The organism is Halorussus halophilus, assembly GCF_008831545.1.
GTDB lineage: Archaea > Halobacteriota > Halobacteria > Halobacteriales > Haladaptataceae > Halorussus > Halorussus halophilus.
Genome location: NZ_CP044523.1, coordinates 3417335 through 3473450, shown reverse-complemented (window position 1 = coordinate 3473450; position 56116 = coordinate 3417335). Strand labels below are relative to the sequence as shown.

58 protein-coding genes and 2 pseudogenes (2 of these 60 cut by a window edge) are annotated in these 56116 nt (G+C 62.3%); 37 read left to right on the top strand and 23 right to left on the bottom strand.

Features of this window, described 5'->3' with window-relative positions:
• Position 1: a 1-nt sliver of an ArsR/SmtB family transcription factor gene (locus F7R90_RS17200; RefSeq protein ID WP_158058619.1), read on the top strand. Its footprint begins 638 nt before the window's first position; a 1-nt sliver of its 639-nt coding sequence is all that appears in the window; the start codon falls outside the window, past its left edge; only part of the stop codon is in view: it crosses the left edge, with 1 base visible at position 1.
• A gap of 162 nt (positions 2–163) precedes the next feature.
• On the opposite strand, the gene F7R90_RS17195 is transcribed toward F7R90_RS17200, so the two are convergent.
• A complete protein-coding gene (locus F7R90_RS17195) occupies positions 164–682 on the bottom strand; it encodes a metallophosphoesterase (RefSeq protein WP_158058618.1) in 519 nt (172 codons plus the stop codon).
• Between the two features lie 90 nt (positions 683–772).
• Here F7R90_RS17195 and F7R90_RS17190 point away from each other — a divergent pair, with 90 nt between their 5' ends.
• Positions 773–1714, top strand: a complete 942-nt coding sequence (locus F7R90_RS17190) for a cation diffusion facilitator family transporter (protein ID WP_158058617.1) — start codon at positions 773–775, stop codon at positions 1712–1714.
• Between the two features lie 3 nt (positions 1715–1717).
• Here F7R90_RS17190 and F7R90_RS17185 read toward each other — a convergent pair whose 3' ends face one another.
• Together F7R90_RS17185 and F7R90_RS17180 are read right to left on the bottom strand one after the other, a co-directional pair.
• Positions 1718–2047 (bottom strand): hypothetical protein, encoded by a 330-nt coding sequence (locus F7R90_RS17185; protein WP_158058616.1) that lies wholly within the window; start codon positions 2045–2047, stop codon positions 1718–1720.
• A 103-nt stretch (positions 2048–2150) separates the two neighbouring features.
• Positions 2151–2795: a class I SAM-dependent methyltransferase gene (locus F7R90_RS17180; protein WP_192498350.1), complete on the bottom strand. Its 645-nt coding sequence runs from the start codon at positions 2793–2795 to the stop codon at positions 2151–2153.
• A gap of 114 nt (positions 2796–2909) precedes the next feature.
• On the opposite strand from F7R90_RS17180, the gene F7R90_RS17175 reads away from it, so the two are divergent.
• On the top strand, positions 2910–5090 hold the full coding sequence (locus F7R90_RS17175) for an ATP-dependent DNA helicase (protein ID WP_158058614.1): 2181 nt from the start codon (positions 2910–2912) through the stop codon (positions 5088–5090).
• 203 nt (positions 5091–5293) lie between these two features.
• Here the strand turns inward: F7R90_RS17175 and F7R90_RS17170 are convergent, their stop codons facing one another.
• Positions 5294–5800: a 2'-5' RNA ligase family protein gene (locus F7R90_RS17170; RefSeq protein ID WP_158058613.1), complete on the bottom strand. Its 507-nt coding sequence runs from the start codon at positions 5798–5800 to the stop codon at positions 5294–5296.
• Between the two features lie 397 nt (positions 5801–6197).
• On the opposite strand from F7R90_RS17170, the gene F7R90_RS17165 reads away from it, so the two are divergent.
• The 9 genes from F7R90_RS17165 to argF all read left to right on the top strand — a co-directional run bounded on the left by F7R90_RS17165 (position 6198) and on the right by argF (position 15577).
• Positions 6198–7484 (top strand): argininosuccinate synthase, encoded by a 1287-nt coding sequence (locus F7R90_RS17165; RefSeq protein WP_158058612.1) that lies wholly within the window; start codon positions 6198–6200, stop codon positions 7482–7484.
• Positions 7485–7487: 3 nt separating this feature from the next.
• Positions 7488–8948, top strand: a complete 1461-nt coding sequence (gene argH / locus F7R90_RS17160) for an argininosuccinate lyase (RefSeq protein ID WP_158058611.1) — start codon at positions 7488–7490, stop codon at positions 8946–8948.
• 172 nt (positions 8949–9120) lie between these two features.
• Positions 9121–9285 carry a lysine biosynthesis protein LysW gene (gene lysW, locus F7R90_RS17155; protein WP_158058610.1) on the top strand — a complete coding sequence of 55 codons (165 nt, stop codon included), beginning with the start codon at positions 9121–9123 and terminating at the stop codon, positions 9283–9285.
• Positions 9286–9342: 57 nt separating this feature from the next.
• Positions 9343–10215 carry a lysine biosynthesis protein LysX gene (gene lysX, locus F7R90_RS17150; RefSeq protein WP_158058609.1) on the top strand — a complete coding sequence of 291 codons (873 nt, stop codon included), beginning with the start codon at positions 9343–9345 and terminating at the stop codon, positions 10213–10215.
• Positions 10215–11300: an N-acetyl-gamma-glutamyl-phosphate reductase gene (gene argC / locus F7R90_RS17145; protein WP_158058608.1), complete on the top strand. Its 1086-nt coding sequence runs from the start codon at positions 10215–10217 to the stop codon at positions 11298–11300. Before lysX ends, argC begins: the two co-directional genes overlap by 1 nt.
• Positions 11297–12274 (top strand): acetylglutamate/acetylaminoadipate kinase, encoded by a 978-nt coding sequence (locus F7R90_RS17140; protein WP_158058607.1) that lies wholly within the window; start codon positions 11297–11299, stop codon positions 12272–12274. Before argC ends, F7R90_RS17140 begins: the two co-directional genes overlap by 4 nt.
• Positions 12271–13407, top strand: coding sequence for an aspartate aminotransferase family protein (locus tag F7R90_RS17135; protein ID WP_158058606.1), 1137 nt, complete (start codon positions 12271–12273; stop codon positions 13405–13407). Before F7R90_RS17140 ends, F7R90_RS17135 begins: the two co-directional genes overlap by 4 nt.
• Entirely contained in the window at positions 13404–14591 is a 1188-nt protein-coding gene (locus F7R90_RS17130) for a [LysW]-lysine hydrolase (RefSeq protein ID WP_158058605.1), read from the top strand. The genes F7R90_RS17135 and F7R90_RS17130 overlap by 4 nt, the downstream gene beginning before the upstream one ends.
• Positions 14588–15577 (top strand): ornithine carbamoyltransferase, encoded by a 990-nt coding sequence (gene argF / locus F7R90_RS17125; RefSeq protein WP_158058604.1) that lies wholly within the window; start codon positions 14588–14590, stop codon positions 15575–15577. Before F7R90_RS17130 ends, argF begins: the two co-directional genes overlap by 4 nt.
• Positions 15578–15593: 16 nt before the next feature.
• Here the strand turns inward: argF and F7R90_RS22560 are convergent, their stop codons facing one another.
• Both F7R90_RS22560 and F7R90_RS22555 read right to left on the bottom strand, forming a co-directional pair.
• Entirely contained in the window at positions 15594–15866 is a 273-nt protein-coding gene (locus tag F7R90_RS22560; RefSeq protein ID WP_225741208.1) for a DUF6789 family protein, read from the bottom strand.
• A gap of 4 nt (positions 15867–15870) precedes the next feature.
• Positions 15871–16104, bottom strand: coding sequence for a hypothetical protein (locus tag F7R90_RS22555; protein WP_225741207.1), 234 nt, complete (start codon positions 16102–16104; stop codon positions 15871–15873).
• A 297-nt stretch (positions 16105–16401) separates the two neighbouring features.
• Between F7R90_RS22555 and F7R90_RS17115 the strand changes: the two genes are divergently transcribed.
• The 4 genes from F7R90_RS17115 to F7R90_RS17105 all read left to right on the top strand — a co-directional run bounded on the left by F7R90_RS17115 (position 16402) and on the right by F7R90_RS17105 (position 19136).
• Entirely contained in the window at positions 16402–17046 is a 645-nt protein-coding gene (locus F7R90_RS17115) for a helix-turn-helix domain-containing protein (RefSeq protein ID WP_158058603.1), read from the top strand.
• An 85-nt stretch (positions 17047–17131) separates the two neighbouring features.
• Positions 17132–17479 carry a HalOD1 output domain-containing protein gene (locus F7R90_RS22845; RefSeq protein WP_192498349.1) on the top strand — a complete coding sequence of 116 codons (348 nt, stop codon included), beginning with the start codon at positions 17132–17134 and terminating at the stop codon, positions 17477–17479.
• Positions 17480–17549: 70 nt separating this feature from the next.
• Entirely contained in the window at positions 17550–17756 is a 207-nt protein-coding gene (locus tag F7R90_RS17110) for a hypothetical protein (RefSeq protein ID WP_158058602.1), read from the top strand.
• Positions 17757–18119: 363 nt separating this feature from the next.
• Entirely contained in the window at positions 18120–19136 is a 1017-nt protein-coding gene (locus F7R90_RS17105) for a CapA family protein (RefSeq protein ID WP_158058601.1), read from the top strand.
• Position 19137: 1 nt separating this feature from the next.
• On the opposite strand, the gene F7R90_RS17100 is transcribed toward F7R90_RS17105, so the two are convergent.
• Positions 19138–19599 carry a DUF6789 family protein gene (locus F7R90_RS17100; RefSeq protein ID WP_158058600.1) on the bottom strand — a complete coding sequence of 154 codons (462 nt, stop codon included), beginning with the start codon at positions 19597–19599 and terminating at the stop codon, positions 19138–19140.
• A gap of 247 nt (positions 19600–19846) precedes the next feature.
• Here F7R90_RS17100 and thrC point away from each other — a divergent pair, with 247 nt between their 5' ends.
• Together thrC and F7R90_RS17090 are read left to right on the top strand one after the other, a co-directional pair.
• Positions 19847–21106: a threonine synthase gene (gene thrC / locus F7R90_RS17095; RefSeq protein ID WP_158058599.1), complete on the top strand. Its 1260-nt coding sequence runs from the start codon at positions 19847–19849 to the stop codon at positions 21104–21106.
• A 149-nt stretch (positions 21107–21255) separates the two neighbouring features.
• Positions 21256–21624, top strand: a complete 369-nt coding sequence (locus tag F7R90_RS17090; RefSeq protein WP_158058598.1) for a hypothetical protein — start codon at positions 21256–21258, stop codon at positions 21622–21624.
• 28 nt (positions 21625–21652) lie between these two features.
• On the opposite strand, the gene F7R90_RS17085 is transcribed toward F7R90_RS17090, so the two are convergent.
• From F7R90_RS17085 to serA, 3 genes are all read right to left on the bottom strand, one after another.
• On the bottom strand, positions 21653–22900 hold the full coding sequence (locus F7R90_RS17085; protein ID WP_158058597.1) for an MFS transporter: 1248 nt from the start codon (positions 22898–22900) through the stop codon (positions 21653–21655).
• 356 nt (positions 22901–23256) lie between these two features.
• Positions 23257–24360: a GNAT family N-acetyltransferase gene (locus F7R90_RS17080; RefSeq protein WP_158058596.1), complete on the bottom strand. Its 1104-nt coding sequence runs from the start codon at positions 24358–24360 to the stop codon at positions 23257–23259.
• 165 nt (positions 24361–24525) lie between these two features.
• Positions 24526–26115: a phosphoglycerate dehydrogenase gene (gene serA, locus F7R90_RS17075; protein ID WP_158058595.1), complete on the bottom strand. Its 1590-nt coding sequence runs from the start codon at positions 26113–26115 to the stop codon at positions 24526–24528.
• Positions 26116–26230: 115 nt separating this feature from the next.
• Here serA and F7R90_RS17070 point away from each other — a divergent pair, with 115 nt between their 5' ends.
• The 5 genes and pseudogenes from F7R90_RS17070 to F7R90_RS17050 all read left to right on the top strand — a co-directional run bounded on the left by F7R90_RS17070 (position 26231) and on the right by F7R90_RS17050 (position 30587).
• Positions 26231–27355, top strand: a complete 1125-nt coding sequence (locus F7R90_RS17070) for an inorganic phosphate transporter (protein ID WP_158058594.1) — start codon at positions 26231–26233, stop codon at positions 27353–27355.
• Positions 27356–27432: 77 nt separating this feature from the next.
• Positions 27433–27588, top strand: a pseudogene (locus F7R90_RS17065) (inorganic phosphate transporter); the annotation flags it as partial.
• Between the two features lie 124 nt (positions 27589–27712).
• On the top strand, positions 27713–28909 hold the full coding sequence (locus F7R90_RS17060; protein ID WP_158058593.1) for an inorganic phosphate transporter: 1197 nt from the start codon (positions 27713–27715) through the stop codon (positions 28907–28909).
• Between the two features lie 51 nt (positions 28910–28960).
• Positions 28961–29350, top strand: a complete 390-nt coding sequence (fer, locus tag F7R90_RS17055) for a ferredoxin Fer (protein ID WP_158058592.1) — start codon at positions 28961–28963, stop codon at positions 29348–29350.
• 226 nt (positions 29351–29576) lie between these two features.
• A complete protein-coding gene (locus F7R90_RS17050) occupies positions 29577–30587 on the top strand; it encodes an A24 family peptidase (RefSeq protein WP_225741206.1) in 1011 nt (336 codons plus the stop codon).
• A gap of 27 nt (positions 30588–30614) precedes the next feature.
• On the opposite strand, the gene F7R90_RS17045 is transcribed toward F7R90_RS17050, so the two are convergent.
• Genes F7R90_RS17045 through F7R90_RS17035 form a run of 3 tightly spaced genes read right to left on the bottom strand, consistent with a single transcriptional unit; the run spans position 30615 to position 33613 of the window.
• Positions 30615–31529, bottom strand: a complete 915-nt coding sequence (locus tag F7R90_RS17045) for an ABC transporter permease (RefSeq protein WP_158058591.1) — start codon at positions 31527–31529, stop codon at positions 30615–30617.
• A 1-nt stretch (position 31530) separates the two neighbouring features.
• A complete protein-coding gene (locus F7R90_RS17040) occupies positions 31531–32430 on the bottom strand; it encodes an ABC transporter permease (protein ID WP_225741205.1) in 900 nt (299 codons plus the stop codon).
• A 40-nt stretch (positions 32431–32470) separates the two neighbouring features.
• Positions 32471–33613 carry an ABC transporter substrate-binding protein gene (locus F7R90_RS17035; RefSeq protein ID WP_225741204.1) on the bottom strand — a complete coding sequence of 381 codons (1143 nt, stop codon included), beginning with the start codon at positions 33611–33613 and terminating at the stop codon, positions 32471–32473.
• Between the two features lie 177 nt (positions 33614–33790).
• Between F7R90_RS17035 and F7R90_RS17030 the strand changes: the two genes are divergently transcribed.
• On the top strand, positions 33791–34858 hold the full coding sequence (locus F7R90_RS17030) for an ABC transporter ATP-binding protein (RefSeq protein ID WP_158058589.1): 1068 nt from the start codon (positions 33791–33793) through the stop codon (positions 34856–34858).
• 25 nt (positions 34859–34883) lie between these two features.
• On the opposite strand, the gene F7R90_RS17025 is transcribed toward F7R90_RS17030, so the two are convergent.
• The 3 genes and pseudogenes from F7R90_RS17025 to F7R90_RS17015 form a co-directional block, all read right to left on the bottom strand.
• The gene (locus F7R90_RS17025; RefSeq protein WP_158058588.1) at positions 34884–37589 is read right to left on the bottom strand and encodes a TRAP transporter permease; all 2706 of its coding nucleotides are present in this window, start codon (positions 37587–37589) and stop codon (positions 34884–34886) included.
• Between the two features lie 147 nt (positions 37590–37736).
• A pseudogene (locus F7R90_RS17020) lies at positions 37737–38186 on the bottom strand (DUF1850 domain-containing protein); the annotation flags it as partial.
• Positions 38187–38228: 42 nt separating this feature from the next.
• Positions 38229–39278 carry a TAXI family TRAP transporter solute-binding subunit gene (locus F7R90_RS17015; RefSeq protein WP_158058587.1) on the bottom strand — a complete coding sequence of 350 codons (1050 nt, stop codon included), beginning with the start codon at positions 39276–39278 and terminating at the stop codon, positions 38229–38231.
• 291 nt (positions 39279–39569) lie between these two features.
• Between F7R90_RS17015 and F7R90_RS17010 the strand changes: the two genes are divergently transcribed.
• A complete protein-coding gene (locus F7R90_RS17010) occupies positions 39570–41669 on the top strand; it encodes a S9 family peptidase (RefSeq protein WP_158058586.1) in 2100 nt (699 codons plus the stop codon).
• 323 nt (positions 41670–41992) lie between these two features.
• Here F7R90_RS17010 and F7R90_RS17005 read toward each other — a convergent pair whose 3' ends face one another.
• Positions 41993–42217 carry a DUF7569 family protein gene (locus F7R90_RS17005; RefSeq protein WP_158058585.1) on the bottom strand — a complete coding sequence of 75 codons (225 nt, stop codon included), beginning with the start codon at positions 42215–42217 and terminating at the stop codon, positions 41993–41995.
• Between the two features lie 110 nt (positions 42218–42327).
• Here F7R90_RS17005 and F7R90_RS17000 point away from each other — a divergent pair, with 110 nt between their 5' ends.
• The gene (locus tag F7R90_RS17000) at positions 42328–43188 is read left to right on the top strand and encodes a universal stress protein (protein WP_158058584.1); all 861 of its coding nucleotides are present in this window, start codon (positions 42328–42330) and stop codon (positions 43186–43188) included.
• 26 nt (positions 43189–43214) lie between these two features.
• On the opposite strand, the gene upp is transcribed toward F7R90_RS17000, so the two are convergent.
• Genes upp through F7R90_RS16985 form a run of 3 tightly spaced genes read right to left on the bottom strand, consistent with a single transcriptional unit; the run spans position 43215 to position 44686 of the window.
• The gene (upp, locus tag F7R90_RS16995; RefSeq protein ID WP_158058583.1) at positions 43215–43892 is read right to left on the bottom strand and encodes a uracil phosphoribosyltransferase; all 678 of its coding nucleotides are present in this window, start codon (positions 43890–43892) and stop codon (positions 43215–43217) included.
• 28 nt (positions 43893–43920) lie between these two features.
• Positions 43921–44451 (bottom strand): hypothetical protein, encoded by a 531-nt coding sequence (locus tag F7R90_RS16990; RefSeq protein WP_158058582.1) that lies wholly within the window; start codon positions 44449–44451, stop codon positions 43921–43923.
• 55 nt (positions 44452–44506) lie between these two features.
• The gene (locus tag F7R90_RS16985; protein ID WP_158058581.1) at positions 44507–44686 is read right to left on the bottom strand and encodes a hypothetical protein; all 180 of its coding nucleotides are present in this window, start codon (positions 44684–44686) and stop codon (positions 44507–44509) included.
• Between the two features lie 82 nt (positions 44687–44768).
• Between F7R90_RS16985 and F7R90_RS16980 the strand changes: the two genes are divergently transcribed.
• From F7R90_RS16980 to F7R90_RS16955, 6 genes are all read left to right on the top strand, one after another.
• The gene (locus F7R90_RS16980) at positions 44769–45092 is read left to right on the top strand and encodes a hypothetical protein (protein WP_158058580.1); all 324 of its coding nucleotides are present in this window, start codon (positions 44769–44771) and stop codon (positions 45090–45092) included.
• A gap of 49 nt (positions 45093–45141) precedes the next feature.
• Positions 45142–45549: an SRPBCC family protein gene (locus F7R90_RS16975; protein WP_158058579.1), complete on the top strand. Its 408-nt coding sequence runs from the start codon at positions 45142–45144 to the stop codon at positions 45547–45549.
• 87 nt (positions 45550–45636) lie between these two features.
• Positions 45637–45879 carry a hypothetical protein gene (locus tag F7R90_RS16970; RefSeq protein WP_158058578.1) on the top strand — a complete coding sequence of 81 codons (243 nt, stop codon included), beginning with the start codon at positions 45637–45639 and terminating at the stop codon, positions 45877–45879.
• 86 nt (positions 45880–45965) lie between these two features.
• Positions 45966–46262 carry a hypothetical protein gene (locus F7R90_RS16965; RefSeq protein ID WP_158058577.1) on the top strand — a complete coding sequence of 99 codons (297 nt, stop codon included), beginning with the start codon at positions 45966–45968 and terminating at the stop codon, positions 46260–46262.
• A 1-nt stretch (position 46263) separates the two neighbouring features.
• Entirely contained in the window at positions 46264–47232 is a 969-nt protein-coding gene (locus F7R90_RS16960; protein WP_158058576.1) for an ArsA family ATPase, read from the top strand.
• A 174-nt stretch (positions 47233–47406) separates the two neighbouring features.
• Complete coding sequence (locus F7R90_RS16955; protein ID WP_158058575.1) at positions 47407–49194, top strand: carbon starvation CstA family protein; 1788 nt, start codon at positions 47407–47409, stop codon at positions 49192–49194.
• A 143-nt stretch (positions 49195–49337) separates the two neighbouring features.
• On the opposite strand, the gene F7R90_RS16950 is transcribed toward F7R90_RS16955, so the two are convergent.
• The 3 genes from F7R90_RS16950 to F7R90_RS16940 all read right to left on the bottom strand — a co-directional run bounded on the left by F7R90_RS16950 (position 49338) and on the right by F7R90_RS16940 (position 51465).
• Positions 49338–49976 (bottom strand): hypothetical protein, encoded by a 639-nt coding sequence (locus F7R90_RS16950; RefSeq protein ID WP_225741202.1) that lies wholly within the window; start codon positions 49974–49976, stop codon positions 49338–49340.
• Complete coding sequence (locus F7R90_RS16945; protein WP_158058574.1) at positions 49973–50347, bottom strand: cupin domain-containing protein; 375 nt, start codon at positions 50345–50347, stop codon at positions 49973–49975. The genes F7R90_RS16950 and F7R90_RS16945 overlap by 4 nt, the downstream gene beginning before the upstream one ends.
• A 95-nt stretch (positions 50348–50442) precedes the next feature.
• On the bottom strand, positions 50443–51465 hold the full coding sequence (locus F7R90_RS16940; RefSeq protein ID WP_158058573.1) for an NAD-dependent epimerase/dehydratase family protein: 1023 nt from the start codon (positions 51463–51465) through the stop codon (positions 50443–50445).
• An 89-nt stretch (positions 51466–51554) separates the two neighbouring features.
• Here F7R90_RS16940 and F7R90_RS16935 point away from each other — a divergent pair, with 89 nt between their 5' ends.
• From F7R90_RS16935 to F7R90_RS16915, 5 genes are all read left to right on the top strand, one after another.
• Positions 51555–52229: a helix-turn-helix domain-containing protein gene (locus tag F7R90_RS16935; RefSeq protein ID WP_158058572.1), complete on the top strand. Its 675-nt coding sequence runs from the start codon at positions 51555–51557 to the stop codon at positions 52227–52229.
• Between the two features lie 36 nt (positions 52230–52265).
• Positions 52266–52493: a hypothetical protein gene (locus tag F7R90_RS16930; protein ID WP_158058571.1), complete on the top strand. Its 228-nt coding sequence runs from the start codon at positions 52266–52268 to the stop codon at positions 52491–52493.
• Positions 52494–52639: 146 nt separating this feature from the next.
• Positions 52640–53326, top strand: coding sequence for a DUF5828 family protein (locus tag F7R90_RS16925; protein WP_158058570.1), 687 nt, complete (start codon positions 52640–52642; stop codon positions 53324–53326).
• 68 nt (positions 53327–53394) lie between these two features.
• On the top strand, positions 53395–54585 hold the full coding sequence (locus F7R90_RS16920; protein ID WP_158058569.1) for an inorganic phosphate transporter: 1191 nt from the start codon (positions 53395–53397) through the stop codon (positions 54583–54585).
• An 89-nt stretch (positions 54586–54674) separates the two neighbouring features.
• Positions 54675–56116: the 5' portion of a PAS domain S-box protein gene (locus F7R90_RS16915; RefSeq protein WP_158058568.1), read on the top strand. Its footprint extends 64 nt past the window's final position; the window shows 1442 of its 1506 coding nt (coding positions 1–1442); the start codon lies at positions 54675–54677; its stop codon lies beyond the right edge, outside the window.

The following is a 56116-nucleotide window of genomic DNA, read 5'->3' as shown; positions in this document are numbered from 1 at the left end:
ACTAAAATGAGTTTTTGAGCTTACGGGAACTACTTGATATACCGGCGTGTAGGTAGAGGTGTACCGCCCCGCTTCGGCCCTCCCCCGAACGCCTTTCGGTACGATTCGAACACGCCGTGGTTTTTCTCGAACGCTTTTGGTTGCGCTTCGAGCGCTCGCTCTCCTACTCGATTCGGAATTCTTCGACTGTCGAGCCGTCGCGGTGTCGAATCTCCCCAGTGACGCGGTAGTCCGCACCATCGTCCGCAACGCGGAGTTCGACATGCGTCGGCAAGCCGCCGCGCGGTTGGGCGTGACTGCCGGGATTGAGCAGTAGCACGTCCCCTGCGTCGCTGGCGTGGTGGCGATGCGAGTGTCCGAAGACGACTACGTCGGCGTCCTGCTGACGGCCCAGTAGCGAGAGACCGGTCGCCCCACGGTTCTGCCCGTGGGTCAGGACGAACCGGAGTCCGTGAGCTTCGAACGTCCGCTCCGGAGGGAGACGGTCTCGAACGCCATCGGTGGCGTTGTTGCCGTAGACGCCGTAGAGGTGGTTGCTCGCGTCTTCGAACGCGTCCAGCGCGGATTCGGTGTAGAAGTCTCCCGCGTGGACGACGAGGTCCGCTTCGCGGACGGCTTCCGCGGCACGACCCTCTAATCGATGGCCCGCCGCGCTGTGCGTGTCCGAGAGAATAGTTATCATTGCGTCGTCGTACGAACGGGGGCTTCCTCATACTGTCGGAGCGTTCCGCTTGTACTACTTTCATATCGGACGGCCGAGAAAGCCACAACAATGGCGGAAAGTAAGTCGGTCGTCATCGCCGCCCTGATAGCCAACGGCGCGATAGCCATCTTGAAGTTCATCGGCTTCACGCTGACTGGGAGTGCGGCGATGCTCTCGGAGACGTATCACTCGATTTCGGACACCGGGAACCAAGTGTTCCTTCTCATCGGCATTCGCTACAGCAAGAAGGACGCGAGTCGCGGCCACCCCTTCGGGTACGGAAAAGCGGAGTTCTTCTACAGCTTTCTGGTCAGCGTCCTGCTGTTCGGCATCGCTGGCTGGGAGAGTGCGAAGCACGGGTACAACGCGATTATGCACCCTCACGTCGAGCACATCGACCCGATCCAGTTGTTCGGCTACACGTTCCCTGCAGTGTGGGTCAACTACAGCGTCCTAATCGGTGCAATCCTCTTCGAGGGGTACGCGCTCAAGAAAGCCTACGCCGGGATGCAGAAGGACATCGAAGAACACGAGTGGAGCGGCCTCACCGAGGCGTTCCGAAAGACCAGCAACGTGACGACGCTCACCGCGTTCACCGAAGACACAATCGCGATGGCCGGGGCCGGTATCGCCCTCTTCGGTGTCTATCTCTCCCGAGCCACTGGGAATCCCTTCTACGACGCAGTCGGCGCGCTCCTCATCGGTATCATGCTCATGGGCTTCGCGGTCGCGCTCGCGTGGGAGAACAAACGCCTACTCCTCGGCGAGAGTCTCCCGGAGTCGGACGAACAGGAACTCCGTCGAATCGTCGAACAGTGGGAGGGCGTGACCGGTATCGTCGATTTCCGGACGGTCATCTTCGGGCCGGAAGATGTCATCGTCACCGCCGACGTGGCCTTCGAGAAGGGCGTCCCGACGGGTGAGATGGACGACCGCATCACGGCCATCGAGAACGCCCTGATGGAGGCCAACGAAGACGTAGCGAAGGTCTACATCGAACCGGAGCGCTGAGAGTTACTCGTCGGCGTTCTTGTCGTCCTCGCTCGTTCCATCTTCGCTTGCTTCGTTCCCACTCTCTCCGTCTCCACTTGCTTCGTTCCCACTCTCTCCGTCTCCACTTGCCTCATTCTCACCCGGTCCGTCTCCACTCTCTTCGCCTCCAGTCGCTTCCCTCTCGCTCTTTCGCGAAACTACGTCGCCACCGCACTCGTCGCACTCCTCGCGTGCGGTGTAGAATCGTTCGCCACAGTTTCGACACTCGTATGTCGCCGACTCGGCGGCCACTTCCTCGGACTGTTGTTTGAACTTCTCGACTTTCCGGCCGAGATTTTCGAAGAGTCCCATCGTAGTAGATACAGGAGCATCGAGACGCAAAAATCTTCGTAGGGTCGAGAGTCGTAGCGGGTCACTGTGTGCCGCGTGGCGAGGAAGGGTTCGGGTCGAAAATCTACGCAGGTCGGAACGCACGGAGTCGGTCACGCTTGCCCGACTCGGAGTCGATTTCGGTGAATCCGCGCTCGGTGAAGACCTCCTTCCAATCGCGGTAGTACAGCGGGAAGTCACCCCGGACGTGGTTCACGGCTACGTCGTCGGACTGCGCCCCGTCCGTTTGCTGGTCCGCTTCGCCGTTCTCTTCGGGCCCCTCGTTCTCGACGGTGACGAGCAGTTCGGACGCGATGCGAGTAACGTCCGAGAAGACCCAGTCGTTGTCAGGATGAATATGCTGGAGCGTTTCGACCGAAAAGACGACGTCGAACTTGTCGTCCTCGAAGTCCGGGACGACGTTCTCGATGGCGTCGGCGTAGAACGTCCCGGCGTCGGCGAGTTCGGGGTAGTTCTCCGCCATCACGTCGAAGGCGTCGGGGTTGACCTCGATGCCGTGCAGGTTCTCGTAGCCGTGGTCGTAGAGGTGCGAGAGGTGGCGGCCGGAGCTACAGCCGAGTTCGAGGATAGCGGGGTCTGAACCGACGACTTCGGCGATTCGCTCCCGAATCGCCTCGCTCATCTCGTCCGGCCCGTAGTAGGCGTAGTAGGTCGGCGAATACTCCCCCGACCTGTCTTCCCATTCGTCGAGAACGTCGTTAGAATCCACAGCAACGGAGAGACGCGCGACACCTAAAGTCTCGTCGGCCTGCGAATGAGACAGTTCTGATAACTTCCAGTGCAGAGCGAGCATTTAAACCCGAAGCCGGGCAAATTCCACGGTGTGGCAGAGACGAACGGCTACACGCGTTTTTTCCCTTACGAAGAGCCGTACGACAACCAGCGGGAGGCGATGGACCGAATCTACAACGCCTTCGCCCGCGGACAGGACGTACTCTTCGAGGGGGCCTGCGGGACGGGCAAGACGCTCTCGTCGCTCGTGCCCGCGCTGGAGTACGCCCGCGAGGAGGACAAGACGGTCGTCATCACGACCAACGTCCACCAGCAGATGCGCCAGTTCGTCGCCGAAGCCCGCCAGATAACCAAAGAAGAGCCGATTCGGGCGGTCGTCTTCCGCGGGAAGGGGTCGATGTGTCACATCGACGTGGGCTTCGAGGAGTGTCAGGTTCTGCGCGACAACACCTACGAAGTCGTAGACGAGGAGCGAGACCTGAAGGAGTTAGAGGAACGGCAAGAGGAGTTGCTCGAAGCCAGCCAAGAGGGCGACGAGCGCGCCGCGGAAGCCCGAAGCGCGGTGATGGACGAACTGAAACAAGTCCAAGAGACCGTCGAGAGCCTGAAAGACCAGAACACCTGCGAGTACTACTACAACAACCTCGTCGGGGACAACGAGGAGTTCTACTCGTGGCTCTACGACGACGTTCGGACGCCCGACGACATCTACGAGTACGCCGAACAGCAGACGCTCTGCGGATACGAACTGCTGAAAGACGGGATGGAGGGCGTCGATTTGGTCGTCTGCAACTACCACCACCTGCTCGACCCGATGATACGCGAGCAGTTCTTCCGATGGCTGGACCGGGACCCGGAGGACGTCATCGCCATCTTCGACGAGGCGCACAACATCGAGGACACTGCCCGCGAACACGCGACTCGTACCCTGACGGAGAACACCCTCGATTCGGCGCTGGACGAGCTACAGGATTCGGACGATGCAAGAAGCGAACCGGCGTACAACGTCATCTCCGCGTTTCGTCGCGCACTCTCGGAAACCTACGAGGACAACTTCGGGTTCGGTGACAGAGAGAAGGTCGGCGACAACTGGCAGGACGTTGCCATCGCCAACGAGAACAAGCGCGACGACTTGACGCTCAACTTCCTCCAGCAGTACACCGGCAAGGGCATCGACACGGAACTCGAACTGGCGGTGCATCTCGGCCGTGAGATGGACGAGGAGTACGAGGACGCCTACAAGGAGGGCGACGCGACGACGCGACAGGAGTGCCAGACCTTGCAGGCCGCGACGTTCGTCCAGTCGTTCATGGCCGAGGGGGCCGAGTTGGGCCAGTACCCAGTGGTCTCGGTGCGCCGCGACGAAGCCACCGAGGAAGTGTACGGCCGCGCTGAACTGTACACCTGCATTCCCCGCGAGGTCACGAAGGATCTCTTCGAAGAGGTCTACTCGACGGTGTTGATGAGCGCGACGCTCCGACCGTTCGACGTGCTTTCGGACGTGTTGGGTCTCGAAGACCCCGTTTCGATGGCCTATGGCCTCCAGTTCCCCGAAGAGAATCGGCGCACCTTCGCCGTGCAGACGCCCGCGCTCTTCTCCAGCGAGCGGGACAATCCCGAGACCCAGGAGGCGATTGCGGGAGTGTTGTCGGACGCGGTGGAGTTCACGGCTGGAAACACTCTGCTGTTCTTCCCGAGCTATTCGGAGGCAGAGCGATACTACGACCGCCTCGGCCGAGAGACGGACGCGAAACTCTACTTCGACGAACCTGGCCAACGCGCCGAGGAACTTCGACAGGAATTCGTCGCGGACGACGACGCCGCACTCTTCACCTCGCTCTGGGGCACGCTCGCGGAGGGCGTCAGCTTCGACGCCGACGACGCCCGCACAGTGGTCGTTGTCGGCGTACCGTACCCGCATCTTGACGACCGGATGGACGCGGTGCAAGACGCCTACGACCGCACCTTCGCCGACCGCTCCGGCAGGGACTCTGGCTGGGAGTACGCCGTCGAGATTCCGACGATTCGCAAGACGAGACAGGCGCTCGGCCGCGTGATTCGCTCGCCGGAGGACTTCGGAGTGCGTGCGTTGGTCGATAAGCGGTATACTGAGGAAGGACGCAAGGAGATGGGCAAGTACAGCGTCCGGGATACCTTCCCGCCGGAGGAGCGCAGCGAGATGCTCGACATCGGGCCTGAAAAGCTGAAGTTCGCGATGCTGAACTTCTACGGCGACAAGGACGCGTGGGACGGGGAGCCTCCGACTCCTTGAATTGGGGTTTGGTGTGAGATTGATTCGATTCACGGCGATTGTGAATCGGGGACTAGGGGAGGAGTCGTGAACAACATAGACGAAATAGCGGTTCGTGAACAGCACAGCCGAGAAGGAGAATCGTGAACAGGCAGAGCTAGCTTCTCGAAACAACAGAGCGAGAATAATCACCACCAGAAATAACCCAACAAACAACACCCACGTCACCGAGGCAGAGAGAATTCCGAAACCGACTCGTCGTAGTTCGCGTCCCACAGCACCAGTTTCGACACAGACCAAGTAATCGGCTCTATCTCCCGATCAGCCAACTCCCGAGCCTTCTCGATTGACCCACCACGCGCCAACGTGATGTGCGGTACGTAGTCTTCGCCCTCGATACCCTTAGCAACCGAAAATTCCGCAGAGAGCTGCTCGTGCAGTTCCAGAAGCCCCGGACTCTCCACGGTCAGATACACGACTGGTCCGTCACCACGAGCAGGCCGCTCGAAGTAATCGAACCCACTAACCCGCACTTCGAAGGCTGGCGTGCCCGCGAGCGCGGTCCGCAACTGTTCCCGGAGGCGAGAAACGCCGCCCGGTGGCGAATCGCCGAGGCGTTTGCCGACCAGCGTGTGGCGCTCCCGAATGGCGTCGAAGCCGAACAGGTCCGGGCGAAGCGTCTCGGCGAGACGGCTGATATCCCCCGGAACGGACACGTTGAGGCTGTACACGCTTGCGGTTGGGACGACGCGGCTATGAAAGTAGCGACGCGGCGACAGTGTTCGGTCGGCCAGTCGATTCGAAGTTATCGCCGGATGACTTGTTTTTCTTTCGAATGCAAACGTTGCCGCCCCGATAGACTTTAAACCCCTCGCGTCACAAGGAGGTAGTAATGACGCAGACCCGTCTGACCACGATGGTCGCCTCCGCTATGGAGAGCGACGGGTCTGGCTCCTTCTCGCCGCGACGACGACCGGGGCCTTTCTAGCCCCACTAATACCAATTCCATCGTTCTGACGACTTTCGCCGCCGACGCCACGCGTATCGTCTGCGAACTACCCAACCCTGCCAGATACGACGTTCCGGTCAGACACGACAGCTGACACCACCCGACAAATCAAGACAACCATGACGAGTACGACACCAAGCACGGAAGCAAATTCGAAAGTAGCGCTCGCCTTCTCCGGCGGCCTCGACACGACAGTCTGCGTCCCGCTCCTCGAAGAGGAGTACGGTCACGACGAAGTAATCGGCGTCACCGTTGACGTAGGCCAACCCGAGGCCGAGTTCGAAGAGGCAGAGGAAACCGCCGATGCGCTCGGTCTCGAACACTACGTCGTAGACGCCAAAGCCGAGTTCGCGCAACTCTGCCTCGACTCGGTGAAGGCAAACGCGACGTATCAGGGCTACCCGCTCGGCACCGCGCTCGCCCGCCCGGTCATCGCCGAGGCGATTCTGGAAGTCGCGGAAGAGAACGACTGCGCGGCCATCGCGCACGGTTGCACCGGCAAAGGCAACGACCAACTGCGCTTCGAGGCCGTCTGGCGCGAGTCCGACCTCGAAGTCATCGCGCCCGTCCGCGAACTCGGTCTCACCCGCGAGTGGGAGATGGAGTACGCCGACGAGAAGGACCTCCCCGTCGAGGGCGGCAACGAGGGCGACTGGAGCATCGACACGAACATCTGGAGTCGCTCGGTCGAAGGCGCGAACCTGGAAGACCCCGGCTACGTTCCCCCCGAAGACATCTACGAACTGACCGACGCCCCTGGCCAACAAGAGACCGAACTACTCGAAATCACCTTCGAGGACGGCGTCCCGAAGGCACTCGATGGGGAAGAGAAAGACGCCGTCGAACTGGTCGAAGAACTCAACGAACTCGCCGGAAGTCACGGCGTCGGGCGCACCGACATGATGGAAGACCGCATGCTCGGTCTGAAGGTGCGCGAGAACTACGAACACCCCGCGGCGACGACCCTGCTGAACGCCCACGAGGCACTGGAAGGCCTCGTGCTGACCGAGGAAGAACGCTCGTTCAAGAAACAAATCGACCAAAAATGGGCCGAGAAGGCGTATCAGGGTCTCATCTCCGCACCACTCGTGGGCGCGCTGGATGGGTTCGTAGACGCCACGCAGGAGAAGGTCACTGGCACCGTCACGGTCAAGTTCGAGGGCGGGCAGGCCCGTCCGGTCGCCCGCGAGAGCGAGTACGCGGTGTACTCCGAGTCGGCCGCCTCCTTCAACACCGAGACGGTGGACGGCATCGAGCAGGCCGACGCGACGGGCGTGGCGAAGTACCACGGCTTCCAGTCGCGCCTCGCAAACGAAGTCGCGGCGAAGGGCGAGGCGAAGAAGGCCGAACTGCTCGCGGATGGAAACGGCAAGCAGGACAGCGACGACGAGCAAGGTGAGCAGTAATCCATGAAGCAGGAATCCGCGCCCGAGACCAGCGACGTGGTCCGCCGCGACCGCTTCAGCGGCGGCCCCGCCCGCGGGTTCCTCTCCTCGATGGACGACGACGACCGCATCTTCGAAGCGGACCTCGCAGTTGACCGCGCGCACGTCGTGATGCTCGCCGAGCAGGGCATCGTCGGTGACGACGAAGCAAGCACCATCCTCGGTGCCCTCGAAGCGGTGGAGCAAGCAGGCTTCGACTCCCTGCCCGACGGCGAGGACGTTCACGCCGCCATCGAGACGGCGGTCGTCTCGAAGATTGGCGACGTTGGCGGGAAGATGCACACCGCGCGCTCGCGCAACGACGAGGTGGCGACCTGCATTCGCTACCGCTTGCGCGAGGACGTGCTGAGTGCAGTCGAGACGACACTGGCGCTCCGCGAGACGCTGGCCGACATGGCGACCGAGCACGCCGAGACGGTGATGCCCGGCTACACGCACCTTCAGCCTGCCCAACCCACGACCGTGGGTCACTACCTGCTCTCCTACGAGCAGGCAGTCGCCCGCGACACCGAGCGTCTGTTCGACGCGTACGAGCGCGTGAATCGCTCGCCGCTCGGTGCGGCGGCGTTCGCCGGGACGCCCTTCGACGTGGACCGCGAACGCACCGCCGAGTTGCTTGGCTTCGACGGTTTCGTGGCGAACTCGATGGACGCCGCCTCGGCGCGCGACTTCCTCGTGGAGGTCGTCGCCGCGCTGGCGAACCTCGCCACGACCGTCTCTGGCCTCGCCGAAGACTTGGTCGTCTTCTCGAACAAGGGCCTCGTGGAACTGAGCGACGACTACTCCTCGACCTCCTCGATCATGCCCCAGAAGAAGAACCCCGACACGCTGGAACTCGTCCGCTCCATCGCGGGCGACGCGTCGGCAGGACTCAACGGCCTGCTGACGACGCTGAAGGGACTTCCCCGCGCGTACAACCGCGACTTGCAGAACGCGACGCCCCACGCGTGGGACGCCGCAGACGCCGTGACCGACGCGGTGGAAGTCGCTGCAGGCGCGGTTGCGACGGCCTCGTGGGACGAGGACGCACTTGCCGAGGCCGCAGGCGAGGGCTTCTCGACGGCGACGGGAGTCGCCGACCTGCTGGCGATGCAGGGCGTGCCGTTCAGAAAGGCGCACGAGATGGTCGCAATCGCCTCGGAGAATGGGGCAGACTACGCCGCGCTCGATTCTGCAGCCGAAGACGTACTCGGCAACTCGCTGTCGAACTACGTCGAACCCGCCGCCGTCGAGGCCGCGCTGGACCCCGCCGAGAGCGTGGCGATGCGCGATTCGACCGGCGGCCCCGCGCCCGGCGCGGTGGCCGAACAGGTCGCTGCTGCCGAAGTCGGCGTCACGGCCGACGGCGACCAACTGGCCGACGAGCGCGAGTCCCTGACGAGCGCGTCGGCAGCACTCACGGAGGTGATGAACAAATATGATTAAACCACGGCCGGTCCCTTCCGGGACCACATTTATAAATCAGCGAACTCCAGCAATGGACTTCGTTTGACGCAGTATTCGCCCGAAAAACGCCGATAGCGACGCTTTTAGACGTTGTAATCTGTTTGACAAGTTCGAAGCCTTTAAGTGGGGCAGAGTGGTACGGAGAAGTACAATGGCCGAATGCGTACAGTGTGGAGCAGACGTGACCCTCCACGACAATGCAGAGGTAGGAGAGATAGTCGATTGCACGACCTGCGGCGCGGAACTCGAACTCGTAGACCAGAACCCGCCAGTCCTCGACCGAGCCCCGGAGCTCGAAGAGGACTGGGGGGAGTAAATTGCACGTCGAAATAGCTCCCTCTTTCGAGTCTGCGCTCACCACGAGGTGGTCTGCGTGAAGGTTGGAATACTCTACTCCCGGATTCGCAAGGACGAGAAGTTGCTCCTGAACGAGCTACGCGAGCGCGGCCACGACGTGGTGAAGATAGACGTTCGCAAACTCAACTTCGGGCTGTCTGAGACGCCCGAAGTCCTCGGGGAACTGGACGTCGTGGTAGACCGCTGTCTGGCCACGAGTCGCAGCGTCTACGCCACGCAGTTCTGCGAGGCCTACGGCGTGCCCGTGGTCAACTCGCCCGACACCGCCCAGACCTGCGCGGACAAGGTCCAGAACAGTCTGGCGCTGGAAGGCGCGGGCGTTCCCACGCCCGAGACGAAAGTCGCGTTCACCAAGGACGCCGCGATGGAGGCCATCGAGTCCTTTGGCTACCCCTGCGTGCTGAAGCCCGTCGTGGGGTCGTGGGGTCGCCTGATGGCGAAAATCGAGTGCGAGAGCGCGGCCGAGGCGATTCTCGAACACAAGGCCACGCTCGGCCACTACGAGCACAAAGTGTTCTACGTGCAGGAGTACGTGGACAAGCCCGGCCGCGACATCCGCGTGCTGGCGACCGACGGCGAACCCGTCGCCGCGATGGTCCGCTCGTCGGACCACTGGCTGACGAACGCCGCGAAGGGCGCGGAGACCGACGAATTCGAGTTGGACGACGAGGCAAAAGAGCTAGTCGAGAAAGCCAGCGACGCGGTTGGCGGTGGCTTGCTCGGAGTGGACCTCATGGAGACTGACGATGGTTATACTGTCCACGAAGTCAACCACACAGTCGAGTTCAAGTCGCTGAACGATGCCGTCGAGACGGACGTGCCCGCGACGGTAGTCGATTGGCTGGAAGTGAAAGCTGGCGCGAAACAGGAGCAGGAGGTGTTCGCCTGATGGCGGAAGCAGACGTGGCGAGCGCTGACGAGGCCGGAACGGACGCCGAGTCCGTCACCGCGACCGTCGTCGGCGCGAGCGGCTTCACGGGCGGCGAACTCCTGCGCATCCTCGCGGGCCACCCGAACTTCGACCTCGCGGAGGCGACGAGCAGAGAGTACGCCGGAAAGTCGGTCGGCTCTGTCCACCCGAACCTGCGCGGGACCGACCTGCGCTTCACCGAACCCGGCGACTACGAGTCGGTGGACGTGCTGTTCGCTGCGACTCCCCACGGCGTCTCGATGGAGTACATCGAGGAGTTCGAGGAGGCCGCCGAAACGGTCGTGGACCTCTCGGCTGACTTCCGCCTCGAAACAGAGGCACAGTACGACGAGTGGTACGACGGTCACACTGCGACCGAGTATCTGGACAAAGCCGTCTACGCCCTGCCAGAACTCCACCGCGAGGAACTGGCAGGCGCGAATCTCATCGCCGCAGGTGGCTGTAACGCCACGGCGACCCTTCTGGGACTCTACCCACTGTTCGACGCGGGGATTCTGGAAGGCCAGAGCGACATAGTCGTAGACGTGAAAGTCGGCTCTTCGGAGGGCGGCGCGGGCGCGAGCAAGGCGTCTTCGCACGCCGAGCGCTCGGGCGTCGTGCGCCCCTACGCGGCGACGGGCCACCGCCACGAGGCCGAAATCGAGCAGGAACTGGGCACCAGCGTGTCGTTCACCGCCCACGCCGTGGACATGGTTCGCGGCGCGAGCGCGACCTGTCACGTATTTCCTGACGAGCCTGTCTCGACGGGCGACCTCTGGGGAGCCTTCCGCGGAGCCTACGAGAACGAACCGTTCGTCCGCATGGCCGCCGGGGGAAGCGGCGTCTATCGCTACCCCGAACCGAAGGCCGTCGCGGGCACGAACTACGCGGAGGTCGGTTTCGAAGTTGACCCGAGCAACGGCCGACTGGTCGTCTTCTCGGCCATCGACAACATGGTGAAAGGCTCGGCCGGGCAGGCGGTTCACGCCGCCAACGTCGCGCTCGGCTTCGAAGAGACGGCCGGACTGGAGTTTCAGGGACTGCATCCCGTGGGTAGCCCATGACTGGAGACCAAAACGCGGACGAGTACACGAAAGAGGAACTCGAAACGGCGCACGAGCAACTCATCGACAACGACCTTGGAGATGATGGGCTTCGAGCGGATGGCAGTGGAATCGACGAGAACCCACCCGTCGTCGTGAAAATCGGTGGTGCCCGAGCGGTTGACCCCGCGGGCGCACTCGCCGACATCGCGCACCTCACGGCCAACGGCGAGGACGTGGTAGTCGTCCACGGCGGTTCGACAGCCGTGGACGACACCCTCGAAAAGCTGGGCGAAGAACCCGAGTACGTCGAATCGGAAAGCGGCGTCGTCGGCCGGTTCACCGACGAGACGACGATGGAGGTCTTCGAGATGGTGCTTCCCGGCAAGGTGAACACCGACCTCGTTTCGGGCCTCCAGAATCAGGGAGTCAACGCGGTTGGACTATCGGGCGTCGATGGCAAACTCCTGACCGGCCCACGCAAGTCGGCGGTCAAGGTGGTCGAAGACGGCCGCAAGAAAATCAAGCGCGGCGACCACTCCGGCAAAATCGAGTCGGTCAACACCGACCTGCTGAACACCCTGCTCGCGGGCGGGTACGTGCCGACCGTGACGGTTCCGATGGCCGGGCAGGAGAAGGATGGGAGTTGGACCGCGGTCAACGCCGACGCCGACCGCGCGGCCGCCGCAATCGCTGGCGCGCTCGGCGGCGACCTCGTGGTGCTGACCGACGTACCAGGGATTTTGGAAGACCCCGAGGACACAGACTCGCTCATCGAGACTGTCCAGACGCCGAGCGATTTGGACGCGGTCGAAGACGCCGCAGAAGGCTTCATGACGAAGAAGGTCATGGCGGCCATCGAGGCACTGGAAGGCGGCGCGAACAGCGTCACTGTCGCGGACGCGAACAACCGCGACCCGATTACGGCCGCCCAGACCGGTCACGGGACGACGTTCGAACCCGGCGCGGTCGGCGCAGGAGTGATGGAGCAATGAGCAGTTTCGTCTACAGCGAGAAACCCATCCAAATCGAGCGCGGTGAGGACGTGTACCTGTACGACGACGCCGACAACGAGTATCTCGACTTCGGCGCGAGTTACGGCGTGGCGGCAGTCGGCCACTGCCATCCCGAAGTCGTCTCGGCGGTGAAATCGCAGGTCGAGAAGCTGACATTCGTGCAGGCCAGCTACCCCAACTCCGCGCGCGACGCGCTCTACGAGAAGTTAGCGACGGTTGCACCCGGTAACCTCGAAAACGTCTGGCTCTGCAATTCAGGTACTGAAGCAAACGAAGCCGCGCTCAAATTCGCCCGGAGCGCGACCGGCAACTCGAAAGTCGTCGCCGCACAGCGCGGCTTCCACGGCCGGACGATGGGGTCACTCGCGGCGACGTGGAAACCCAAGTACAAGACGCCGTTCGAACCCTTGGCAGGCGATTTCGAATTCGTTCCCTTCGGTGACGAAGAGGCCCTGAACGAGGCAGTTGACGACGACACTGCCGCCGTTCTGCTCGAACCGATTCAAGGCGAAGGCGGCGTGAACCCCGCGCCGGAGGGCTACCTGCAAGCCGCGCGCGAGGTGACCGAGGAAACCGGCTCGGCGCTCGTCTTCGACGAGATACAGACCGGCCTCGGCAGGACGGGGACGTTCTGGGCCTGCGAACAGTACGGCGTCGTTCCGGACATCCTGACGAGCGCGAAGGGTCTCGGTGGCGGACTCCCAATCGGTGCGACGCTCTGTGCCGACTGGATAGCCGAGGACGCCGGACCGCACGGTTCGACGTTCTCCGGCGGGCCGGTCGTCAGCGCCGCCGCGGAAGCCACGCTCTCGACAATCGTAGACGAGGAGTTAGTCGGCAACGCGGCAGAAATCGGCAGTCACCTCCAGTCGAAACTGGGGGGTGGCGACTTGCCGATTCGGTCGGTTCGCGGCGAGGGACTGATGGTCGGCGTCGAAGTGAAACGCGGCGCGAACCGTCTGCTGAAGGGGCTGGCAATGAACCACGGCGTGCTGGCGCTCCCCGCGGGCAGAACCGTTGTGCGCCTGCTTCCGCCGTTGACCGTGACCGAAGCCCACGCCGACCACGTGGTCGAAGCACTCGAAGACGTGCTGACGGAGGCGACCGCATGACCTCGGACGCGGAGGGCGACCTGAGCGCGAGTGCAACCGAGCGCGAGACGGTCGGCGGCCAGAACGTCGGCGACGAGGAAGCCCAAGAGTTGCTCGTGGACCTCGTGTCGATTCCGTCGCCCACCGGCGAGGAACAGGAGGCCGCCGAGCGGCTTGCGGCCTTCTTCGAGACTCACGACCGCGAGGTCTGGATAGACGAGGTGGGCAACGTTCGCGCACCCGGTGACGACTCGGTGCTGTTGACTTCGCACGTCGATACGGTGCCCGGCGAGATTCCGGTTCGCGTTGCTCCGCAGGAGCAACGAGACGAAGGCGGTGACAGCGAGGCGCGACGCGCCTCGGGCCGTTCGAGCGGGCAAGGCCCGCGAGAAGAAACCGCCGGAGTACTCTGGGGCCGCGGGAGCGTCGATGCCACGGGACCGCTCGCCGCGATGGCCGTCGCGGCCGTCAGGACGGGCGTCAGTTTCGTCGGTGTCGTCGGCGAGGAAACGGACTCCCGCGGCGCGCGCTACCTCGTGGAGGACCGCGAGGCACCCGACGCCGTGGTGAACGGCGAACCCTCCGGCACGGACGGAATCACGCTCGGCTACCGTGGTTTTCTGGCCGGAGAGTACACCGTCAGCACGGACTCGGTGCACACCTCGCGCCCGGAGGCGAACGCGCTTCAGGAGGCGATGGCGTGGTGGCAACGGCTCGAATCGAAGTTCGACACCACTGGGACGTACGATGACACGTCCATCTTCGAGCAGGTGACGGCCAAACCCGTCGAGTTCTCGGGTGGCACCGCCAAAGACGGTCTTTCGGTCGAAGCGACCGTCGGTGTGCAGTTCCGGATTCCGCCGAGCGAGACGGCCGAATCGATTCAGGGACTCGTGGAGACTGAATTGTCGAGTGGCGAGGTCGAGTGGGCCGAACCGATTCCCCCGGTGATGGAGAGTCCGCGGACCGAGGTCGCGCGAGCGTTCCGAGTCGGGATTCGACGAGTCGGGGGCGACCCTCGACTACTACGCAAGACCGGAACCAGCGACATGAACCTCTACGCCGGAACGTGGGACTGCCCGATGGCGACCTACGGTCCCGGCGACTCCGAGTTGGACCACGCACCGAACGAACACCTCGACCTCGACGAGTTCGAGCGCGCGACGAGCGTCCTCGAATCCGTCGCCACCGACCTGCAATCATGAGCAAGTACGCGACCCAGAACGACGATTCGACCGAACCGACGATTCCACCGACCAACGACCACCAACCGAACCACTTCCTCGACGTGGACGACATCGGAGAAGACGGCCTTGCGGAAGTCCTCTCGACTGCCGCCGAGTTGAAGCAGGCGCACTACGAGGGGGAGAGCCACGCCGTCCTGCCGAACAAGAGTTTGGGGATGCTCTTCGAGAAACCCAGCACCAGAACGCGCGTCTCCTTCGAAGCGGGGATGACTCAACTGGGCGGCCACGCCGTCTTCCTCGGCCCGCAGAACACGCACTTGGACCGCGGGGAACCAGTCTCGGACACCGCCCGCGTCCTCTCGCGGTACGTCGATGCCGTGATGGCCCGCGTCTTCGACCACGAAGCCATCGAGACGATGGCCGAGTACGCGACGGTGCCGGTCGTCAACGGACTCTCCGACGACGCCCACCCCTGCCAGACGCTGGCGGACCTGTTCACTATCTACGAGCAGTTCGGCGGGTTCGAGGACGTGACCGCCGCGTGGGTCGGCGACGGCAACAACGTCGCCCAGTCGTTCGCGGTCGGGTGTGCGATGACCGGCGTCGAGTTGACGATGGCCACGCCGGAAGGGTACGAGCCAGACGAGGAGGTTCTGGCGCGTGCCGCCGAATACAGTGACGGCGAAGGTGATGCTCCGGAAGTTACTCACGACCCCGAGGAAGCAGTCACGGACGCCGACGTGGTGTACACCGACGTGTGGGTCAGCATGGGCCAAGAAGACGAGCGGGAGGCGAAACTCGGCGACTTCGACGGCTATCAGGTGAACGCGGAGTTGCTCGAATCCGCAGACGACCCAATCGTCATGCACTGTCTGCCCGCCCATCGCGGCGAAGAGATTACGGGCGGCGTGCTGGAGAGCGAGAGCGCCGTCGTCTGGAGTCAAGCGGAGAACCGCATGCACACCCAGAAGGCACTGTTAGCACATCTGCTGGATGCGAAGTAACCCAGAAAATCGGATTTTAGCGTCGCTGACTCATCGTGGCGAAGAGTGCGCCGAGGAGGACCCCGTAGACGAGATGACCCACGAGACTCATCGCGCTGAGGTTCGGAACTGGCGGTGGGTTCGAGAACCCCACGGCGTCGAGCCAGATTGGCATGACGAACCCGGCGGCGACGAACCAGAGGACGACGCCGTAGGCCGCCCCGAGGGCCGCGCCGGTCGTCTCTTTGGTGGCGTACTGCGACAGACTCGGCACGCCCACGACAGCGGCGTAGACCAGACCGAACACCACGCTGTCAGACCGAACACCACGCTGTCAGACCGAACACCACGCTGTGGAAGAGGTGAGCGACCCATCCCGCGACGAGACTCTCGACACCGTACAGCGCCCCGATGACGGGCATGATACCCATCACGAACTGTATCAGCAGTCCGAAGATGATGCCGCCGACGAGTCCGCCGACGGCACCGCTGACCCAGCGGTTCTGGAGGGCCGTCTCTCGTTGGACTCCGGTTTCAGTCTCTGCCATGTCACTCTGTGACGCTGTGGAGCGAGAAAAACAACGACGTTCGTTTCGAGACGTTCAGAGCGACAACGAAGACTTACAGAGCGACTACGTTCGATTACTCTCTATCGAGGCCTGCCACGTAGTCGAACAAAAAGTTCGTGCAGGTAAGCTCTCCACCGTGATAGCACAACCTATCTAATCGCTGTCAAGAGATGTCGATTCCGATAAGAGCAGGACGGTCAGCGAGTGAACAGAGTAGCTGGGACTCTCGAATCACACGTTGGACACTATTATGGAGGATGAAGTCGTTAGCTAAGCATGGCAATCATCGCCGAATTTTCAATTCCGTCCGAGGATTTCCCTCTCGGGGGTATTTTCGATGCGATTCCGGACGTGACTATCGAAATCGAGCGCGTCGTCCCTACGAAGAAAGCTATCTTGCCGTATTTCTGGGTGCGAAACGTGCCCGTCGAACGCGTTCAGAAGACGCTCGAAGACCAGGGAGCGTTAGATTCGTTCACCGTCATCGACGACCTTGGCGAACAGGGATTGTTTCGTGCCGACTGGGACATCAACACCGAAGGCGTCCTCACTGGAATCATAGATTCGGATCTCACGCTACTTGCCGCGACCGGAACGCAGGAGAATTGGGAGTTCGAGTTCCGTGCGGAAGTAAACGACCAGATAAAGAACTTCCAGCAGTACTGTACGGCCCACGACATCCGTGTCGAGTTAACCCGTCTTCATTCGGTCGGTGAAGCAAACAATAAGGGGCAATACAGTCTCACGTCGGACCAGCGCGAAGCCTTACTATTAGCGTACAACAACGGGTACTACGAGGTTCCTGCACAAACCAATCTCGAAGAGTTGGCCGCGGAAATCGGCATCTCACGCCAATCGTTCACCGACCGATTGCGACGAGGGAATAGTAACCTCATCGGTGATACGTTGGACATCGAGTGACCTCACCCTACTTATAAGACCTGCATATGCGGTTCGGGAACTCAATCGGTTTACGCCCTTACATAGTAACGAGCTATGATTTCCGATGACGGGTTCAAACGCAACTGAAACTAAACAGTCGAAAACAGCCAATACACAGACGCAAGAAGGGGAGAGGGAAGAATACCTAATACAGTCCGATGAAGCGGTTACTGAAGCTGTCGTTCGTGCTGTGCGGACCGAGAGAGAAACGGACCAATCGAAGTTGGTACCACTCTTTTCGAGAATCGACACGGAAGCCCTGAACTCGCTGTTTCGTTCGTCCACCGATACGGGAGTAACTCACACGAGTGGCACTGTTTCCTTCGATTACGAGGGGTATCACATCACGACTGATGGCACCGAAACCATCACTCTTAGCGAGAAAGCTTCTAGAGCGAATGTTTCGAATTGATTGTGATTTTTGCGATTCGAACGTGGAGTCCGAGACGTTGGAGCCATTCAAGCAGGAAGCGAGAACACATTTGGTAAACAACCATTACGACGACGTGCTCGCGGAAGTAAGTAACCGATATGACACCATCACCTGTCGGAACGACTGCGGATTCGACGTGCCGGTCGGAGTCAACAACGTTGCGGGATTAGACTGTCCGGAGTGTGGCCACGATAATACGTCTCCACTGTTCGAGCAGTATCTGTACTGGCGAATGACGAAGGAGAAATCCCAGTAAATCTCTTCTCCATAGTAGACTTCAGTTCGTACGTTGGGCCGACACAGACGCTGAGAGTCTCGAACGAGCCTACAACACGAGTTGCTCGTGGTGCGCAATTCGCTATCCAGACTAAATCGGAGCGACCCGAGCAGTCGTTGCGTGGTTGCTCCCGAGACGACGTTGCCCGGTAGTATCTTCTCACTGATGTGATATCGGCGAGGCCATCTTCGACGTTCACTCTGCCGCCTTGCTTGACGAAGCGACGAGCGATTAGCTTTCGAGTGATTGCTATCGTACGCAGCGATTCGTCGGGTCGAACCCTCCCGGCAGACAGATAGAAGCCCGGTGGTCTCCAAACGAAACGAAGGGGGTTGGAACCGAATGGTGCGACTAGGCTTCACCGGCGACGTGATGCTCGGCCGGTTAGTGGACGAGCGACAGCGATTCGAGAGGAGACCAGCGAACGCGGTCTGGGGGAACGTCTTCGATCAATTGTGTTCGCTCGACGGCTTGTTCGTCAATCTGGAGTGCTGTCTCTCGACGCGAGGCAAGCAGTGGACGCGGACGTATCGACCGTTTCACTTTCGAGCACATCCGGAGTGGGCAGTTCCCGCGCTCGAATCGGTGGGCGTCGATTGGGCGACGCTGGCGAACAACCATCTGCTGGATTACGGGGAGACGGCACTGCTCGACACGCTCGACCACCTCGATGGCGCGGGAATCGCTCGCTCGGGGGCGGGAGAGACGCTTGCGGAGGCCCGAGAGCCAGCGAAAATCGAACTCAGTACAAGTGCAGACAGCGACGACGACCTCCGAGTCGCGTTCGTCTCGGCGACGGACAACACGCCCGAGTTCGCCGCGAAAACGGAGCAACCGGGCGTTGCGTATCTCGACTCGCGGGACGAAACAGGGAGTCGAGCGGTGCTGGCCGAGCAGTTGGCCAGTGCCAAGGAGTCTGACCCCGACCTGCTCGTCGCCTCGCTCCACTGGGGACCGAACATGGTCGAAGCGCCGCCGCGCCACTTCAGCGAACTCGCCCACTGGCTCACAGAACAGGGCGTAGACGTGATTCACGGCCACAGCGCGCACGTGTTTCAGGCAGTCGAGGTGTACGACGGGTCGCTCGTATTATACGACTGTGGCGACTTCGTGGACGACTACGCGGTAGACCCCGCGCTTCGAAACGACCGGAGCTTTCTGTTCGAGGTGGTAGTGGAGGAGAAAGGGAAGTGGGAAGTGACGGAGCTACGACTGACGCCAACAGAAATCGACGACTGCGCCGTCCATCTAGCGAGCGACGGCGGCGCGGAGTGGACTCGACAGCGGATGCGAAAGCTGTCGAAACCGTTCGGCACGACGTTCGAGCGAGACGGAGAAGCGTTGGTGCTGGCGCTCTAATTCAGAGGGTCTCGACGTAGGGGAAGACGACGCCGAGAACGAGGCCGTAGACGACGTGGCCCACGAAGCTCTTCGAACTGACGTTCGGAACGTCAGGCGCGTTCGGGAAGCCCACGGCACCGAGCCAGATGGGCATCACGAGGACTGCGAGGACGGCCCACGTGAGCAGACCGAAGCCGACGCCGAGACCGACGCTCTTGGCCGTGGAATCGATGTTCAGTGAGCTTGCAATGGCCGCGAAGACGACGCCGAGGACGAGCGCGTGGAAGAGGTGAACGACCCATCCTGCGGCGATGCCGCTGAGGCCGTACATCGCTGGGATGGCCTTGCTGATTACTGGGTTCATCTGGGTGGTGAGCATCACACCCATCGCGACTCCGCCAAGGAGTCCCGCGAGGACACCGCCTTTCAACGCGGTCGTTCGAGTCGCCGTTCCGGCCGCTGTCGTGGTCTCTGAGGACATGCAGTGATAGCTACGACGGACGTGAAGATGGCCGTTCGGCGCGCGTGCGGCGGGTTGCACACAGTGCAAAGATATATGGGCAAGAATTCGGACAGCTTTTTCTTTCGACGCCCGATTTGAACGGTCCTGCCTGAGTTTACCCATCTGAATCTCTATTAGACCTTTTCCAACTCGTGTTAGAGCGTCACAGTCGCAATACTACCACTAACCCACTGACTTTTACCCGTCGCTACCCTCCCGCAGAACGATGAGTCTCGATTTGTCTGGGGACCGTTCGGAAGCCCCCGCAGTCGCCGACGACGGCGTCTGGTTGGCCTGCATCGAGTGTGAGTGGATGGGCGCGCCGTTCGAAGAAGTCCGGTATCGCTGTCCCGACTGTGACGGCCTGCTGGAAGTTCGCTACGACGAGCATCCGACGTTCGACGAGTTCGAGGGAACTGGCGTCTGGCGCTACGCCGACGCGCTTCCCTTCGACGCAGGCGTCAGCATCGAAGAGGGCAACACGCCACTCTACGCTGTCCCGACCATCGAGGACGAAGTCGGCGTGGCCGACCTCAGAGTCAAACACGAGGGCATGAACCCGACGGGAAGTTTCAAAGACAGAGGCATGACCGTCGGCGTGAGAGTCGCCGAGGAACTGGGCGTCGGTCGTCTCGCCTGCGCCTCGACTGGCAACACGAGCGCGGCGCTGGCCTGCTACGGCGCGCGAGCGGGCACTGAAGTTCTCGTCCTGCTTCCTGCCGGAAAAGTCGCCGCCGGAAAGGTCGCGCAAGCAAGTCTCCACGGCGCGCGGATTCTGGAAGTCGATGGCAACTTCGACGCCTGTCTCGACATCGTCTCGGACCTCGCCGAGCGCGGGGAAGCGTACCTTCTCAACTCGCTGAACCCCTTCCGACTGGAGGGCCAGAAGACCATCGGCCTCGAAATTATCGAGCAGTTTCGGGACCAGACCGGCGACCTGCCGGACCGAATCGTCCTCCCCGTGGGCAACGCGGGCAACACCGCGGCGCTCTACAAGGCGTTCAGAGAACTCGTCGCGGCCGGGGAGTTGTCGGTCGAAGAAGTACCGACCCTGACCGGCGTACAGGCCGAGGGCGCGGCCCCCATGGTCGAAGCCATCGAGGAGGGCAACGACGAAGTTCGGCGCTGGGACGAAGTCGAGACCCGCGCGACCGCCATCCGAATCGGCAACCCAGTCAACGCGCCGAAGGCACTACCGGGGATTCGAGAGACCGGTGGGACTGCGGTGGCAGTCTCCGACGAAGAGATTACCGACGCCCAGCGCGCACTCGCACGGGATGGCGTCGGCGTCGAACCTGCCAGCGCGGCCTCCGTCGCGGGACTCCGGAAACTCCGCGAGTCGGGCGAGATTGGGAGTGAGGAGCAGGTCGTCTGCCTGACGACCGGTCACTTGCTGAAAGATCCCGACGCCGCGGCGGCCGCCGGTGCGGACCCCGAACCGGTTCCGGCCGACACCGAGGGCGTGCTGGAACATCTCGGAGAGTAGATACTGGACCACGAAAGGCGGACGACTGCCGCGAGACAGGCGTCTGACGCCGTCGTTCGCTTGTCTGACGCGATTTTTTACCCCTTGGGACCGTGTATATTTTCGTGAGCGCCGATACCCCAAACCAGGCTCACGATGCGGCCCCCTCGATGGCACACGACGGAGACGACGAACTGGTCGTGGTGGTCTGCCCGCAACGTGTACACGACCGAATCCGGCCCGAACTCGAAGAAGGCCGCGCAGAGCTTTACGAACGATACGAACAGCGGTACGAGGACTTACTGGCCGAACGGGCGCAACTCGAAGACGAAGTCGCCTGCCTCGAAAACCAACTTGACCGCAAAGAGTCCCAACTCGACGCCGTCGTCACCCGGAACGAGCGAATCTTAGAAGAGCGCACGGAGTCGTATCAGCGAGCAATCGCCGACCAACAGAGCGACACCAGCGACGTGCAGTGGACCGGAACTAAGCAGACGCCCGGTCTGCTCGCGCGACTGAAAGACTGGCTCGGTTTCTGACTCGCCTGTCTCCCTCTCCACGCGCTCACTACCCCTTCGGTTCTGCTTCTCGGCCAGTCCGTGCGAGCCAGACGACGATTGCACCACTGACGAGTAAGCAGGCCAGCAAGCCCGCGAACGCCACGGTGTAGGAGGCTCGTCCGGCGACGAAGCCGACGTACGTTGTCCCGAGACTGCCGAGACCGATGTAGACGGTGCGAGTCGCACCGAGGTCTCCACCCATGCTTCCGTCCGGAAACGCGTCCATCAGGAACGCCTGCATCACCGGCGGGTACGCCATCAGGCCCGCCGCGAAGACGACGACACCACCTGCGACGAGCGCGGTGCCAGAGACCGACAAGATTCCAGCGAGCGCGAGCGTGGCGAGCGCGAGCGCGGCCGCTGCGACCCGAGACCGACCGAATCTGTCGCCGAGCGACCCAGCCAACGGTTTGACGAGCGCGCCGACGACGAACAGCGCGGCGAACCCGCCGCTGGCGAGTCCGGGCGGGAAGTCCTTCGCCCGCTGGAGGAACGTCGGCAGGAACCCCGCCGCGCTCTGCCACGTGAAGGCGTACAGCGAGTACGCGAGCAAAAGCCACCGCAGTCGCCGGTTGCCGAGCAGTCGGCGGGCCGTGTCGGTGGTGTCGCTCGCGGCGTCCGCGAGCGATTCGGGGTCGAATTGTGGGAGCGTGTAGCTCTCACGACCCCACAGATGGAGCGCGAGCGCGACGAACACTACGACGGCGACGACCGGAATGTACGCCGCACGCCACGTGGCGATTGCGAGGACGGCTACTGCGAGTCCGGCCGCCGTGGCACCACCCACGTCACCGGAAGCGGTGTGCAGACCGAACGCCTGCCCGCGACGCTCTACGAACAAGTCCGAAACGAGCGCACGCGCCGGAGTTGGGTAGAGACCTGCACCGGCACCGACGACGGCGGCACCGAGCAAGAAGACGGAGTAGCCCGAAGCGGTAGCGAGAATAGAGAAGCCGACCGCGAGCAGGGAGAGTCCGGCGACCAGCAGCGTCTTCCGAGTGAGTGCGTCCGAGAGGCGACCGCTCGGAAACTGGCCGAGCGCGTACAGCCCCCACAACAGCGAGAAGGCCATTCCGGATTGGAGTTCGGTGATGGCGAGTTCGTCCATCACCGTCGGCAACAGCGGCGAGAGGACGAGGCGACCGGTCTGGATGGCCGTCCATCCGAGCGAGGCCACGAGGAGCAATCGACCGGAGTAACCGGTGAGCAGTCGCTCTCGGTCGTCGCTCGACTCCTCGGCGTGGCCGTGGGACACGCTCGAAGGAAACGGGTGCAGGTATTTGAGTTCGGTCGTTGCGGCAGAGCGCCAGGTGTAGGTGCCGGTCGTCTTCGACTCGGTTACTTCAGCTCGGTTACACCATCAGTGTCGCAACTCGGACACCACGCGTGGTCCGCGTCGAACCCAGCACCGCAGTTGACGCACGCATAGGCTCTGTCCGTGTCGTTTTCCGCTGACGCGCCGAGTTTCGTGAATTCTTTTGCTCGTCTCCCGATGTCGTTGAGGATACTCATTGGCCAGGCTTGGATTTGCGGACCACACCAAAATAAGCGACGGCCGTCGTCGGGTTTCGAACGTTTGATTCCCGACAGAAGAGCGCGACCGTCGAACGTTCAGTCCATCTGTTCGACGAAGGTGACTCGCCAACAGTCTTCGTCGGTGAGTTCGGCCGGAGAGAACGGAGTCGAATCGGCCACGCGGGACAGCGGACGCACGGCCATATACTTCGGCACGCAGACCCGCGAGAGGAGCGGTCGTTCGTCGCTCACGAAACCGAATTTGGCGAGCAGTTCGCGCGGCAGCGTCGAGTCGGACACCGCGATGATGTTCGCGTCCTCGTTGTCTTCGAGGAGGACGGCGAGCAACTTCGTGAACGCCTCGGAGTGAGAGTTCGGCGGGAGCGCGTCCGCGATGAGGACTTTCTTCCCGTCTCGAGTTCTGGTGGTGAGGGCTCCAATCGGGCGGCCCTCGCGGCGCGCGACGTACGTCGTGTGGTCGTAGTTCGGCGCGTCGAACGTCCAGCGGTAGAACTGCGAATCGCGGTGGACGTGCAGTTTCGCTGGTGGGGCAGAGTCGTACAGCGACGCCAGCGTCTGGGCAGGGACAGTCGAGTGGGTGGTAACGTCAACGTCCTCCGCTACGCTCGCAGACAGGTCGCGGGCACCGAGGTACGCACTGGCTACCGAATCTGCTGCGCGGCCGAGTGCTCGCGCCGCACTGCCGACGCCGACTGAGTCGAGGACTTCGGCAGGGCGTTGGAGTCGGTAGTAGTTCGTGACTTCGTCTACTGCCACCCAGCCGAGTTTCTGCTGGGCACCGAACGCCGACTCGTTGGGGAAGTTGAAGAAGAACGCCGGGTCGCCGTCGGTGTACCGGTCGATGGCTTGCTTGGTGATACGAGTGTAGAGACCGTTTCTGCGGTGGTCGGGGTGAACCACCGCGTCCGTCGGTTGGAGTGCGAGGACAGACATCTCGCCACGCCGAATCCGACAGGGAAGGTAGCCTTGTGCCCCGACGATTTCGCCGTCTCGCTCCGCGACGGTGATGGGGACGTGCGAGAGATACGGGTCCTCGACGTACTTCCAGTCGAACCAGTCGGCGGTCGGTGTCCAGTCCCACTGCACGTCACAGAGCGACAGGAACCCCGACCGGTCGCCTGACTCGAACCATCTGACCGAGTAGTCGTCGGTCAAGTCGCGCGGTTGCTGTCGAGACATGGCTCCAAGTAACGCACGTCTCAGTCTTTGTTATTGGATACTTAGCGAGCGACAAAAATGAGATAACGCCGACAGTTGCACGCCGACCACGGACGCGGTCCAGGACAGTGTCGCGGTTCCGTACTGCGATAAGTAGGGTAAACTCGGTGGGGCGAACTGGCTCGACTACTCTCCAGTACCGTTCAGTTCGATGTACTGCACGCCGATGATGCGCTCGTCGCTTTCGAGTGCTTGCTTGGCTTCGTCGGACACCTGTTCGTCCAGTGTGTAGACACTCAGTGCCTCCCCGCCGATAGTCTCGCGGGCGTTGAACATCCCCGCGATGTTGACTTGGTGGTCGCCCAGCACGGTGCCGATGAACCCGATGACGCCCGGTGCGTCCTCGTTTCGCGCGACGAGCATGTGACCGTGCGGGATGGCATCGACGCGGTAATCGTCGATGCGAACGATTCGGGGGTCGTCACCCGCGAACAGCGTGCCTTCGACGCTAATCTCGTCGTCGTCACTCCGGACGGTGACGCGGACGAGACTCTGGAAGTCGTCGGTCTGACGAGTCTTGCTCTCGGTGACTTCGACGCCGCGGTCCTCCGCGATTTGGGGCGCGTTGACGGCGTTGACCTGCCATTCGAGCGGTTGGAAGACGCCCTTCTGCGCGCTGGCGGTGACGAGTTCTACGTCCTCTTCGGCGATGTCGCCCTCGTAGTGGACTTCGATGGACTCGATGCGCTGGTCCAGCAGTTGCGTGGCGATTTTCCCCGCGGTTTCGGCGAGGCCGATGTATGGTTCGACGCGCGGGAACGCGCTCTCGTCGATGGAGGGCGCGTTCAGCGCGTTGACGACCGGTTCTTCGGCGAACGCGGCGACCACTTGGTCGGCGGTGCTGGTTGCGACGTTCTCCTGTGCCGCGGAGGTACTCGCACCGAGGTGGGGCGTGACGACTACGTCGTCTACCGAGAGGAGCGGGTTGTCCTCCGAGACCGGTTCGTCGGCGAACACGTCCACTGCGGCACCAGCGAGAACGCCGTCTTCGACGGCTTCCGCGAGTGCCGCTTCGTCTACGACACCGCCGCGAGCGCAGTTGACCAGATACCCGTCTTCGAGTTCCGCGAGTTCCTCGTCGCTGATGAGATTTTCAGTTTCGGGGGTGAGCGGCGTGTGAACCGTAAGGAAGTCCGCACGGGCGAGACAGTCGTCTAAGCTGACCAGTTCCGCACCGAGTTGGGCAGCGCGGTCCTCGCTGATGTAGGGGTCGTACGCGACGAGGTCCATCCCCAGCGAGTCGAGTTTCTTCGCGACTTCCTGTCCGACGCGGCCGAGGCCGACGACACCGAGCGTCTTGCCGTTGACCTCGGTGCCGAGGTAGTCGCCCTTCGCCCACTCGCCACCCTTGAGTCGGACGTGGGCTTGCGGAATCGACCGTGCGGCGGCGAACGCCATCGCGACTGTGTGCTCTGCGGCGGCCCGGACGTTGCCCTCCGGGGCGTTAGCGACGATGACGCCGTGTTCGGTCGCCGCGTCGATGTCGATGTTGTCTACGCCGATACCTGCGCGGCCGACGATGACGAGTTCCGAAGCGGCCTCGAAGACCTCCTCGGAAACGTCCGTGCCAGAGCGGACGATGAGTCCGTTTGCGTCCGCGACCGCAGAGAGCAACGCGTCGCCCTCTACGTCGTATGCGGTTTCGACTTCGTGACCAGCCTCGCGAAGCCGGTCTAACCCTGCATCGGCGATAGGGTCCGTGACGAGGACTTTCATAAATATCACCACCGGTTCAGACGGGATAACCCTTTGCCCGTCTGTACAATTTGCCGCGCTCGCGAGGAGCTGTGAAGAGTTAGCACTTAAGCGCGATGCCTGTGAAACCTGTGTCGTGACCAGTCTCCTCCTGCTCGTCGGTCTCGCAGTCGCCGTCTTCGTCGGCTTCAACATCGGTGGGTCGAACACGGGCGTCGCGTTTGGCCCCGCGGTCGGGAGCGACACTGTCTCGAAAGTCGGTGCGGCCGCACTGATGAGCGTCTTCTTCTTCGTCGGCGGGTGGACCGTCGGCCGCCGCGTCGTGGACACGCTCCAGAGCGGCCTCGTCAGGGGCGACCCATTCACCATGGAGGTCAGCATCGTCGTCCTGCTGTTCATCGGACTCGCGCTGTTCGTCGGCAACGTCTTCGGCGTGCCCGCCTCGACCTCCATGACTGCTGTCGGAGCCATCATCGGATTGGGACTGGCCATCGGACAACTGAACGTCCAGACGGTCGTGGAAATCGTCGGCTGGTGGCTCGTCGCGCCGGTCGTCGGCTTCTGGGTCAGCGGGATGGTCGGTCGCTACTGGTACGACGAATTAGACGAGCGAATCGCCATCAGACAGAGCAAGGGACCACTACTCGTGCTGGACAAATCAAGCGCCGTCCCGCGGCCGAAACTCCAGTCGAACACCACGCTGCGGGAGTTCGGCGGCACGGCCCTCGTGGTCGCAATCGGCTGTTACATGGCGTTCTCGGCGGGCGCGAGCAACGTCGCCAACGCCGTCGCACCGCTCGTCGGCAACGGCGCGATTACTATGAATCAGGGTATCCTGCTCGCGGCCGGTGCGACCGCACTCGGTGCGTTCACTATCGCCCGGCGCACCCTCGATACGGTCGGCAACGACTTGACTGACCTTCCACTCGTGGCGGCCCTCGTCGTCGCCGTCGTGAGCGCCTCCATCGTGACGGTGTTGTCGGCACTCGGCATTCCAGCCAGTTTCGTCGTCATCGCCACGATGAGCGTCGTCGGACTTGGCTGGGGTCGCGCGACTGTCGCAGAAGCCGTGCCGGAGACGCCCTCGGTTCCGGCGTCGAGCGTCGCCGGAGCGGTCGATGGCGGCGAAGACGGCGACCCGGCGATAGCGGAACTGTACCAGCCTGCGACGACTGCCAGGGTCATCGTCCTCCAAAATCTGGTTCCGGCGGTGGCGACAGTGTCGGCGTATCTGGTCTTTCGGTACGTGCCGATTGCGTGAGAACATCAGTGTCGTTCCGGTCCCCCTGAATTTCGCTGGCCGGTACGGTTACTTTCTGACAGGTGGAAGTCGGACCTGTGATTGGTCCCCTCTTACTCGTCGGCGTAGCCGTCGCCGTCTTCGTCGGCTTCAACATCGGTGGGTCCTCCACGGGCGTGGCGCTCGGCCCGGTCGTCGGGAGTGACGTGACCTCGAAGTCGCTCTCGGCGGCCGCCTCCTACGTGCTGTTCTCGTTCGTGCCGCTCTTCGCGACGTGAGCGACGGTCGTGAACGTCGGAGTTTTATTTCGCTCGCAATCGACTCCGTCCTGGTTTTCAGATAGTGGAATTTAAACCGCCCTCCTGCCTTGTACTGACTGTGATTAGTCTACTCTTACTCGTCGGTCTCGCGGTCGCCGTCTTCGTCGGGTTCAACATCGGTGGGTCTTCCACCGGTGTCGCGTTCGGCCCCGCGGTCGGCAGTGGCGTCATCTCGAAACTTGGGGCGGCCACGATGATGGCGACCTTCGCTCTCTTGGGTGGTTGGACGGTCGGCCGAAACGTTGTCGAGACGATGGGTGGACAAATCGTCCCCTCGGAACTGTTCACCCTCGGTGCGAGCGTCGGGGTCCTCTTCTTCGTCGGCCTCGCACTGCTCGTCTCGAACCTCTTCGGCGTCCCAGCCTCGACCTCCATGACCGCGGTCGGCGCAATCGCCGGACTCGGAGTCGCGGCGGGCGACATCAACTGGGGCGTGATGGGCGGCATCGTCTCGTGGTGGCTCGTCGCGCCTATCGTGGCGTTCTGGGTCTGTGCGGTCATCGGCCGGTATCTCTACCCCTATCTCGACGCGTGGTTCCGCATCGACCAATCGGAAGGTCCGTTGTTGGAGTACAACCGCGTCGCCTCCATTCCGATTCCGACGGCGGGTGCGAACACGACGCGGAGAGAACTCGTCAGTAGCATTCTGGTGGTCATCATCGCCTGCTACATGGCGTTCTCTGCGGGCGCGAGCAACGTCGCCAACGCCGTCGCACCGCTCGTCGGGAGCGGAGCAGTCGAAATGAACCAAGGTATCTTTCTGGCGGCGGGAGCCATCGCGCTCGGCGCGTTCACCATCGCCCGGCGCACCCTCGACACGGTCGGCAACGACCTCACCGACCTGCCCATACTGGCCGCACTCATTGTGGAGGTCGTCAGCGCGAGTCTCATCACGTTCCTCTCGTATCTCGGCATCCCGGCGAGTCTGGCGGTGAGCGCGACGATGTGCATCATCGGTCTCGGCTGGGGCCGAGCGACGCGCTCGACGACGGTCAAAGACGCCGCGGCGGCGGCAGTTCGCGGCGAGCAGGGAGAGAAATCCGGCGAGGAGTCGAAGATGTCTGTCGGCGCGCTCGCGGCCGAACCGGAGGACGAAGTGGCGAAAATCGGCGAAGAGGACCCCAAACAACTGCAAGGGAAGGACCTGTTCGACCCCGCGGCGACCGGGCGGGTCATCATGCTGTGGATTCTGACCCCGTCAATCTCCGCGGTCGCGTCGTTCCTCCTGTTCGAATTCTTCCCGATTTATCAGTAAGCTCGTGGGAAACAGCAACTACTAACCGTACCGGTGTAGAATCCCCGCGTGATGCCAACCGTAGAATACCTCAACTACGAAGTGCTGGACGACCAGGGCTGGGACATGGACGACGACGACCTCTTCGACGAAGCCGCCGACGCGGGCCTCAGCGACGAGGACTACGGCAGCCTCGATGTCAACGAGGGCGAGTACATCCTCGAAGCCGCAGAGGCACAGGGCTACGACTGGCCCTTCTCGTGCCGCGCTGGCGCGTGTGCAAACTGTGCAGCCATCGTCAAAGAGGGCGAAATCGACATGGACATGCAGCAGATCCTCAGCGACGAGGAAGTGGACGAGAAGAACGTCCGCCTGACCTGCATCGGTAGCGCGGCCACCGACGAGGTCAAGATCGTCTACAACGCCAAGCACCTCGACTACCTGCAGAACCGCGTCATCTAACGCGTCGAAACAGTTTCTCGACGATTTTTCGTGGGTGACTCCCCATTGTCGCCCGCTTTTCGTGTCGTAACAGTTGTACGAAAGTGCTGACTAACACTCGATTCACCCCCTCCGTTTCGACTGGAGACGACCGCCCGACCTCGTATCGGGGCGACGTTCTACTCTGCCGTCACATACTCGTAGTTTTATATAGGTGGCCGAAACTAACTCGGGCACGAACAGATAGATGCCCGCTTTCGGTTTCATCGACGCTTCGATACCCGACCTCCTCCGACTCCTCGCGGTCCCTATCTTAGGTTGGGCGTCGTGGCGAGACATCGAGACGCGACGCGTCCCGAACCAGACGTGGTATCCGCTGGCGATACTCGCCGTCGTCCTCCTGTTCTGGGAGGGCTGGCTGGCAGTCATCGGCACCGCGTTCCAGACCCGAGCGTTCGGGATTCGGACGGCCGTGAGCCTCGGCTTCGTCGCGCCGCTAGTCATCGCTTTCTGGTGGTTCCGTGCGTTCGGCGGCGCGGACGCGAAGGCGTTCCTCGTCGTCGCCGCGCTCTTCCCGACCTTCCCAGTCTACGAGTTGCCGACGCTCGGACTGAAACTCCCTCACCAGACCACCACGTTGGGCGTGTTCTCGCTCACCATCCTGACCAACACGGTCTTGCTCGGTGCGCTGTTCCCGCTCGCAATCTTGCTTCGGAACGTCGTCGCCGGACGGTTCTCGAAGATGATGGCCATCGGGAAGCCAGTCAGGTGGGACGAGATTCCGCGAGCGCACGGGAAACTGCTCGAATCCGAAGACGGTCTCTCGGGCAACGGCGTAGACTTAGACGCCGTGCGGATGTATCTGCGCTGGCGCGGCCTGACCTTGGGGGACCTGCGCGAACAGACCGACCACTTCCGGGACCCGGCGACGCTCCCCGCGAATCCGAACTCGCCGGGTGACGGTGCGGTGACGCGCGCTGACGGCGGCGAACACAAGCGGACGAACTACGTCCCGGCAATCGACGTGCCCGAGAACGACCCGTGGGGCGCAGAGAAGTTCCTGAACGACATTCAGGGGAGCGCCTACGGTACCACGCCCGAGCGTCTGCGAGGGGGGCTTGAGGTGCTGACCCGCGAGGAGCGCGTCTGGGTCTCGCCAGGCATCCCCTTCATCGTTCCGCTGTTCTTCGGCTTGGTAGTCTCGCTGACGTACGGCGACCTGCTGTTCGGGCTGTTGGGCCTGCTCGGACTGGTCTGAGCAAAAAAGAACAGCGAGTGAACGAGACTACTCGTCGCCCTGCGTGCCCGCGACGTAACCAGTGACGTTGCCGACGTTCATCGCAACCGCCAGCACTGCGGCAATGACGAAGACGATGAACGACGAGATAGCGTTCATCTTCGGCGCGGTCCCGTACTTGATCATCGAGAACATCGACGTGGTCAGCACGTCCATCGTTCCCTTGACGAAGTAGACGCGGATGAAGTCCTCGAAGGAGCGAATCCACGCGAAGAGGAATCCTGCACCGATGGCGGGTGCGACGATGGGAAGAGTCACGTCCCGGAACGTCTCGATGGGGTCCGCTCCAAGGTCACGTGCGGCCTCTTCTAACGACTCGTCGAACGTGTAGAGTCTGGACGAGACCATCAGCAACACGAACGGGAAGCCGTAGACGCTGTGGGTCAACACGACGGTCAGGAATCCCGGTGTGATGCCGAGCAGTGTCCGGAAGTAGATGAGCAGTGCGATGCCCAGCACGACGCCCGGAATCACCATCGGCAGGATGCCGAACGTGCGGTAGAACTCTTTGAGCGGGAAGTCGTACCGCGCCAGCGCGAAGCTGGCGAGGACGCCGAGGACAGTCGCCACGAGCGCCGAAAGCGTCGCAATCTGGACGCTGTGCCACAACGCGGTCATCAGCGTGCCGTCCGCGAACGTCGCGGCGTAGTGGGCGAACGTGAATCCTTGGAATGGCAGGAGCGTACTCGCGTTCTGTGCGAACGAGAGGAACATCATCACGAGCAGTGGAATCCAGAGGAAGACGAGGAGCGCGCCAGCGACGACGTACAGGCCGCGACTGAGCAGTCGCTCTTTCATCTCGTGGTCGAGGAATCCGGTGTTCACGTTGGTCGAGGTACTGTGGTCGGTGTTGCGGCCGCGGTCGGTATCCGTGCTTGGGTCGGTGTCGGTCTCGGTCGCCATCTCAGACACCTCCCAGTTCGTCCACGCTGACGTAGCGGAACGCGAGTGCGAACGCGAGGACTATCGACAACACGATGAACATCGACGCGGCACTCCCGTAGCCGACGGCGTACAGCGAGTTGATGCGACTCTCGATGAGTTGGCCTATCATCAGTACCTTCCCCTGCCCGAGGAACCGCGGCGTGATGAACGCCCCGAGACTCGGGACGAACACGAACAGACTCCCGCTAATCATGCCCGGCAGGACGAGCGGGAGGATGATGTCTTTCAGCGCGTCGAACCGACTCGCACCCAGGTCGCGGGAGGCTTCGATGAGCGAGAAGTCGAGTCCGTCGAGACTGGCGTACAGCGAGAGGAGCATGTACGGGAAGTACGCGTGTGTGAGTCCGACCACGATGGCCGGAATGCCGTAGTTGAACAGTCCGAGCGGACTGTTGATGAGACCGATTTGCATCAGCAACTTGTTGATGACGCCGCTCGGGCCGAACATCAGGTACCACGAGTACGCCCGCACGAGGTACATCGTGAAGAACGGGAGCAACACGAGGAAGATGATGACCTTGAACGTCCGTCCGCCCTTGCGCGCCAGCAGATACGCCAGCGGAAACGCCAAGACGAGACAGAGGACCGTCGTCACGCCCGCGATGAAGTACGACAGCAGGAGCGACTGGAAGAACGGCGTCTGCCAGAACGACCCCTCGCCAGCGAACAACTGCGAATAGTTGTCCAACGACGGTTGCCAGACGATTTGGTAGGCGTCGTTGACATTCATGAAGCTGACCGTCACCATGAACGTCAGTGGCGCGAGCAGCAGCATGACTAGCCAGAGCAACCCCGGACCGACGGTGAGTCCGAGTTGATTCCGGTGCGAGGTGAACTGCGACACCAGCCGCTCACGCATCGAGTCCGACGATTGAGAGGTTTCTACGGACATGACACGGTTAGGCGGTCTTGACCTCCTCCCACGCAGTAATCCACGCGTCCTCGTTCTCGACGGCCTTGAACGGAATCATGCCGTCCAAGCGCGAGGGGTCGATGGAACCGAACATCTTGTTCTGTTCCTCGTTGAGGTGTTTTTTGATATTGGGGTTGCAACTCGGCGAGTAGCCGACCTTACCGAGTTTCGCGCCGAGTTTCGGCGCGATGAACTCGTTGATGACCTTCCACGCCATCTCCTTGTTCTGCGAGGCTTTCGAGACGACGGCCGACTCGAACCACGCGAGCGCGCCTTCTTTCGGTGCGGCCATCTCTGGCCAGTCGGTGCCGTTGGCCCACATCTCCACGATTTCGTTGCGGCCGGATTGGCCGATGACGAAGTTGCCCTGCTTGAGCGACTTGATGTAGGTCGGGTCGGCGGCGATGTACCCCTGTAGGAGCGGTTTCTGGTCTATGAGGGCTTGTTTGACCTTGTCGATTTGCTGTTGGGAGAGACTGACCTTCTTCCCCTTGAAGGCGTCACCCATGCCGAGGTGGAGGGCGGCCGCACTCATCGCCTTGAAGTGGTTGTCGTACATGACGATTTTGCCCTTGTACTTGTCCTTGAACAGCATCTCGTACGTCGGGTCGTGGTCCTCGACCTTGTTCGAGTTGTAGGAGTAGCCGTACCAACCGAAGCGAATCGGGACGCCGTACTGCTTTCCGTCTTTCGTAAACTGGTTGTCGGCGAATCCTTTGAACGTCTTGTAGATGTCGCTGTAGTTTGACACCACGTCCTTGGGCATCGGGTCCACCAGTCCCGCGTCCATCATCTTCGGGACGTAGTTGTTGTTCGGGACCGCGATATCGTACTGCTCGTTCTGCCCCGAGTTCCACGAGGAGAACATCTTCGAGGAGGAGGTGGACTTCGTGAATTTGACCTTCACGTCGAGACGACTCTCTATCTGTTTTTTCAGGTCCGCGTACTCCTCCCACGTCAGGATGTTGATGGTCGGCGTGCCGCCACTGCCGCCGCCACCGCCGAGACAACCTGCACTCAGACCGACAGCACCCGTCGCGCCGGCCGCCTTGAGAAACGTCCGACGCCCAGTGTCCCGCGAACGATTCGTCTCCGGGGTAGTTTCACTCTCGCCTGTCATCTGTGACATGGTATGGCAAAACATACAGAGGAACTTCTTAACTCTTACTTTACAATGCAGTATTTTAATTGCCCCTAACATAACTTATACGAAATTTCAAGAATTTTCACCAGTATCTGTTCAAATAATGTTACTATCGTTGGAGAATCCGAAACTGTTTATGGGTAGTACTGAGCATGGTATGGCATGACACCAAACGACGAGGGTCTCGTCGAACTCGATGGAGTTCGAAAAGAGTTCGGTGACGTAACGGCAGTCAAAGAGGTCAACCTCGCCGTCGAGCGGGGCGAGTTCTTCTCGCTGGTCGGGCCGTCTGGCTGTGGGAAGACGACGACCTTGCGGATGATAAGCGGTTTCGAGACACCGACGAAAGGGTCGGTCTACATCGACGACCAAGACATGGCTGGCGTGCCTCCGGACGTCCGCGACACGAATCTCGTCTTCCAGCATCACGCGCTGTTCCCGCACATGACCGTCGGGAAGAACGTCGGTTACGGGCTGAAAAAGGCAGGATACGGGGAGAGCGACCGCCAAGAGAAAGCCGAGGAGTACCTCGAACTCGTAGACCTCGACGGGTACGCCGACCGCAACCCCGAAGACCTATCGGGCGGCCAGCAACAGCGCGTCGCGTTGGCGCGGGCACTGGTCAACGAACCGAGCGTCCTCCTGTTCGACGAGCCGCTGTCGAGTCTCGACCGGAAACTCCGCAAGCAGATGCAGGTCGAACTACGCAAGATTCACGAGAAGACCCAAGGCGCGTTCTTCTACGTCACCCACGACCAAGAGGTTGCTATGACCCTCTCGGACCGACTCGCGGTGATGAACGACGGCCGCATCGAGCAGGTCGGCACGCCCGAGGAGATTTACCGCGAACCCGCGAGCGCGTTCGTCGCTGACTTCATCGGCGACACCAACCTCTTCGACGGCACTGCCACAGAGACGAGCGGCGGGGCCGCAGTCGAAGTCGGAAACGGCGACGGCTTCGAGTTCGAGACGACGAAGTACGTCGCCGACGGCGACGTGACCGTCTCGATTCGACCGGAGGACTTCTCGTTCGCTACTGGCGGTGGTGATTTCGAGGGACAGGTCATCGAACGATACTTCCAAGGCGACCAGACGCACTACGTCGTAGACCCCGATTCGGACGCGTTCTCGGACATTCGCGTCGTCATGCAGGGCCGAGACACGCCGGTCTCGCAAGGCGAGCGCGCGGCGTTCGGCGTGAACGACGGCGCGCCCGTCGTTTTCGACTGAATCGGCAATCAGACTCCACTCTCGCTCAAGCGGCCTCGGTCGCGCCACGTTCTGCGGCCTGTTCGGTGTCCGCCCGACGGCGATTCTTCACCACGAGCGCACCGAACAGCAGGCCGCCGACCGCTCGCAGCAGCAGGTCGAACAGACCGGCTTCGACGTTCTGGACGACGCCCAGTAGGCTCAAAACCGAGTTCGCGGTGTTGAACAGCAGTAACGGAGCCATCAACAGCAGTGCCGCCAACGCGAACCACGCGCGGTCCGCCCGACTCACGTCGGTATATAGGTAGCCGATGACCGTCGCACCGAGTGCGAGGACGCCGACCAACACGCCGATAACTGGAATCACGACCTGCGGGACGAACCACCCGAAGTCGAGGATGTCGGAGACGCCGACGACGTGGACTTCCTGTCCGGTGCCGACGCCTCGCAAGAGGAGGATGCCGGGCGTCAACACGAACGCGAAGGGGACGATGGCCTTGTTGAGTGACAAGGAAAAGGCAGTCACGCCTGTATCGAACTGGTCAGATTGGGCGATGCCGGAGGCCGCGTACGCCGCGACTGCCACCGGTGGCGTGATGTCGGCGATGACGCCGAAGTAGAGGATGAACAGGTGTGCGGCCAGAATCGGGATACCGAACTCGCTGATAGCCGGGCCGAGCATCGAGACGAGGATGATGTACGTCACGGTGGTTGGCATCCCCATCCCGAGAACGATAGAGGAGACGGCGGTCAGCACGAGCAGGACGACGATAGAACCGCCAGCGATGGTTCGGATGAGCGCGGTCAGGTTCGGTCCGAGACCGCTGACGCTGATGACGCCGGGAATGATACCTGCGGCGGCCACCGCGACGACGACGGTGGTCGCGGTTCGCGCGCCGGAGTCCATCGACTTCAGGACGAACCCGCCGTAGTTGAACGGCTGGTTGTCTGCGAGTCGTGGCCGGGAGAGTGTGTTCGCGGCTTTTTCCACGGCGTCGTCAACCTGCCCGTCGTAGTCGAGCAGCGGAGCCTCCATGTACGGTCGGAGGAGCATCGTAGCGAGGCTGATAGCGAGCGTGTACCAGCCGAGTTTGCCGCCCGCGGCGAGCGCGGCATCGACCACTGAGCGGCCGCCGCCTGCCGCCGCCCCTCCAGTAATCGCATCGACCAGTCCGACGCCGGTCGTCAGGAACGCGCCAAACTCCAGTAGAAACAGTGCCGTGATAGTTCCTAGCAAGGGAACTCGCGTCTCTTCGTCGTACGCCGCGACGAGCGCGACGAGTGCGCCAATTGCGACCAGCGTAAACCACGCAGACCGCGCGACGGAGAGGCGTTCGACGATGAGGTAGTACAGCAACAGGAAGATGGGCACGAGGTAGAACCACCCGCGGGTGATGTGGGCGCGCCACGCGACGAGGTCGGCGTCGGTCAGGCCCCCGATGTTTCGCTTGGAGGCTTCGAGGTGGACCATCACCCAGACCCCGAAGAAGAACACGAACGCGGGAATCGCGGCGGCCATGATGACGTCGCGGAACGGCGTCAGCGTGTACTCCACGATGAGGAACGCGGCCGCACCCATGACTGGTGGCAAAATCTGGCCGCCGGAGGAAGCCGAGGCTTCGACAGCGCCGGAGAACTCCGGACTGTAGCCCGACCGCTTCATCAGCGGAATCGTGAACGCGCCGGTCGTGACGGTGTTCGCTATCGAGGAGCCGCTGATGGTACCCATGAACCCGCTGGCGATGATGCTGGCTTTCGCCGGGCCGCCTTTTCTCCGGCCGGTCGCGGAGTACGCGAGGTCGATGAACCACTTGCCCGCGCCGCTCATTTCGAGGAACGCCCCGAAGAGGATGAAGATGTAGATGAACCGCACGCTCACCGTGACGGGGATGCCGAAGACGCCGTTCTCGGTGTTGTACCACAGGTTCTGGACGATGGACGACCAGCCGAGGCGTGGAATGGAGAGGACGCCGATGTAGGGCGCGTCGAGCGGGATAAGGTAGCCCCACCGCGCGTAGACGATGAACGACGCGACGATGACCATCAGGTAGACGCCGAGTGCGCGCCGAGTGGCTTCGAGGACGAGCAAGACGCCGATGGCACCGAGCAGGAAGGCGTAGGACATGTCGTTCAGGGGTATCCCGGCCGCAGTGAATAAATCGGTCACGAGGTCCAGAAACGGGTACACCTCGTCGATAGTCCGACCGAAACTCAGGCCGAGCGCGCGCATCCGCCGAATCTCCTCGAAGTCGGTTATCATGTAGGAGGTCGAGAGAAACGCGAACAGCACGAGGACGGCGTCGAACGGCGTGATTCGTCGTCGCTCGGGGTCGAGAAAGAGCCAGCGAGTGGCCCCTCGAAGGTACTCCGCCCCGCGAGTCACGCCGCTGTCCGGGCCGAACCGTCGTTCGACGCCGGGGACGAATCGGGCGAGACGCCGGGTCAGGAACCCGTCACCTGTCGTCGGTGGGAACAGCAAGAAAGTCAACACGAGCGCGAACCCGACGTGGATGGCGTTGATTTGGAGCAACTGAAGGGCAGCGATTTGGACGGTGCCGACGACTGGGAGCGTCACGTCGAAGACGAACCCGCGGGCGGCCAGCCACATCTGGAACGCGGAGAACGAGATAGCGATTGCGGAGACGAGTATCGCCGCCCACCCGCGGAGCGACCGCTTGTGTTCCAGTTCTTCGATGAGTTCTTGCTGTTCCTCTTCGGGGATGGTCGCGTCGTTCGATTCGTTCGTCGTCATGTCAGTTCGCTCTCGTCGTCAGTCCGCGTTCGTCGCAGTTCGCCCTCGTCGTCAGTCCACTCCTCGCCGATAGTCCGCGCTCCCTGCCAATCCACCGTTCGCCGAGAGGTCGCCGTTCGTCGAGAGTCCGTCGCCGCCGGTCAGTTCGTATACTGCTTTCGCCAGTGCCGACCGATACGTGACGTAGATTTTCACCGACCGGGCGTCCGAGAGGGCGACGAGGTCGTAGGTGCGCTCGCCGACCGTGAGATGGTGGTTCGCAATCCGACCGGGCTTGACGTAGACGTGGTCGTAGACGCCCTCGGGGTCGAAGACGAACGTCCCGTTGTCAGTGACGTTCACATCTGCGCGCGACGGAAGCCCCGCTCCGTAGGAGTGAAACTCCATCCGGACCATCTCCAACTTCGTCCCTTCGACCGCGTACACGTCCAGAACGGGCGTCTTCTCGACGCTGTGCGTGTAGTTGAGTGCGACTCTGGTTCCCTCCGAGACGGGCGCGGTCAGCAACCGTTCGCCCGTCCCTGCGTCTTCGACGATGAGCACGCGCTCGTCGCCGTTCGAGACCGCACCGACTCCGGCGACGGCCGCGACCAGCAGGCACGCGACGAGCAGGAGGGAGAGTCGTTTCACGGTGCTACTTTAGTTCGGTCCTGTCATGTTGCCGCTCGCTGTCTCGTTGCCCATGCTGGTCTCGGTTCCCATCCCCGTCGTCGCCGTTCCGTTGCCCGGCGCAGTCGTCGCAGAGCCGAAGACCGCCCGCGCTCCGGGGTGGAGCGGGATGGACATACCGTCGAGTGCGGAGTCCGCGCTGATGAAGTCGGACTTGATAGTGATCTGGTCGAGATTGTTGAAGATAGCGTTCGTGACCGTCTCGACGGTATCGGCCGAGAGGTCTTCGCGGGTCGCTATCATCGCCTGCACGGAGACTGTCTGTACGTCCTCGTCTACGCCGTTGTACGTGCCCGCCGGAATCGTGTCCTCGGCGAACCACGACGAGGCGTCGAGGATAGCTTGGCGGTTCTCGCCGGAGACCTCCACGAGACTGATGTTCGAAGTGGTCGCCAGTTCCTCGATTGCGCCCAACGGCCACCCGCCGACGACGAACGCGGCGTCGATGTCGCCGTCACGAAGCTGGTCGGCCGCCTGCGAGAAGCTGGCGTTCTGCTCTTCGAAGTTCTCGATGCCGACCGTTTCGAGAATCTGGAGCGCGTTGACCTGCGTCCCGCTCCCGAGGTCGCCCGTGTTGATGGTCGCACCCTCTAAGTCCGAGAGCGTCTCGATGCCCGTGTCTGGCCGCGTGACGACGTGAATCGTCTCCGGATAGAGCGTCGCCACACCGCGAAGACTCTCTACGGCGTTGTCTTGGAACGCTTCGATGCCCGTGCCGTTGTACGCGAAGAACGCTACGTCGTTCTGGATGAGTGCGAAATCGGCGTCACCGCGCGCGAGACTGCCGACGTTCTCCACGCTCGCGCCCGTGGACTGGACCTGAATCGTGAAATCGGAGTTCCCTTCGATAATCGTCTTGAACTCGTTCGAGAGCGGGAAGTACGTCCCACCGGTCCCGCCAGCGTGCCACGAGAGGCGTTGGTCTTGTGCGATGCCTGTACCTGCGAAACCGAGTAGTCCGGCGAGTCCGGCCGCACCAGTCGCTTTCAGTACGTCGCGTCTGTTGGTGTCCCCCACCATGACAGAGTACGTATTCACCAGACAACATATACCCCGCCGACGCTTCGGGCCGGAAATTCGGCGTTGTCTCACCTCTTTGTCGGCAAAAGAATCGAAGCCATCGAGCAAGCGCGAACAATGGCTCGTTTCCAGCGATGCGACTCGACGCGCAACGAACAAAGCTCGGAGTATCCTCACGGAGTCCGGACCGCAGTCCCCGAAACGTCGATTACGCTGACGACACGACGCGTTACCGGCCGAAACGTATTTCGAATCGAAAGCCTATTGCGAGTTCACGAACAGGTCGAGCATATGAACACCGTGCAAGCGACTGACTATCACGACATCGTGCAGGTGGAAGAGCCACGAATCTCCCCGAACGGCGAGCGAGTAGCCTTCGTCCGGAAGGACCCGGACGACGAGCAATCTTACGAGGCGACTGTGTACGTCGTCCCGGTCGGCGGCGACGAACCGCGCCAGTTCACCGTCGCGGAGGGCGTCGATAGCCAACCGCGGTGGAGTCCGAGCGGCGATCGACTCGCGTTCGTCAGCACCCGTGGTGCGGACGACGACCGTCCGCAACTGTGGGTCATGCCGACGGACGGCGGCGAGGCCCGGCAAGTAACCGACGTAGCGGGCGGCGTCTCCGAGTTAACGTGGTCGCCGGATGGACGCCGAATCGCGTTCGTGCAGTCGAGTACCGACGAGGACCGCGAGGAGGAACGCGACATCTCGCTCGGCGACGAAGAGTACGAACCCGAACCGCCGGACCCGCGAGTCATCGACCGGAAGGTGTACCGAGCGGGCGAGAACTACTTCGACGGTCGGTGGAGTCACGTCTACGTCACGGACCTCGACGCGGAGGACGGTGGAGATGGTGCCGACGCGGACGGGGAGGCCGTCGAACGACTCACCGACGGCGAGTACAACCACATGTGCCCCGAGTGGGCCGACGCCGACACGCTCTACTACGGCGTCAAGCGAACCGGCGACCCCGACGACAACATCGTCGTGGACGTAGTCAAACACGACCTCGACGGCGGGGAGACCTCCACGCTGTTCCAGACGACGTGCTGGCACCCGCGACTCGCCGCGACCGAAGATGGTCGAGTCGCCTACGCTTACACGCCCGAAGAGAACGCGACGCTACAACAGACCGAACTGAAGGTGTTCGACAGTGCGACCGGCGAGACGACGACGCCGACGGCGACGCTAGACCGAACCGTCTCCATCGAGATAGCGCCCCAGTGGGGGCCGAGCGAGGAAGACCTCTTCTTCGCCACGCCGGACGAGGGGACGGTCCCTATCTGGCGCGTACCGGGCGACGAAAGCGAGGACCCCCAGCGCGTGGTCGAGGACGGCCACGTCTCGAACATGTCGGTCGGCGAGAACGCCGTCGCGTTCGCTCGCTCGGAGTGGGACCACCCCGGCGACGTGTTCGTCTCGACGCTCCGCGGTGCGGAGAGCAACCGTCTCACGCGAGTCAACCGCGAGTACCTTGACGACCGCGCGGTCTGTCAGCCAGAGGAGTTCTGGTTCGAAGGCGGAGATGGGGCAGAGGTGCAGGGTTGGCTGCTGACGCCCCCTAATTTCGACCCCGACGAGAGTTACCCGCTCGCGGTCGAAATCCACGGCGGTCCCCACTCGATGTGGTCCACCAGCCACACGATGTGGCACGAATTCCAACTGCTCGCGGCGCGAGGCTACGTCGTCTTCTGGTCGAATCCCCGTGGTTCGACGGGGTACGGCGAGGAGTTCATGGCCGCGCTCGGCGAGGGCAAGTGGGGCACGGTTGCCACCGAAGATGTCCTCGCTGGCGTGGACGAAGTGGAAAGTCGAGATTACGTGGACGAAGACAACACCTTCGTCACTGGTGGCAGCTACGGTGGCTACATGACCTCGTGGCTGGTCGGGCATACCGACCGCTTCGAGGCGGCAGTCTCCCAGCGCGGCGTCTACGACCTCAACAGCTTCTACGGTTCGACAGACGCGTTCAAGCTAATCGAGTGGGACTTCGACACCACGCCGCTCGAAGACCCCGAATTCCTCTGGGAGCAGTCGCCGACTGCGTTCGCCTCGGAAGTCGAGACGCCGACGCTACTGATTCACAGCGACGACGACTATCGGGTGCCGGTGAACAACGCCGAGATGCTGTATCTGCTCTACAAGAAGAACGACGTGGAGACCAGACTGGTTCGGTACCCGCGCGAAGGTCACGAACTCTCGCGCAGCGGCGAACCCGGCCACGTCGTGGATCGACTGGAGCGCATCGTCCGCTGGTTCGACGGCTACTCGGAGTACCACGACGTGCCGAAGGCTCTCGAACGCGGTGACGACGGACTGTCAGCGACAGAGGACGAAGAAAGAGAAGGAGAAGAAGACAAAGACGAGCAGGACGACTCAGACGAATAGTTCCAGAGAACTCCGTAGCGCACAGTACCGAACTGGGGTTCGCTTCGGGAGCCTCACTTTCGCGGTCTTCCCCGACGCTTGCTATGGGTTCCACACCCGAAACGAAGGGGTTCGACGGTCGTCGATACAGACGGCTACGAACTGCTACAGAGGGCTATTTTTTCCCACAAGGGTACTTTTCGTTAGGAGTTCCCCGGGAGATAACTGCACGAAAGCGGCGACTTTTCCAGTCGATACGAAGGGGTTCGACAGCAGGCAGGCCCGTCGGCTCACGGACCCGAAACAAATCGTCTCTCCGCTGTGCATTTCAGAATACGGTCACGTCAATCGACGATAATTTCTGACTCTTCGTCCTCGATGACCGTCTCTTCGGGTTCCGCTCGCATCTCCTCGTCGTAGCGGTCTATCCAATCAGCGAAACACTCCGGACAGAGTCGCTGGCTGTCTATCTGCGAGCGGTCCACGGTCAGTCGAATCGTTCGTGCCAGTGCGTCCGTGAGGGGGTCACCGCAGTCGTGGCAAGGCTCTCGTTCCTCCTCGTCGCTCATGGGCGGGAGGTGTGCAGCGGGACCATATGAATGTACTCCTGCCGAGACGGCGATACGTCGATTGTCAACATACACCAAGACTTTTGGTCGCGCTCGGTGACATACTACTGATGGGTGGGGCTGACTTGAACGACGGGAGTCGAATAGCAGTGGCCGTCGGCAACCCGAGTCACGCCGAGCAGTTGACTCGAACGGCCGCCGACGTGGCCCGCGACCGGGGTGGCGAACTGTTGGTCGTCGGGGTCGTCGTGACGCCCCGAGAGTCGCCGCTCGCGCTCTTCACCGACGAAGTCATCACCCGCGACTTCGGCGGCGAGCGGCGCGCGATTCTGGACCGAGCAGTCGAAACCGTCTCCGGCACTGGCGTCGCCGTCACGGGACGCCTCTTCGTCGCGCCGTCGGTCTGGCAGGGCGTCCTCCACGCCGTGGAGGAGTTCGATTGTGACGGTCTGGTCGTCGGCTGGCAGGAGCGAACGCGGGAGGACGCGGTTCTCGGCACGAACGTAGACCGAATCGTGAGTCGCGTCCCCTGCGACGTGTTGGTCGAGAAAATCGGTGCGACGGCAGACGGCGTCGAAGCAGTGTTGCTCCCAATCGCGGAGAGTCCCCACGCGGAACTCGCGGGTGAGGTCGCGCGAGCCATCGCATTCTCCAACGACGCTCGTATCGACCTCTTGAGAGTCGTGGACTCCCGGCGCGACGTGGAAGAAGCCGAGAAGTTGCTCGCGGAGCGCAAGCGAGCGTTCGACCTGCCGGTCGAGACGACGGTTCGGGTCGGCGACGTGGCGGATGTCATCGTGATGGAGTCGCACGATAGAGACGTGACCGTGTTGGGAGCGACTCGTACTGGCCGGATTCGCAGGCGCGTCGTGGGTTCGACGCCGCGCGAGGTCGGGCGGAACGCCTCGGGGACGATTGTGATGGCGAAACGCGGGAAAGCGTCGGCGGTGTCGCGACTGTTCCGGTGGTGAGAAAAATACGAGAACGTCGCTGATTTCTACGTCGTGCGGAACGCGCGGTCGCCAGCGTCGCCGAGTCCGGGCACGATGAAGCCGTCGTCGTCCAGATGGTCGTCGATGCTCACGGTGAGCAGGTCGGCTTCGGGGAACTGCTCGCCGACGCGGAGCAGGCCATCGGGCGCGCTGACCGCCGAGAGGACGAAGAGGTTCTCGAAGTCGTCGGCCTCCGCCAGAACGTGGTCGAGGACGGTACACATCGTCGAGCCGGTGGCGAGCATCGGGTCGGCCACGATGACGGTGTCCTTCTCGGTGATTTCGGGGAGTTTGACGTAGTCGATGGTAATGGGGAACTCGCCGTCTTCGTTCATCCCGGCTTCCTCGTCGCGGCCCGCGCTGATGACGCCCTGCTTCGCGCGGGGGAACGCCTTCAGCAGGCCCTCCACGAACGGTGTCGCGGCACGCAGGACGTTGATGATGACGACGTCGTCCAGTCCTTTGACGCGCTGGCCGGTCGTCTCAGTCAGTGGCGTCTGGATGGAGACGAACTCGGTGTCCATCGCGCCGTCGATGATTTCGTAGCCGGAGATGCGGCCGAGTTTGACGAGACCCTTGCGGAATCCGACCTGTTCTGTCTTCGTGTCTCGAATCTTCGAGAGCGTGTCCTGTGCCAAGGCGTGCGTGACGAGTTTCGCGTCACCGCGGTCTTCGATGGTCATCCTTGTTCTATGGCTATGCCGCGAAGGCTTATCTCTTAATATAGCCAGCGAGTAGCCGCGCGGAGCGACCGAACTTGAACGCGAGGAATCCACCGACGAGGAACCAGTGAGGTGCGTCTGCGACGAGGTGGCCCAACCAGCTTTCGAGCGGGTCTACCTTGTCCCAGTGGACGGCGTAGCAGTCTGCGTACTCTTTGACGTGGACGCCTCTGCCGTCGGGGAGCGGCCGTCGGTAGTCGGCGTGCTGCCCCCGTGGGTCGCCGGTGTGGCGCACGAATCCGGCGTCGAGCGGATGCGGTACTGCGTCCTTCGAAATCCGGAGGTCGGTGTGAGGACGTTCGCCTCTGACGCGCGCGACGATGCCGTCCCAGATGGGGAGTCGAACCTGACAGTGCGGACAGCACGAGTCGGTGTAATCGACTTGTTCCTCGCAGACCCAGCACTGCTCGGTCCACGTCCACGGAACTCGCTGCCCGCACGCCTCACAGCCTCGCCCAAGGTAGTCCAGTGACTCCTCGCAGTGAGGGCAAGCGGAGGTACTGACGCTCGATTTGGGCATTAGTCCTCGGTTTCGCGGATTCGTTATAAACTTTCGCCCCGGTGAAGCAGCGTGGTCAACGGATGACCACTGTGGTGACGAGCATCAAAAATGCGGCGACGAGGGCGACCGTCTGCCAACTGAACGCTATCATCTCGATGAACGCCAGCCCCCAGACGACGGCGTAGGCGAACACCGACGACAGCACGAGGTTCATGACGAACAACACTCGCGGGTCGCCCTGTGAGTCGGCCATGGTTGGCCGTCGTCTCAGAGGCTCTTATCTCTTTTGCGACAACTGTCGGTACAGCGAAGGTCCCGGACCCCTTACAGGAGGTATGCGTCTACGGAACAGGTCCGGAACGCCCGTTGATCCGGTTCCGTTTCTCGTCGTCGAAGCGCTCGTCTTTCTGCTCTGTTACAGTTGTGGTCCTATCTACCTGCTGACGTTCGGGGTCGAACTACCGGGCGCGCTCGCGGTGACGACAGTGGTGTTCCTCGGTGCGACGGCGGGCGCGTACCACACGTTCGTCTGGACCGTCAAGCCAGAACTGAAGGGGGAAGTCCCGGCCACGCTCCGATTGCGCAAAATTATCTTGGCGGTGCTCGTCGTCGGCGGCATAGTCACACTCCTATCTCTTCCACTTCTCGGCCGGTTGTAGCGTCGAACAGACCCGAACGCTTTCCTACTCCCGTGCGTAGCATTCGGCGATGCGCCAAGTCGAGGTGTCGAAGTTCGTCGCGGCGCCACCCGTGGTCGTCCAACGAGAGCTGACACCAACGTCGGTCGTGGAGTTCGAAGGGAGTTTCGAGGTACAGGAGGTCACGAAGACCGAAGCGGGTGCGGTCGTCACTGCCAGTGCGGGCGGCCTGACGATAGAACTCGTCTTCGAAGACCACGAAACCGGACTCACCTACCGCCAGCGCGGAGAGACAGGCCCGTTCGACGCGATGGAGACGACGGTGAGCGTCGTCTCCGAGAACGAAGGAAGTCGAGTGACGACGCGCTCGGAAGTCAGTCTCGGCCTGCCCGTCGCCGGACTCACCGACCGAGTCGCGGCGTGGAAGCGCCGCGGCGAGCTAGAGCGCTCACTGGACAGGCTAGCGGAGCAACTGTAACAACTGTAGCGCGAGCCGTGGCGCTCGTGCAACCAGCACGCACGACCGGCCGAGCCTTTTTACGCGAGTATCCGGAAACGGACAGCAATGAGTGTGTTAACCACAGTCAAGAAACTGTTGCAGGCTTCCACAGAGTCTGCGGATCGCGGGGACGTGACAGCCGAACAGTCTGCAGGAGCGTACTGGTGTCACGACTGCAACGAGCGAATCCGCGACGTGGAAGTCGATATCGAAGGAGAGGGCGAGGGGAGGAACGCTCTGGACTGCCCGGAATGCGGCGACGAGATGGAGTTCGAGCGGTCACCGTCTTCGGCGGGATGTGCCTGTTGAGGTGGTAATACGACGCGAAAACGTTCGTTTCGACCGTTCTGCCGACGGCGGCAACCTTTTGTCCACAGGGGCCTGTTTGAGAGACGATGACACTTGCCGAGCGAATCGAGGCGTATCGTGAGACCCTCGAAGAGTGGCTCCACGGACTCTATCACGGGATGATCGAGCATCCGGCGTTCGAACTCATCGAGAAGGAAGCAGAGGACAACGACGACGAGTTCATGTTCGCCTGCTTCGCCGACGCCTTCGGGATTCCGAGTCCCATCTCCTACTACACCGCCGAACTGCTCCCCTATCTCGGCGAGGAGTTCCAGCAGTGGGAGCGTCGGATGTGGGACCGCGAATCGCTCATCGAACGCAAGGGCCAGCAGTATCACTTCTAACATGGACAAATTCGTCTTCTTCGGCGGCAAGGGTGGCGTCGGCAAAACGACCGTCTCGTGCGCGTACGGCCTGAAATGTGCCCGCGAGGGCCTGCGAACGCTCGTAGTCTCGACGGACCCGGCTCACAGCACGTCGGACGTGTTCGACCAGCAGTTCGACGACGACCCCGAACCCGTCGCTGGTTACGAGAATCTGGACGCGATGGAACTCGACCCCGACGAGGAAGTCGAGCGCCACATGCAACAGATAAAGCGGACGATGAGCGACCAAGTGAGTCCGGCCATCGTCAACGAAATCGACCGCCAAATCGAGTTGGCACATCGGACGCCCGGTGCGTACGAATCCGCGCTGTTCGACCGGTTCATCGACGTGATGCGCAACTCCGAAGAGTACGACCGCGTCGTCTTCGACACGTCACCGACGGGCGGTACGCTCAGACTACTGTCGCTCCCGGACTTCCTCGAAAGCTGGATAGACCGGTTAGTGAGCAAGCGCGAACAGAGCATCGACCTCTTCGAGAAGGCCGCCATCGGCGAACGAGAGGCGCGCAGACGCGCCGAAGAGGACCCCATCATCGCCCGACTCCTCGAACGGAAGGAGATGTTCGAGTTCGCTGGCGAGACACTTCGCAACGACGCGGCGTTCTTCCTCGTGTTGAACCCCGACGAACTGTCGATTCGGGAGACGCGCCGCGCACTCTCGGACCTGACCGACTACGAACTCGGCGTCGAGGGGTTGGTCGTCAACAAGGTCGCACCGGCACCCGACGAAGGCGAGGAAGGAACTGGAGCCACCTATCTTCGCCAGCGATACGAGACAGAACAAGAGCGAATCGAGCGAATTAGCTCGGAGTTCGAGGAGCCAATCGTCGCCGAAATCGGCCAGCGAGTCGAGGAAGTGAAAGGTTCGCTGTTGGACGAGGTCGCGGCAGAACTGGACATCGAGGTTGCGCGCGAGGTTCGCGCCTGAACCAGAAAGTATTCAAGTCGGAGTTATTGTCATTTTTTGCCCATAAATAGGTAGAGAATCCGATAATCGACAGCTACTGGCGTCGAATACGACCATCTAACTATCAACTTTAGCGAAAACAGAAACCAAGCTTTAAGAACCTGTTTTCCGTTCTGTGGCTTGAGGTACCACACCATGGTACAGGTTATCTGGCTTGTCGTGGCGGTACTCGCGTTGTTCAGCGTGGGCTATCTGGGTTACTCCAGATACCTCGCTCAGTTCGTCGAACTAGACGACGACCGCGAGACACCGGCGCACAAATACGAAGACGGACAGGAGTACGTTCCGGCGAAGAAGCCGGTGCTCCTCGGGCATCACTATTCGAGCATCGCGGGCGGGGCCCCCATCGTCGGACCCATCACGGCAGGCGTCGTGTGGGGTTGGGTACCCGCACTCCTGTGGATTGCCATCGGGAACCCCCTGATGGGGTCGGTCCACGACTTCGTGTCGCTGTCGAGCAGTCTGCGCCACGAAGGGAAGTCCATCGGGTACATCATCGGTGAGTACGTGGGCGAACGCGGCAAGAACATGCTGTTGTGGTTCGCGTTCTTGACCATCATCCTCGTGCTGGCAGTGTTCGCGTTGGTCGTCGCCATCGTGTTCGACGCGTTCCCGAGCGCGGCGACTGCGAGCATGCTGTACATCGCGTTGGCACTCGTGTTCGGACTGTATCTCTACCAGTTCGATCTGCCGTTCATCCCCGGCACCGTGGCGTTCGTCGCCGCGGTGTTCGCCAGCGTCTGGGTCGGCATCCAGTACCCGATTACGCTCGCCAGCGGTTCGACCGCTCCGGCGTTCATTCCGACGGTACTCGGCAGTGCGAACATCTCGCTGTGGATTCCCATCGTCATCCTGTACGCGGGCATCGCTAGCGCGCTCCCGGTCTGGATGCTACTCCAACCGCGTGACTACCTGTCGTCGTTCCTGCTCTACGCGGGCGTCGGCGGCGCACTGCTGGCCATCATCGTCGGTACGATTCTCGGTACGTCGAGCGAACCGCTGACAATCAACATCGACGCGTACAACGGCTTCTGGGGTTCGACCGGCGTCACGCCGCTGTTCCCCATGCTGTTCATCACAATCGCGTGTGGGACCATCAGTGGCTTCCACTCGCTCGTGTCTTCGGGCACGACGGCCAAGCAGTTGAACACCGAATCCGACGCTCGCGCCATCGGCTACGGCGGTATGCTCGGCGAAGGGCTACTGGCGACCGTCGCACTCGCCTCGCTCGCAGTCGCGGGCATCACGGTCGAAGGCGGCGGCATCGGACAAGCACTGCCGAACTTCGCGACGGGCGGCGGCATCATCCTCACGTCGTTCGGCATCCCGGCGGAGTACGGCGCTCCGTTCATGGCGCTCGTGCTGGTTAGCTTCCTCCTGACTTCGACGGACACCGCTGTCCGTCTCGGTCGGTACATGATGGAGGAAATCGTCGGCACGCCCGAATCGAGCGTCGAGTCGGCGGCGACGAACCGCTACTCGAACGCGGCGATTCAGGGCATCCCGGCGTACGTCCTCATCACCAGCGGGTCGTGGCTCACCCTCTGGCAGTTGTTCGGCGGCGCGAACCAACTGCTGGCGGCGCTGGCGCTCCTCACCGCGACGGTGTGGCTGGCCAACTGGGACGACTCCAAGCAACTCATCTCGACTGGCGTCCCGATGGCGGTGATGACGTTCATCACCATCCTCGGACTGGGCTGGTTGGCGTTCCACGACAACCTCTACGTGAAGTTCATCAAGGACGGTGGGACGCAGATGACGGCGGTGCAGACGGCGTCCGCAGTCGTCCAAATCGTCCTCGCGCTCGTCCTCATCGGCATCGCGCTGTCGCTGGTGAAGATGGGCTGGGAAAACATCCGAGAGGTCAGACGCGGCCGCGGAACGGCCGTCGCGGATGGCGGAGAGGAACCGAGCGACGACTAACTGCGAACTGAACGATTATTTTTCGTGCCGAACCCCGTCCACGAGTCGTAGCACGCGCTCGCGGTCAGCTACGTTGACTTTAGCGAGAAGAGAAGCGAGCGAAAGAGAGCGAACCGCCCGGTCAGCCCAGATTTCGAGCGAAATCAGCCCCGAATCCGGGAGACCAGTCGAGCGAGCAGTCCGCGCTGGGTGGGTGGCTCGGGTACGTCCGTCCACGTCTGGAACGCGACGGACACGTCGGCGTTGGGGCTGGCGACCACCGCTTCTTCCTCGGGGGCGACGACGAGCAGGTTCACCTCGTAGTGGCCGTAGTAGCCGTACTTGAGCAGATTTCTGTCGCGGAACCCGGAGACGAACTCACGCACGTCGGCCGGAATCTCGGGGGCGACGACGGCGAAGGTGAAGTCGGTCCCGTAGTGTTCCTCGTCGGCGTCTATCCACTCGTCTGCGAGGTCGTGGCCGAACTCGACCAGCGATTCGAGGTCGGGTTTCGAAACCGACGAGACGCGTCGGACGAACAGGTGTTCACGGCTCTCGTGATTAGCGTAGTTGATAGACCGGTGGAGAAACTGCTTCTGGGACTCGACGCGCATCGCGCCGTAGAGTGTGAACGAGCGACCGCGCGCGTGGTAGTCCTTTTCGAGGTCGTAGTTGAACATCAGCCGGTCGCTCACGCGGTCTACGTACTCGTCGTCCCAGTCGGGCACGTCCGGAATGTCGGCGTCTTCCGGGGGTTTCGAATCGATTTCGGTCTCTACTCGGTCGGACCCGTCGTCGGTCATGAGTCGGGGTCGTACGCGTGGGCGTCGTCCACGGACGGCGCACCGAGCGCGAGTGCTCGGACCGTCTCGTCGGCCGATTCGGGGTTGTACGCCAACTGCGGGCTGTCCGGTTCGGCGACGAACACCTGTCCCGCCGGGACGACGTACTCCTCGTCGGGCGTCTCGACGTGCAGGTCGCCCTCGGTGACGTAGAAGACCTCCTCCTGCTCGTCGTGGTAGTGGTACGCCAGCGGAATCTGCTCGCCGGGCGCGACCTCGTAGACGTTGACCGCGACGTTCTCCAAGCCCGCTTCGTCGCCGACCGCTCGCTGTACGCACGGGCGGTCTGGCGTCGGTTCGACCGACGCCGGGTCGATGACGTGGTATCCCATGTGGGACCACAGAACATGGGGGAGTAAATAGCCTCGGACGGCGGCAGGTCACTAACTTCGGGGCTGTCCGGTCGATTCAGACGAGTCGGTGGCGGTCACTGAGCAGGCTTCGCGGACCTCTGCTGACGGGGAGTCTGTCCTCCGACCCATTCGTACCCGGACGGAGTCTTTCGAATCGTGCCGTCGTTCTCCCACGTCTCGACGACTTTCGCAAGCCCCTCTCGATAGGTGGGATACGTCGGTTCCCACCCGACATCGCTGCGGAACTGGTCTGCGTCGGTGGGGAACGGCTTCGTGAGGACGTTCACCTGTTCCGTGCCGACGAAGAATCGGGCGAGCCAGACCGGGATTCGACTCGGCTTCGGTGCGTCCAACTGCTCCGCGAACGTCGTGAAGAAGTCGGCCACGGTCACTGGCTGGTCGTCCACGACGTGGTAGAGTCCGGTCGCATTCTCATCGATTGCCTCGACGAACGCCTCGGCCGCGTCGTCGGCGTGAAGCAACGACAACTCCGAGTCGCGGCGGCCGAGGAGACCGCCGCCGACCACGGGAAGATCGCCCGACAGGAGTTGTTCGGCCATCTGGTGGGTGTGACCAGCGTCCGGCGCGTAGAGGAAGCCGAGTCGCAGAATCGTCAGGTCGAAGCCCTTCTCGGAGGCCGCCTCGTGGAGGATGTCTTCGACCTCGGCCGCCGACTTCGTGGCGCGGTCGGGGTGGCGCTCGGCGTTCTCGTGGAACCGAGAACCGTCGGGTTGCCGAGCGACCCAGACGATGCTCGGGAAGAGGAACCGTTCGACGCTATCGTCGGCGGCAGCCAGCAAGTTCTGCGTGCCGTCCACTCGAACTCGGTCGTTTTTGGCCCAGTCCTCGTCCGTCGGTTTGTCTTTCACCGGGAGCGCAGTGGCCGCGTTGATAACTACGTCTGCACCCGCCATCGCGGGGGCGAGCGTGTCGAGGTCGAGAACGTCCCCGTATCGAGCCGTGCCGCCCCTCGATTCGACGATTGCCGCTCCGTCGTCGTCCCGAACGAGTCCGAGTACTTCGTGTCCGCGGTCGGTGAGCAGTTCGACCAGCCGACGACCGATGACGCCAGTTGCTCCTGCGACGAATATTCGCATGATACCTCCAGATAGACTCGCCAGTGTCGTGTCGTTACTGCCAGAACGCTACGGGGGGTTTAAGTCGAGGAGAGCGAAGAGTCCGCAGGATGAGACACGTCCGACTGACCGTCACGCCAGTCGGCCCCGAGAGCGAGGTACCCACGATGTACCGGGTGCTGTCGAGCGCGCCGTACCTCGACCGCGTGGTCGGTCTGCACTGGAACGTCTCGGGCGACCGCCTGGGGCTTATGGTGTACGCGGAGGGCGACGTCGAGACGTTTCGAGCGGAGTTACGCGAGGTTGCGGAAGTACTGGACTTCGAAGTAGTGTCGGCGGGCGAGGACCGCACCTACGCGTACCTCCAGAACGAGTTGAACGAGGTGTCGAGTCAACTCTTCGGAACCTTCACTCGCGGCAGTCTGCTCGTCTTACCGCCCCTAAACTACAACGGAGACGGCTCTGTGACACTCTCGGTGTTCGGGCCAATCGAGGAGATACAGGCCGCCGTCGAGGAGGTTCCATCGCCGTTCGAGGTGACCATCGGCGAGGTGAGTGGCATGGGAGCGACGCCCTCACTGGCCGAGACGTTGCTCTCTCCGCGGCAGCGCGAGGCAGTCGAGGTCGCACTCGAAGTCGGCTACTACGACATCCCCCGCGAAGGCGACTACGAAGCAATCGCGGCGGAGATGGGTTGTGCGCCGAGTACGGCGGCAGAACATCTGCGGAAGGCCGAATCGAAGGTACTCCGCGCCGCGTTCGCACCCCGTAGCACGAAACCTTAAGGGCGAAGACGAACAACCACCGTGTGAGTGTAACGCATGGGTGGAAAGAAAGCGGAGTCCTGCGGTCGCTGTGCCATGTCCAGCGTCGTCTCGATGACGACCGAAGACGAGGAGAGCGAACCCGTCGGTCACAACCCTTTCGAGGGCGAGCGCATCGAAGTGAGCGAAGATGAGATGGAACTCGTCCACAAACCCCAGATACTGCTCGGCCGACTCAAGCAGCGAATCGACGACGTAGCGACGAAACTGACCTACGGTCGGTAACTGTCGAAGAGCGACGACGGTCAGACGACCAGTTGGTCGGCGGCGACGTCGCTGGCGACGACTGGACACAGGCGACGAGAGAAATCAGACAGCTGAGAAGCATCGGGCGACAAGCGTATATCAAAGGACGGCTAGGGTCCGTATCAATGGAAGAGAGCGTTTCCGGCTTCAAACTCCGGGGCGATTGGGGCGACATCGTCGAACACGGCGAGCGCATCACGGAGGCACTCCGTGAAGCGGGTGCGTCCGGCGACGCGTACGACGAGTGGAACGAGTGGCGACCCAAGTCCCACGAACGCCTCGGCGAAGACGTCTCTGCCAAGACCGCCGAACAGGCCAGTACTGGCGAGGGAAAAGGCGAACAGGCAGGTAAGACACCCGACGACGACCTGAAGACCGCGGGCGAGAAGATAAGCGAGTCCTACCAGAAGTTAGAGGAGGAGAAGACCGACGAGGCGGTCGATAGCTGGCAGGACTCGGTGAGCTACGTCGCTCGCGCGGCTGACTCCGCGAGTCGGAAGGCCATCAGGAAGGTCGAAGACACAGTGTACCAGAAGGTCATGACTCGCCTCGCGCCGTACTACTTCGACAACGACCTCATCAGCGCCAACGTCCAGCAGACCGGGCGGGGCGACGGCGAAGAGACCTTCGTCTTCGAAGTCAACGTCAACGACGACGAGTTGAAAACGATGGTCAGCGAGAAGTTGGCGGCCTACGAGGACGAAATCGACCGCTGGCACGTCGATACCGAGAAGCGAACCGACACGGTGGAGGTCGCCGAAGGCGTCGAAGCCCCCGAAGACGAGGACGAACCGAAATCGACGACGACCTGAGAGGAGCGAACCCACGTTCTCGACCGCAGGCCGGTACACTATTCTACTGTCGGCGACACGTTTCGGGCATGGCTGTAGGTGGCGTCGCGACGTTGGTAATCGCCGGAGTCGCCAGTCTGTTCATGGCGTGGGCTATCGGCGCAGGCTCCTCGGGGTCCACGCCGTTCGCTCCGGCGGTCGGTGCGAACGCAATTTCGGTGATGCGAGCGGGCTTCGTCGTCGGTCTGCTCGGCTTTCTCGGAGCGGTGTTGCAGGGTGCAAACGTCTCCGAAGCGGTCGGAACGCAACTCATCGAGGGCGTGCAACTTACCGCACCCGCCGCGACGACTGGCCTGATAGTCGCGGCCCTGCTGGTCGCGTTCGGCGTCTTCACGGGCTATCCGATTGCGACGGCGTTCACCGTCACCGGCGCTATCGTCGGCGTCGGGTTGGCGATGGGCGGCGACCCCGCGTGGGCGAAGTATCGCCAGATTTCGGCGCTGTGGATTCTGACGCCGTTCGTCGGCGGTTCCATCGCCTACGGAACCGCGAAACTGCTCCGGTCGGAGCGAATCACCGAACGAGTCGCTATTCCGATACTCGCCGGGTTCGTCGGCCTCATCGTCGCCAACATCAGGTTCACGATTTTCGGCACGGGCGACACCAGTCGTTCGCTCGCGTTCGCTCTCTCGCGTGGTCTCTCGTTACCGGTCGTCAGCGGAATCGACACCGGGCGCGTCGCCGCCTCGCTGGTCATCGCTGGCGGCGTCGCCGCGCTGTTGTTCTGGGACATGGAGCAAGACGCCGACGCGGGACAGCGACACTTCCTGCTCGCGCTCGGGAGCCTCGTCGCGTTCTCCGCGGGTGGGAGTCAGGTCGGTCTGGCTATCGGCCCGCTGGTTCCGTTGCTAGACCCGTACGCCATTCCGCTGATTCCGGTTCTCGTTGGGGGCGGCATCGGCCTACTCGCCGGGTCGTGGACCGGCGCACCGCGGATGATAAAGGCGCTCGCGCAGGACTACTCGGCGCTCGGACCGCGCCGCTCCATCGCCGCGCTGATTCCCTCGTTCGCCATCGCTCAGAGCGCCGTCTTCTTCGGCATCCCCGTCTCGTTCAACGAGATTATCGTGAGCGCGATTATCGGGAGCGGGTACGCCGCTGGCGGTGGTGGCGTGAGCAGGAAGAAGATGGTCTACACCGTGCTGGCGTGGTTGGGGTCGCTGGTGCTTGCGATTGGCGTCGGCTACGGAGCCTTCACGGCGATAGACAGCGCGTTGTAGCGTCTCGACGTGCTGAGAACAGCAAATTCCCGACAGTAGCCGTGGAGAAACCCCAATCGTCATTACGACTCACTGCCTCGCACTGACCGATGGGATACTTGTCACGAATCGTCTCGGCCGTCGGCGGGCGGCGTGTCGTCTTCACCCTCGGGGGACTGTACCTCGCGTTCGCCGTGGGATTCCCAGTCGTGGGAGACGGAGCAGTCGGCGAGATTCTGACGCCTCCTGTTTTGGTCGGTGCGAGCGGCCTCGTCCTCTGCTACACAGGATATCGCCTTCCACAAACGAACGTCCGCGCGGACCTCTACGACGTCGTCGGCAGTTGGTGCGTGCGCGGCATCGGGGCGATGTTCGGTATCGTCTCTTTCGGCCTGCTCGCCGGGAGCGTAGACGACCTCGTGTCGGCCTTGGTCGTCCTCCCCGCACTCGCCAGCGTCGCTGGACTCGGAATGGGGTATCACGACGCGCGAGCGCGAAACCGAGCGCTAGACGCCGAGGAAAAACAGCGCGAAGCGGAGCGATACAGTCGGGAACTCGAACGCTACCAAACCATCGTCGAAACCGTCAACGACGGTATCTTCGTAGCCGACGAGGACAACAACTTCACGTTGGCCAACGAAGCCTACCTCGAACTTGTCGGCTACGAACGGGAGGAACTCGTCGGTTCGCACGTGTCGCTCGTCGCAGACGAGCGGACGGATTTAGACGAGATAGCCGAGGAGGTCCAACGTCACTTGGCCAACGGCGTCGCAGGCGGAAAGACGTACGAGACTACATTGGAAACGGCCTCCGGAGATGTCGTCGATGTGGAGTGGACGATTGCACCGCTCCCGGAGCAAGAGGGCGCTAGCCACGACAAGGTCGTCGTCGTCCGTGACGTCACAAAGCGCAATGAGCGCGAACAGCGACTCGAACGGCAGAACGAGCGACTCGACAGCTTCGCAGGCATGATAGCCCACGAACTGCGCAATCCCGTCGCAATCGGGCAAATCTACAGCCAGCAACTCCCGACGGAAGCGAGTCCGGAAGCGGTCGAATACGTCACCGAAGCGTTCAGTCGTATCGAGAACATCATCGAGGTCATGTTAGTCATCACGCGCGGCCAGGAGGCGATTTCCGAGAACACGCAGGTGCGACTCGAAGACGCCGCACAGCGCGCGTGGGACGAAGTGGACGCGGCGAATGCGACGCTGGAGGTGACGACGGACCAGACGGTGAACGCGGACAAAACGTACGTTCAGCACCTGTTCAGGAATCTCTTCGAGAACGCCGTGGAGCATGGCTCCACGAGCCATAATCTGTCGGACGACGACGTGGAGGACGGCAAGACAGACGTCACCGTCTCCGTCGGCGAACTCCCGACGGGGTTCTACGTGGCTGACGACGGAACTGGCATCCCCGAAGAAGCCCGAGAGGGAGTCTTCGGCACGGGATACACGACAGCGGCCAATCACGGAGGAATGGGGCTCGGGCTTACGTTCGTCCAAGAGATGGCGACGGTGTACGAGTGGACGTGTGAGCTAACAGAGAG

Coding starts and splice junctions, on each gene's coding strand:
- F7R90_RS17195 (WP_158058618.1), bottom strand. CDS start 682: ATGATAACTATTCTCTCGGACACGCACAGCGCGGCGGGCCATCGATTA.
- F7R90_RS17190 (WP_158058617.1), top strand. CDS start 773: ATGGCGGAAAGTAAGTCGGTCGTCATCGCCGCCCTGATAGCCAACGGC.
- F7R90_RS17185 (WP_158058616.1), bottom strand. CDS start 2,047: ATGGGACTCTTCGAAAATCTCGGCCGGAAAGTCGAGAAGTTCAAACAA.
- F7R90_RS17165 (WP_158058612.1), top strand. CDS start 6,198: ATGACGAGTACGACACCAAGCACGGAAGCAAATTCGAAAGTAGCGCTC.
- argH (WP_158058611.1), top strand. CDS start 7,488: ATGAAGCAGGAATCCGCGCCCGAGACCAGCGACGTGGTCCGCCGCGAC.
- lysW (WP_158058610.1), top strand. CDS start 9,121: ATGGCCGAATGCGTACAGTGTGGAGCAGACGTGACCCTCCACGACAAT.
- argC (WP_158058608.1), top strand. CDS start 10,215: ATGGCGGAAGCAGACGTGGCGAGCGCTGACGAGGCCGGAACGGACGCC.
- F7R90_RS17140 (WP_158058607.1), top strand. CDS start 11,297: ATGACTGGAGACCAAAACGCGGACGAGTACACGAAAGAGGAACTCGAA.
- F7R90_RS17135 (WP_158058606.1), top strand. CDS start 12,271: ATGAGCAGTTTCGTCTACAGCGAGAAACCCATCCAAATCGAGCGCGGT.
- F7R90_RS17130 (WP_158058605.1), top strand. CDS start 13,404: ATGACCTCGGACGCGGAGGGCGACCTGAGCGCGAGTGCAACCGAGCGC.
- argF (WP_158058604.1), top strand. CDS start 14,588: ATGAGCAAGTACGCGACCCAGAACGACGATTCGACCGAACCGACGATT.
- F7R90_RS22555 (WP_225741207.1), bottom strand. CDS start 16,104: ATGGCAGAGACTGAAACCGGAGTCCAACGAGAGACGGCCCTCCAGAAC.
- F7R90_RS17115 (WP_158058603.1), top strand. CDS start 16,402: ATGGCAATCATCGCCGAATTTTCAATTCCGTCCGAGGATTTCCCTCTC.
- F7R90_RS22845 (WP_192498349.1), top strand. CDS start 17,132: ATGACGGGTTCAAACGCAACTGAAACTAAACAGTCGAAAACAGCCAAT.
- F7R90_RS17105 (WP_158058601.1), top strand. CDS start 18,120: ATGGTGCGACTAGGCTTCACCGGCGACGTGATGCTCGGCCGGTTAGTG.
- F7R90_RS17100 (WP_158058600.1), bottom strand. CDS start 19,599: ATGTCCTCAGAGACCACGACAGCGGCCGGAACGGCGACTCGAACGACC.
- thrC (WP_158058599.1), top strand. CDS start 19,847: ATGAGTCTCGATTTGTCTGGGGACCGTTCGGAAGCCCCCGCAGTCGCC.
- F7R90_RS17090 (WP_158058598.1), top strand. CDS start 21,256: ATGGCACACGACGGAGACGACGAACTGGTCGTGGTGGTCTGCCCGCAA.
- F7R90_RS17080 (WP_158058596.1), bottom strand. CDS start 24,360: ATGTCTCGACAGCAACCGCGCGACTTGACCGACGACTACTCGGTCAGA.
- serA (WP_158058595.1), bottom strand. CDS start 26,115: ATGAAAGTCCTCGTCACGGACCCTATCGCCGATGCAGGGTTAGACCGG.
- fer (WP_158058592.1), top strand. CDS start 28,961: ATGCCAACCGTAGAATACCTCAACTACGAAGTGCTGGACGACCAGGGC.
- F7R90_RS17050 (WP_225741206.1), top strand. CDS start 29,577: ATGCCCGCTTTCGGTTTCATCGACGCTTCGATACCCGACCTCCTCCGA.
- F7R90_RS17045 (WP_158058591.1), bottom strand. CDS start 31,529: ATGGCGACCGAGACCGACACCGACCCAAGCACGGATACCGACCGCGGC.
- F7R90_RS17040 (WP_225741205.1), bottom strand. CDS start 32,430: ATGCGTGAGCGGCTGGTGTCGCAGTTCACCTCGCACCGGAATCAACTC.
- F7R90_RS17035 (WP_225741204.1), bottom strand. CDS start 33,613: ATGTCACAGATGACAGGCGAGAGTGAAACTACCCCGGAGACGAATCGT.
- F7R90_RS17030 (WP_158058589.1), top strand. CDS start 33,791: ATGACACCAAACGACGAGGGTCTCGTCGAACTCGATGGAGTTCGAAAA.
- F7R90_RS17025 (WP_158058588.1), bottom strand. CDS start 37,589: ATGACGACGAACGAATCGAACGACGCGACCATCCCCGAAGAGGAACAG.
- F7R90_RS17015 (WP_158058587.1), bottom strand. CDS start 39,278: ATGGTGGGGGACACCAACAGACGCGACGTACTGAAAGCGACTGGTGCG.
- F7R90_RS17010 (WP_158058586.1), top strand. CDS start 39,570: ATGAACACCGTGCAAGCGACTGACTATCACGACATCGTGCAGGTGGAA.
- F7R90_RS17005 (WP_158058585.1), bottom strand. CDS start 42,217: ATGAGCGACGAGGAGGAACGAGAGCCTTGCCACGACTGCGGTGACCCC.
- F7R90_RS17000 (WP_158058584.1), top strand. CDS start 42,328: ATGGGTGGGGCTGACTTGAACGACGGGAGTCGAATAGCAGTGGCCGTC.
- upp (WP_158058583.1), bottom strand. CDS start 43,892: ATGACCATCGAAGACCGCGGTGACGCGAAACTCGTCACGCACGCCTTG.
- F7R90_RS16990 (WP_158058582.1), bottom strand. CDS start 44,451: ATGCCCAAATCGAGCGTCAGTACCTCCGCTTGCCCTCACTGCGAGGAG.
- F7R90_RS16985 (WP_158058581.1), bottom strand. CDS start 44,686: ATGGCCGACTCACAGGGCGACCCGCGAGTGTTGTTCGTCATGAACCTC.
- F7R90_RS16980 (WP_158058580.1), top strand. CDS start 44,769: ATGCGTCTACGGAACAGGTCCGGAACGCCCGTTGATCCGGTTCCGTTT.
- F7R90_RS16975 (WP_158058579.1), top strand. CDS start 45,142: ATGCGCCAAGTCGAGGTGTCGAAGTTCGTCGCGGCGCCACCCGTGGTC.
- F7R90_RS16970 (WP_158058578.1), top strand. CDS start 45,637: ATGAGTGTGTTAACCACAGTCAAGAAACTGTTGCAGGCTTCCACAGAG.
- F7R90_RS16965 (WP_158058577.1), top strand. CDS start 45,966: ATGACACTTGCCGAGCGAATCGAGGCGTATCGTGAGACCCTCGAAGAG.
- F7R90_RS16960 (WP_158058576.1), top strand. CDS start 46,264: ATGGACAAATTCGTCTTCTTCGGCGGCAAGGGTGGCGTCGGCAAAACG.
- F7R90_RS16955 (WP_158058575.1), top strand. CDS start 47,407: ATGGTACAGGTTATCTGGCTTGTCGTGGCGGTACTCGCGTTGTTCAGC.
- F7R90_RS16950 (WP_225741202.1), bottom strand. CDS start 49,976: ATGACCGACGACGGGTCCGACCGAGTAGAGACCGAAATCGATTCGAAA.
- F7R90_RS16945 (WP_158058574.1), bottom strand. CDS start 50,347: ATGGGATACCACGTCATCGACCCGGCGTCGGTCGAACCGACGCCAGAC.
- F7R90_RS16940 (WP_158058573.1), bottom strand. CDS start 51,465: ATGCGAATATTCGTCGCAGGAGCAACTGGCGTCATCGGTCGTCGGCTG.
- F7R90_RS16935 (WP_158058572.1), top strand. CDS start 51,555: ATGAGACACGTCCGACTGACCGTCACGCCAGTCGGCCCCGAGAGCGAG.
- F7R90_RS16930 (WP_158058571.1), top strand. CDS start 52,266: ATGGGTGGAAAGAAAGCGGAGTCCTGCGGTCGCTGTGCCATGTCCAGC.
- F7R90_RS16925 (WP_158058570.1), top strand. CDS start 52,640: ATGGAAGAGAGCGTTTCCGGCTTCAAACTCCGGGGCGATTGGGGCGAC.
- F7R90_RS16920 (WP_158058569.1), top strand. CDS start 53,395: ATGGCTGTAGGTGGCGTCGCGACGTTGGTAATCGCCGGAGTCGCCAGT.